At 71.4% G+C, this 57,671-nt stretch carries 46 protein-coding genes and 3 tRNA genes (1 of these 49 running past the window's edge); 17 read left to right on the top strand and 32 right to left on the bottom strand.

Annotation, left to right across the window (positions count from 1 at the left end; all coding sequences use genetic code 11):
• Nucleotides 1–706: the 5' portion of a thiamine-phosphate kinase gene (locus ACRWK8_RS15865; protein ID WP_378740927.1), read on the bottom strand. Its footprint begins 281 nt before the window's first position; only the first 706 of its 987 coding nucleotides appear in the window; its start codon is at nt 704–706; its stop codon lies beyond the left edge, outside the window.
• Between the two features lie 150 nt (nt 707–856).
• Here ACRWK8_RS15865 and ACRWK8_RS15860 point away from each other — a divergent pair, with 150 nt between their 5' ends.
• Both ACRWK8_RS15860 and ACRWK8_RS15855 read left to right on the top strand, forming a co-directional pair.
• The gene (locus tag ACRWK8_RS15860) at nt 857–1,090 is read left to right on the top strand and encodes an Lrp/AsnC family transcriptional regulator (protein WP_378740929.1); all 234 of its coding nucleotides are present in this window, start codon (nt 857–859) and stop codon (nt 1,088–1,090) included.
• A gap of 31 nt (nt 1,091–1,121) precedes the next feature.
• Nucleotides 1,122–1,583, top strand: coding sequence for a DUF3515 domain-containing protein (locus tag ACRWK8_RS15855; RefSeq protein ID WP_431871210.1), 462 nt, complete (start codon nt 1,122–1,124; stop codon nt 1,581–1,583).
• Nucleotides 1,584–1,690: 107 nt separating this feature from the next.
• Here the strand turns inward: ACRWK8_RS15855 and ACRWK8_RS15850 are convergent, their stop codons facing one another.
• The gene (locus ACRWK8_RS15850) at nt 1,691–2,464 is read right to left on the bottom strand and encodes a thioredoxin-like domain-containing protein (RefSeq protein WP_378740931.1); all 774 of its coding nucleotides are present in this window, start codon (nt 2,462–2,464) and stop codon (nt 1,691–1,693) included.
• 89 nt (nt 2,465–2,553) lie between these two features.
• Here ACRWK8_RS15850 and ACRWK8_RS15845 point away from each other — a divergent pair, with 89 nt between their 5' ends.
• The 6 genes from ACRWK8_RS15845 to ACRWK8_RS15820 all read left to right on the top strand — a co-directional run bounded on the left by ACRWK8_RS15845 (nt 2,554) and on the right by ACRWK8_RS15820 (nt 10,830).
• Nucleotides 2,554–3,276, top strand: coding sequence for a DUF305 domain-containing protein (locus ACRWK8_RS15845; protein WP_378740933.1), 723 nt, complete (start codon nt 2,554–2,556; stop codon nt 3,274–3,276).
• A gap of 301 nt (nt 3,277–3,577) precedes the next feature.
• Nucleotides 3,578–5,023, top strand: coding sequence for a cytochrome ubiquinol oxidase subunit I (locus tag ACRWK8_RS15840; RefSeq protein WP_378740935.1), 1,446 nt, complete (start codon nt 3,578–3,580; stop codon nt 5,021–5,023).
• A 12-nt stretch (nt 5,024–5,035) separates the two neighbouring features.
• Nucleotides 5,036–6,106: a cytochrome d ubiquinol oxidase subunit II gene (gene cydB / locus ACRWK8_RS15835; RefSeq protein ID WP_431871168.1), complete on the top strand. Its 1,071-nt coding sequence runs from the start codon at nt 5,036–5,038 to the stop codon at nt 6,104–6,106.
• Between the two features lie 190 nt (nt 6,107–6,296).
• Nucleotides 6,297–8,042, top strand: a complete 1,746-nt coding sequence (cydD, locus tag ACRWK8_RS15830; RefSeq protein WP_378740939.1) for a thiol reductant ABC exporter subunit CydD — start codon at nt 6,297–6,299, stop codon at nt 8,040–8,042.
• Nucleotides 8,039–9,802 carry a thiol reductant ABC exporter subunit CydC gene (cydC, locus tag ACRWK8_RS15825; RefSeq protein ID WP_431871166.1) on the top strand — a complete coding sequence of 588 codons (1,764 nt, stop codon included), beginning with the start codon at nt 8,039–8,041 and terminating at the stop codon, nt 9,800–9,802. Before cydD ends, cydC begins: the two co-directional genes overlap by 4 nt.
• A gap of 209 nt (nt 9,803–10,011) precedes the next feature.
• The gene (locus ACRWK8_RS15820) at nt 10,012–10,830 is read left to right on the top strand and encodes an EI24 domain-containing protein (RefSeq protein ID WP_431871164.1); all 819 of its coding nucleotides are present in this window, start codon (nt 10,012–10,014) and stop codon (nt 10,828–10,830) included.
• An 84-nt stretch (nt 10,831–10,914) separates the two neighbouring features.
• Here the strand turns inward: ACRWK8_RS15820 and ACRWK8_RS15815 are convergent, their stop codons facing one another.
• Genes ACRWK8_RS15815 through ACRWK8_RS15800 form a run of 4 tightly spaced genes read right to left on the bottom strand, consistent with a single transcriptional unit; the run spans nt 10,915 to nt 15,219 of the window.
• Nucleotides 10,915–12,039 carry a D-alanine--D-alanine ligase family protein gene (locus tag ACRWK8_RS15815; protein WP_378740946.1) on the bottom strand — a complete coding sequence of 375 codons (1,125 nt, stop codon included), beginning with the start codon at nt 12,037–12,039 and terminating at the stop codon, nt 10,915–10,917.
• 59 nt (nt 12,040–12,098) lie between these two features.
• Nucleotides 12,099–13,316, bottom strand: coding sequence for a trans-sulfuration enzyme family protein (locus ACRWK8_RS15810; protein WP_378740948.1), 1,218 nt, complete (start codon nt 13,314–13,316; stop codon nt 12,099–12,101).
• Between the two features lie 11 nt (nt 13,317–13,327).
• Complete coding sequence (locus ACRWK8_RS15805; protein ID WP_378740950.1) at nt 13,328–14,392, bottom strand: NAD(P)H-dependent glycerol-3-phosphate dehydrogenase; 1,065 nt, start codon at nt 14,390–14,392, stop codon at nt 13,328–13,330.
• The gene (locus ACRWK8_RS15800; protein ID WP_431871161.1) at nt 14,389–15,219 is read right to left on the bottom strand and encodes a lysophospholipid acyltransferase family protein; all 831 of its coding nucleotides are present in this window, start codon (nt 15,217–15,219) and stop codon (nt 14,389–14,391) included. The genes ACRWK8_RS15805 and ACRWK8_RS15800 overlap by 4 nt, the downstream gene beginning before the upstream one ends.
• Nucleotides 15,220–15,415: 196 nt before the next feature.
• Between ACRWK8_RS15800 and cofC the strand changes: the two genes are divergently transcribed.
• Nucleotides 15,416–16,120: a 2-phospho-L-lactate guanylyltransferase gene (gene cofC, locus ACRWK8_RS15795; protein ID WP_378740954.1), complete on the top strand. Its 705-nt coding sequence runs from the start codon at nt 15,416–15,418 to the stop codon at nt 16,118–16,120.
• A 132-nt stretch (nt 16,121–16,252) separates the two neighbouring features.
• Here cofC and ACRWK8_RS15790 read toward each other — a convergent pair whose 3' ends face one another.
• The 3 genes from ACRWK8_RS15790 to leuC all read right to left on the bottom strand — a co-directional run bounded on the left by ACRWK8_RS15790 (nt 16,253) and on the right by leuC (nt 18,915).
• Entirely contained in the window at nt 16,253–16,534 is a 282-nt protein-coding gene (locus ACRWK8_RS15790; RefSeq protein ID WP_014910144.1) for an HU family DNA-binding protein, read from the bottom strand.
• Nucleotides 16,535–16,883: 349 nt separating this feature from the next.
• Nucleotides 16,884–17,480: a 3-isopropylmalate dehydratase small subunit gene (leuD, locus tag ACRWK8_RS15785; RefSeq protein ID WP_378740956.1), complete on the bottom strand. Its 597-nt coding sequence runs from the start codon at nt 17,478–17,480 to the stop codon at nt 16,884–16,886.
• 28 nt (nt 17,481–17,508) lie between these two features.
• On the bottom strand, nt 17,509–18,915 hold the full coding sequence (gene leuC / locus ACRWK8_RS15780) for a 3-isopropylmalate dehydratase large subunit (RefSeq protein WP_378740958.1): 1,407 nt from the start codon (nt 18,913–18,915) through the stop codon (nt 17,509–17,511).
• A gap of 179 nt (nt 18,916–19,094) precedes the next feature.
• Between leuC and ACRWK8_RS15775 the strand changes: the two genes are divergently transcribed.
• The 6 genes from ACRWK8_RS15775 (at nt 19,095) to ACRWK8_RS15750 (ending at nt 25,499) form a co-directional block, all read left to right on the top strand.
• Complete coding sequence (locus tag ACRWK8_RS15775; protein WP_281387326.1) at nt 19,095–19,781, top strand: IclR family transcriptional regulator; 687 nt, start codon at nt 19,095–19,097, stop codon at nt 19,779–19,781.
• Between the two features lie 181 nt (nt 19,782–19,962).
• Nucleotides 19,963–20,838: a M24 family metallopeptidase gene (locus ACRWK8_RS15770; RefSeq protein ID WP_431871158.1), complete on the top strand. Its 876-nt coding sequence runs from the start codon at nt 19,963–19,965 to the stop codon at nt 20,836–20,838.
• Nucleotides 20,835–22,568: an SDR family oxidoreductase gene (locus ACRWK8_RS15765; protein WP_431871156.1), complete on the top strand. Its 1,734-nt coding sequence runs from the start codon at nt 20,835–20,837 to the stop codon at nt 22,566–22,568. Before ACRWK8_RS15770 ends, ACRWK8_RS15765 begins: the two co-directional genes overlap by 4 nt.
• A gap of 58 nt (nt 22,569–22,626) precedes the next feature.
• Nucleotides 22,627–23,586, top strand: coding sequence for a metal-dependent hydrolase (locus ACRWK8_RS15760; protein ID WP_431871154.1), 960 nt, complete (start codon nt 22,627–22,629; stop codon nt 23,584–23,586).
• A 131-nt stretch (nt 23,587–23,717) separates the two neighbouring features.
• Nucleotides 23,718–24,725 (top strand): PDR/VanB family oxidoreductase, encoded by a 1,008-nt coding sequence (locus ACRWK8_RS15755; protein ID WP_431871207.1) that lies wholly within the window; start codon nt 23,718–23,720, stop codon nt 24,723–24,725.
• A 171-nt stretch (nt 24,726–24,896) separates the two neighbouring features.
• On the top strand, nt 24,897–25,499 hold the full coding sequence (locus tag ACRWK8_RS15750) for a TetR/AcrR family transcriptional regulator (RefSeq protein ID WP_378740966.1): 603 nt from the start codon (nt 24,897–24,899) through the stop codon (nt 25,497–25,499).
• A gap of 73 nt (nt 25,500–25,572) precedes the next feature.
• On the opposite strand, the gene ACRWK8_RS15745 is transcribed toward ACRWK8_RS15750, so the two are convergent.
• The 6 genes from ACRWK8_RS15745 to ACRWK8_RS15720 form a co-directional block, all read right to left on the bottom strand.
• A tRNA-Glu gene (locus tag ACRWK8_RS15745) sits at nt 25,573–25,648 on the bottom strand.
• A gap of 123 nt (nt 25,649–25,771) precedes the next feature.
• A tRNA-Glu gene (locus tag ACRWK8_RS15740) sits at nt 25,772–25,847 on the bottom strand.
• Between the two features lie 51 nt (nt 25,848–25,898).
• A tRNA-Gln gene (locus ACRWK8_RS15735) sits at nt 25,899–25,970 on the bottom strand.
• 130 nt (nt 25,971–26,100) lie between these two features.
• Nucleotides 26,101–27,549 carry a glutamate--tRNA ligase gene (gene gltX / locus ACRWK8_RS15730; protein WP_378740968.1) on the bottom strand — a complete coding sequence of 483 codons (1,449 nt, stop codon included), beginning with the start codon at nt 27,547–27,549 and terminating at the stop codon, nt 26,101–26,103.
• 86 nt (nt 27,550–27,635) lie between these two features.
• Complete coding sequence (locus ACRWK8_RS15725) at nt 27,636–28,706, bottom strand: SGNH/GDSL hydrolase family protein (protein WP_431871152.1); 1,071 nt, start codon at nt 28,704–28,706, stop codon at nt 27,636–27,638.
• Nucleotides 28,707–28,788: 82 nt separating this feature from the next.
• Nucleotides 28,789–29,589 (bottom strand): fumarylacetoacetate hydrolase family protein, encoded by an 801-nt coding sequence (locus ACRWK8_RS15720; RefSeq protein WP_378740973.1) that lies wholly within the window; start codon nt 29,587–29,589, stop codon nt 28,789–28,791.
• Nucleotides 29,590–30,088: 499 nt separating this feature from the next.
• Here ACRWK8_RS15720 and ACRWK8_RS15715 point away from each other — a divergent pair, with 499 nt between their 5' ends.
• Both ACRWK8_RS15715 and ACRWK8_RS15710 read left to right on the top strand, forming a co-directional pair.
• Nucleotides 30,089–30,871 (top strand): DUF3152 domain-containing protein, encoded by a 783-nt coding sequence (locus ACRWK8_RS15715; protein ID WP_378740975.1) that lies wholly within the window; start codon nt 30,089–30,091, stop codon nt 30,869–30,871.
• A 224-nt stretch (nt 30,872–31,095) separates the two neighbouring features.
• On the top strand, nt 31,096–31,521 hold the full coding sequence (locus tag ACRWK8_RS15710) for a Rieske (2Fe-2S) protein (RefSeq protein ID WP_378740977.1): 426 nt from the start codon (nt 31,096–31,098) through the stop codon (nt 31,519–31,521).
• 63 nt (nt 31,522–31,584) lie between these two features.
• On the opposite strand, the gene ACRWK8_RS15705 is transcribed toward ACRWK8_RS15710, so the two are convergent.
• The 17 genes from ACRWK8_RS15705 to ACRWK8_RS15625 form a co-directional block, all read right to left on the bottom strand.
• The gene (locus tag ACRWK8_RS15705; protein ID WP_378740979.1) at nt 31,585–32,988 is read right to left on the bottom strand and encodes an ABC transporter substrate-binding protein; all 1,404 of its coding nucleotides are present in this window, start codon (nt 32,986–32,988) and stop codon (nt 31,585–31,587) included.
• A gap of 30 nt (nt 32,989–33,018) precedes the next feature.
• On the bottom strand, nt 33,019–33,915 hold the full coding sequence (locus ACRWK8_RS15700; RefSeq protein WP_431871148.1) for a carbohydrate ABC transporter permease: 897 nt from the start codon (nt 33,913–33,915) through the stop codon (nt 33,019–33,021).
• On the bottom strand, nt 33,912–34,859 hold the full coding sequence (locus ACRWK8_RS15695) for a carbohydrate ABC transporter permease (RefSeq protein WP_378741050.1): 948 nt from the start codon (nt 34,857–34,859) through the stop codon (nt 33,912–33,914). Before ACRWK8_RS15695 ends, ACRWK8_RS15700 begins: the two co-directional genes overlap by 4 nt.
• 359 nt (nt 34,860–35,218) lie before the next feature.
• Complete coding sequence (gene cimA, locus ACRWK8_RS15690; protein ID WP_431871147.1) at nt 35,219–36,829, bottom strand: citramalate synthase; 1,611 nt, start codon at nt 36,827–36,829, stop codon at nt 35,219–35,221.
• A gap of 356 nt (nt 36,830–37,185) precedes the next feature.
• Nucleotides 37,186–38,301 carry a branched-chain amino acid aminotransferase gene (locus tag ACRWK8_RS15685; RefSeq protein ID WP_378740985.1) on the bottom strand — a complete coding sequence of 372 codons (1,116 nt, stop codon included), beginning with the start codon at nt 38,299–38,301 and terminating at the stop codon, nt 37,186–37,188.
• A gap of 201 nt (nt 38,302–38,502) precedes the next feature.
• Nucleotides 38,503–39,567 carry a 3-isopropylmalate dehydrogenase gene (locus tag ACRWK8_RS15680; protein ID WP_378740987.1) on the bottom strand — a complete coding sequence of 355 codons (1,065 nt, stop codon included), beginning with the start codon at nt 39,565–39,567 and terminating at the stop codon, nt 38,503–38,505.
• 642 nt (nt 39,568–40,209) lie between these two features.
• A complete protein-coding gene (locus ACRWK8_RS15675; protein ID WP_431871145.1) occupies nt 40,210–41,829 on the bottom strand; it encodes a glycosyltransferase in 1,620 nt (539 codons plus the stop codon).
• A gap of 16 nt (nt 41,830–41,845) precedes the next feature.
• Complete coding sequence (locus ACRWK8_RS15670) at nt 41,846–43,462, bottom strand: glycosyltransferase family A protein (protein WP_357768543.1); 1,617 nt, start codon at nt 43,460–43,462, stop codon at nt 41,846–41,848.
• Nucleotides 43,459–45,300 (bottom strand): glycosyltransferase family 2 protein, encoded by a 1,842-nt coding sequence (locus ACRWK8_RS15665; RefSeq protein WP_431871142.1) that lies wholly within the window; start codon nt 45,298–45,300, stop codon nt 43,459–43,461. Before ACRWK8_RS15665 ends, ACRWK8_RS15670 begins: the two co-directional genes overlap by 4 nt.
• The gene (locus ACRWK8_RS15660; protein WP_431871140.1) at nt 45,297–47,150 is read right to left on the bottom strand and encodes a glycosyltransferase; all 1,854 of its coding nucleotides are present in this window, start codon (nt 47,148–47,150) and stop codon (nt 45,297–45,299) included. The genes ACRWK8_RS15665 and ACRWK8_RS15660 overlap by 4 nt, the downstream gene beginning before the upstream one ends.
• Entirely contained in the window at nt 47,147–47,524 is a 378-nt protein-coding gene (locus ACRWK8_RS15655; RefSeq protein ID WP_378740998.1) for a hypothetical protein, read from the bottom strand. Before ACRWK8_RS15655 ends, ACRWK8_RS15660 begins: the two co-directional genes overlap by 4 nt.
• A 331-nt stretch (nt 47,525–47,855) precedes the next feature.
• Entirely contained in the window at nt 47,856–49,445 is a 1,590-nt protein-coding gene (gene serA, locus ACRWK8_RS15650; protein ID WP_378741000.1) for a phosphoglycerate dehydrogenase, read from the bottom strand.
• 400 nt (nt 49,446–49,845) lie between these two features.
• Nucleotides 49,846–50,841: a ketol-acid reductoisomerase gene (gene ilvC / locus ACRWK8_RS15645; protein WP_378741002.1), complete on the bottom strand. Its 996-nt coding sequence runs from the start codon at nt 50,839–50,841 to the stop codon at nt 49,846–49,848.
• Nucleotides 50,842–50,950: 109 nt separating this feature from the next.
• The gene (ilvN, locus tag ACRWK8_RS15640) at nt 50,951–51,475 is read right to left on the bottom strand and encodes an acetolactate synthase small subunit (protein WP_017547239.1); all 525 of its coding nucleotides are present in this window, start codon (nt 51,473–51,475) and stop codon (nt 50,951–50,953) included.
• An 18-nt stretch (nt 51,476–51,493) separates the two neighbouring features.
• Nucleotides 51,494–53,254 carry an acetolactate synthase large subunit gene (locus tag ACRWK8_RS15635; protein WP_378741005.1) on the bottom strand — a complete coding sequence of 587 codons (1,761 nt, stop codon included), beginning with the start codon at nt 53,252–53,254 and terminating at the stop codon, nt 51,494–51,496.
• Between the two features lie 385 nt (nt 53,255–53,639).
• A complete protein-coding gene (locus ACRWK8_RS15630; RefSeq protein WP_431871136.1) occupies nt 53,640–54,533 on the bottom strand; it encodes a hypothetical protein in 894 nt (297 codons plus the stop codon).
• A gap of 82 nt (nt 54,534–54,615) precedes the next feature.
• The gene (locus ACRWK8_RS15625; protein ID WP_378741009.1) at nt 54,616–57,321 is read right to left on the bottom strand and encodes a putative bifunctional diguanylate cyclase/phosphodiesterase; all 2,706 of its coding nucleotides are present in this window, start codon (nt 57,319–57,321) and stop codon (nt 54,616–54,618) included.
• Between the last annotated feature and the right edge of the window lie 350 nt (nt 57,322–57,671).

The raw sequence follows: 57,671 nt of genomic DNA, 5'->3' as shown, positions 1-57,671 counted from the left end.
GGCGGACGCTGACGCCACTGGCCCGGCAGACGTGTCCGAGGTCCTGGACGAGACCGTCGCTCACGTCGAGCATGGCGGTCGCGCCGAGCCGGGACGCCTCGGGACCCGCGAGATAGGGCGGGCTCGGCCTGCGGTGCTCGGACAGGCACGCCGCCGGTCCGTCGACGCCCCGCTCCAGGAGGGCCAGCCCGGCGGCGGACAGGCCGAGGTGACCGGTGTAGGCGACCACGTCCCCGGGGCGGGCGCCGTCACGGCGGACCGGGGCGCGCCCCTCCAGGTCGCCCAGGGCGGTGACGGCGATGGTCAGGGTGTCCGATCCCACCGTGTCGCCGCCCACCACCGCTCCCCCGGCCCTGGCGCACTCGTCGCGCACGCCGAGGGTGAACTCCTCGGCCCAGGCCAGGGGGAGTTCCGGGGGCGCGGCGAAGCCGATGAGCAGCCCCGTGGGGCGCGCTCCCATGGCCGCGACGTCGGCGTAGTTCTGCGCCACGGCGCGGTGCCCGACGTCGCGGGCGGTGGACCAGTCCCGCCGGAAGTGGCGGCCCTCGACGAGGAGGTCCGTGGTCGCGACCGTGCGCCCGTCGGGCGCGGCCACGACCGCGGCGTCGTCGCCGGGTCCGAGGATTACGTCGTCCGTCCTGGGGAATTGGCTCGTCACGCGCTTGATCAGAGCGAACTCACCAAGACCCCCAATGGTGCTCAACACACAGATCAGGGTACGGTGACGCTCCGGCGCAGAGGTCTAGACCCCGTGGTCAGGCCCCACGTTCGTGATCCGTTCGTCATCGGCTGTGCCCTCCGGCCGGGGCCACGTCCGCTCGCCACCCCACAGGCCCGGCACGAAGGAGAAGTCAACATGGTGCAGGCATACATCCTGATCCAGACCGAGGTGGGCCAGTCCGCCGAGGTCGCGGAGCGCGTGCGCGGGATCGCGGGGGTCGACCAGGCGAACGATGTCACCGGTCCCTACGATGTGATCGTGCAGGCGCGGGCGGAGGACATGGACGCCCTGGGCTCCCTCGTCGTCGCCCGGATTCAGCGTCTGGACGGCATCGCCCGTACCCTTACCTGTCCCATCGTCAACATCTGAGGTCGACCGAGTCGACGGAGCGAGGTTGCCCGTGCACAAGCGCTACTTCGGAGCGGCCCTCGCCGTCGTCCTGGTGACGGCCGGTTGCGGCGGCCAGACCGTGCAGATGCAGCCCCCCGAGACGGACGGTCAGACCGCGGAGGCATGTGGCGCGCTGGTCGCGGACCTCCCGGAGACGCTGCTCGGCGCCGACCGCGCGACCGTTCAGCCCGAGTCGGAGATCATGGCCGCCTGGGGCGACCCGCCCATCGGACTGCGCTGCGGTGTGCCCCGGCCCGCCTCCCTGGAGATGGACTCGATCCTGGAGGAGGTCAACGGTGTGGCGTGGCTGCCCCAGCCCGAGGACGCCCCCACCGTGTACACGGCGGTCGAGCGCGAGGCCTACGTCGAGCTGACGGTTCCGCCCTCCTACGGCGCACCCGCCCCCGCGCTCAGCGAACTGAGCGACCTGATCTCCGAGCACCTGGAAGAGCGCGCCGACAGCGGTCAGTGACCGCTTCGGGGCGGCGCCCACCCCCCGACACACGTGTGGGGCCGCAGGCGGGAGGATCGCCTGCGGCCCCACGTTCGCGTTCCGGGGGTGTCTCCGGGCTCTCGGCCCTACTCCGTGTCCTCTTCGGGAGCGGCGCTGGGCTCGTCGGTGGTCTCGGAGTCGGTGTCCTCGTTGTCGGCGTCGGAGCCGGACTCGTCGCTGTCCGCGCCTTCCAGGGACTCGGCGTCCGGGCCGTCCTCCGCGATCTCGGCCTCGATCTCGGCGGCGGTGAACGAGATGGAGCCGGAGCAGGCGGCGCCGGGCTCGGGGACGTCCTGGCCGCGCTCGTAGTACTGGACGTAGCGGGCGAGGTCCTCGTCGTCCGCGCTGTCGGCGGTGATCTGGCGGCCCCAGCTGGAGGCGACGATCGGCGCGTCCATCTCACCCTCGTAGGGGCTGATGACCAGGTAGTCGCCGGGGTTGTAGAAACCCTGGAGCGCCTCGATCTGGTCCTCCGCGATGTCCGGTTCGTAGGTGATCCAGACCGCGCCGTGCTCCAGGGAGTGGACGGCGAACTCCGGCATCAGCGGCTCGGTGTACACGCCGCAGTTCTGCCACCTGTTCCAGTGCTGGCCGCCGACCGGCGGGGACTGCGCGTAGTCCACGCGCTGGCCGTCCGGAACGTGGTTGTACTCGTCGATGGCGTACTCCTGCACGCCGGAGATGTTGCGGGAGCGGAACTCCATGAAGACCGCGGTTCCCAGGAGGCCCAGGACCGCCGCGGAGGCTACGCTGATCCCTGCGATCTTGAGGATCTTGGCGCGGCGTTCCTTCTTGCGCTGCTCTTCCCGCAGGGCGGCGGCGCGAGCGCGACGCTCCTCCGCCTTCGTCTTCTTGGCCACTGGTTCTCCTGGGCTGGATGTGGTCGAAAGGGACTTTCCTATCCTCTACTTTGGCATCAGAGTGGTGCGATTTGACCAGGGTGGTTCAGATGGGGCATGTGACCGGGGCGGCGTCCGACGACACCGACCGTGCCGACGAGGAGTCGTACGAGGACGGAACGGCCGAGTCCGACGCGAACCCGGAGGACGAGGGCGACACCTCCGCTCCCTCCTCGCCCGGACGTTCGGTTCCGCTCTGGATGACCGTGACGTTGGTCGCCCTCGCCCTGGTCGGGGGGCTGCTCCTGGGCCGCCCGTCGTACCCGCTGGACACCAGCGCCGACGCCGGTTTCCTGCGTGACATGAGCACCCACCACGCCCAGGCCGTGGACATGGCGCTGCTCGTCATGGACAGGACCGACGACGTCGAGGTGCACACGATCGCCACGGACATGGCGCGGACCCAGCAGGCGCAGATCGGGATGATGCAGGGGTGGCTGAGCTCGTGGGGTCTGACCGCCCGCGCCTCCGAGCCCCCGATGACCTGGATGGCCGCCCACGACCACGGCGGCGGTGAGGGCGTGGTGCCCGAGACCATGCCGGGCTGGGCCACCGAGGAGGAGATGGTGCGGCTCACCGACGCCGAGGGCGAGGAGGCCGAGGTCCTCTTCCTGGAGCTGATGATCGCCCACCACCTCGGCGGGATCGACATGGCCGAGGCCGAGGTGGAGCTCGGCAACGAGGACCTGGTCACGACCTTCGCCCAGGGCATGGTCGACGCGCAGCAGTCCGAGGTGGACAACATGGAGCGGCTGCTGGAGCTGCGCCGGTAACGTCCCGCCGCCGCGCGGGAGCCCTGCCTCGGGAGGACGACGGGCGGGCGAGGAGACACGGTGTCACGGCGCGTCCCCGGAGACGGGGGCGCGCCGTCGTGCTGTCCCGGGGCGTTCCCGTCGTCCGAGGCGTTGGCTGTGCCACCGGGGTCCTCACCGGTCGCGCGGGGACGTTCCCGGCTCCCGCCCGACCGCCCCCTCCCCGACGTGTCCGGTCTCTCAGGGGGGTGCCCCCACATACGACAAGCCGTAGCACTACAGTTCGTAGTACTACCGGCAGTCGGTAATTGAGAGGGCGGGCATGGAAGCACTAGACCTGGCGAGGTGGCAGTTCGGCGTCACCACGATCTACCACTTCCTCTTCGTCCCCCTGACGATCGGGCTGTCGTTCATCGTGGCCGTGCTCCAGACCTTCTGGTACCGCACCGGACGACACGAGTACCTCCAGGCCACCCAGTTCTTCGGCAAGCTGTTCCTGATCAACTTCGCCATGGGCGTGGTCACCGGGATCGTGCAGGAGTTCCAGTTCGGCATGAACTGGAGCGAGTACTCGCGCTTCGTCGGGGACGTCTTCGGGGCGCCCCTCGCGATGGAGGCCCTTCTCGCCTTCTTCCTGGAGTCCACGTTCATCGGGCTGTGGATCTTCGGGTGGCACCGCCTGCCGCGCGGCGTCCACCTGGCCTGCATCTGGGTGGTCGCGGTCGGCACCAACCTGTCGGCGTACTTCATCCTGGCCGCCAACGCCTGGATGCGCCGCCCGGTCGGCTACGAGGTCAACCCGGAGAACGGCCGCGCCGAACTCAACGACATCTGGGCCGTGCTCAGCAACGACCAGGCCTGGTCCACGTACCTGCACACCGTCTCGGCCGCCTTCGTCACCGCCGGACTCTTCGTGGTCGCGGTCAGCGCCTTCAAGCTGTGGCGCAACACCCGGCACGACGACACCGGCGAGGTCGGCGTCACCCCGCCCAAGCGGGACCTCGCGCTCTTCCGCTCCACCCTGAAGGTCGGCCTGGTCTTCACTCTGCTGGCCGGGGCGCTCACGTTCGTCTCGGGCGACCACCAGGCCAAGCTCGCCGCCGAGTACGAACCCATGAAGCTCGCCGCCGCCGAAGCCCTGTGGGAGACGGAGGAGGGCGCGCCCTTCTCCACCTTCGCGGTCGGCGACACCGAAGCCCGGTACAACCCGATCGACGTCGGCGTCCCCAACATCCTGAGCTTCCTGGCCACCGGGCACTTCGACGGCGAGGTGCACGGGATGAACAACCTCCAGGAGGCCTACGAGGAGTACTACGGGCCGGGGGACTACATCCCCAACGTGTTCGTCGTGTACTGGGCCTTCCGCCTGATGATGGGCTTCGGGATCTTCGGGGTGGCCGTGGCCGCCCTGGGGCTGTGGCTCACCCGGGGACGGACGCGCCTGCCGAGGAGCCGGTGGTTCTACTACGCCGCGATCGCCGCGCTGCCCTCCGCCCTGCTCGCCAACATCTTCGGGTGGGTGCTCACCGAGATGGGACGCCAGCCCTGGACCGTCCACGGCGAACTGCTCACCGCGAACAGCGTCTCCCCCGGGGTCAGCCTCGGGACGGTCGCCATGAGCCTGGGCATCTTCACCGCCGTGTACGGGCTGCTGTTCGTCATCGAGGTCGGCCTGCTGTGGAAGTACGTCAAGAAGGGCCCCTCGCACCTCGTCCCGGATCTGGAGAACGACGAGGACGAGTCCCAGATCCCCCACTTCAGCTACTAGGAGCCAACGACCATGGAACTGGCCGTCATCTGGTTCGTCGCCATCGCGGTCCTGTGGATCGGGTACTTCGTCCTGGAGGGATTCGACTTCGGGGTGGGCACCCTGCTGCCCTTCATGGGCAGGCGCAACTCCGTGGACCGACGGGTCACCATCAACTCCATCGGCCCGGTCTGGGACGCCAACGAGGTGTGGCTGCTCACGGCGGGCGGCGCCATGTTCGCCGCCTTCCCCGCCTGGTACGCGTCCCTGTTCAGCGGGTTCTACGTGCCGCTGTTCCTCATCCTCATCGCGCTCATCCTGCGCGGCGTGGCCTTCGAGTACCGGGGCAAGCGCGACGACCCCCGCTGGCAGGACTGGTGGGACCGGGCGATCTTCTTCGGCAGCTCCGTCCCCGCCTTCCTGTGGGGCGTCGCCTTCGCCAACATCGTCCGGGGCGTGGCGATGGACTCCGACCACATCGTGACCGCGTCCCTGCTGGACCTGCTCAACCCGTACGCCCTGCTCGGCGGGGTGACGACGCTGTCGCTGTTCACCCTGCACGGCGCCGTCTTCCTGACCCTCAAGACCGACGGGCCGGTCCGGGTCCGCGCCCGCCGGGCCACGCTGGTGGCCGCCTGCGTCGCGGTCCCCGCGGGCGCCGGGTTCCTGCTCTGGACCCAGTTCGCCCACGGCAAGCCGTGGACACTGCCGCTCGTGCTGATCGCAGCCCTGGCGCTGGTGGCCGGTGTGGTCGCCTCCTGGTACCGGCGCGAGGGATGGTCGTTCGTGGCCACGGCGGTGACCATCCTGGCCGCCGTGACCGCGCTGTTCGGGGCGCTGTTCCCCGACGTGCTCCCGTCCACCACCGACGCGGCCTTCAGCCTCACCGTCGAGAACGCCTCCTCCGCCGACTACACGCTCACCGTGATGTCGTGGGTGGCGCTGGTGTTCCTGCCGCTGGTGATCGGCTACCAGTCCTGGAGCTACTGGGTCTTCCGCAAGCGGGTCACCCGCGAACAGGTCAGCCTGTCCGCCCACGCCCCCGCCGCCCACGCCGCCACATCCGGTACCACCGGTGGAGGCGGACCGGACCAGGCCTCCTGACCGGGGCCGGTCCCGTGTCGCCGTGCCCTCCGCCTCCCGCGTCGCCCCGGGTCGCGGAGGGTACGGCCCGACCGGGGGCCGACCCGGATACTGGAACCGGGCCCCGCACCCTGCCCCCGCGTACACGACGTATCCGCCCCACCAGCCCCACCGGTCCGGCCGGGCTCCGACGCCACGAGGTTCCTCGCAGATGAAACCGCTCGATCCACGACTGGTGCGCACCGCGGACGCGGTCAGGACCCACCTGGCCGTCACCGTCGTCAGCGGGGTGCTGATCACGGGCCTCATCCTCGCCCAGGCCTGGCTGCTCGCCCGGGTCATCACCGGGGTCTGGGCCGGAGAGGGGCTGGACGCCCTGGGCTGGATGATCGCCTCGGTGGCCGCCGTCGCGGTCGTCCGCGCCCTGCTGTCCTACCTCGCGGAGGCCTCCGCCCTGCACAGCGCCGCCCGCACGAAGTCACAGCTGCGGCGGCGGCTGGTCGCCCACGTGACCGGTTCGGGCAAGGTGTGGCTGGCGGAGGGCGGCGACCGGGAGGACGGGTCGCCCCGGGCCGGGGAACTCGTCACCCTGGCCACCCGGGGCCTGGACGCCCTCGACGAGTACTTCTCCCGCTACCTGCCCCAGCTCGTCCTGGCCTGCATCGTGCCGTTCGCGGTGCTGGCCGTCGTGTTCTGGGCGGACTGGATCTCCGGGATCGTCATCCTGGTGACGCTGCCGCTCATCCCGATCTTCATGGCGCTGATCGGCATGCACACCCAGCAGCGCACCGAACGCCAGTGGCGGCTGCTGAGCCGGTTGGGCGGGCACTTCCTCGACGTGGTGGAGGGGCTGCCGACCCTGGCGGTGTTCCGCCGCGCCAAGGCGCAGGCCGCGATCATCCGGAAGGTCGGGGAGGACCACCGGTCCGCGACCATGGGCACGCTGCGGATCGCGTTCCTCTCGGCCTTCGCCCTGGAGCTCCTGGCGACCCTCGCGGTGGCGCTGGTCGCCGTCGAGGTGGGGCTGCGCCTGCTGGGCGGGCACATGGACTACCAGACCGCCCTGCTGGTCCTGATCCTCGCCCCCGAGGCCTACCTGCCGCTGCGCGAGGTGGGGGCCCGCTTCCACGCGAGCATGGAGGGCGTGGCCGCCGCCGACCAGGTCTTCACCGAGCTGGATCGCAAGCGCGGGTCGCGGTCTCCGGACGGGGGCGGCGAGGAGCGGCCGACCCCAGCTCCAACCGGCGTCCCCTCCCCCGCCGCCTCGGGCGACATCCGGTTCGAGGGGGTGGGGCTGCTGTACCCGGGGCGCGAGGTGCCCGCCCTGTCCGGGCTGGACCTGACCGTCCGGTCCGGGGAGCACCTGCTGCTCACCGGCCCCAGCGGGTCCGGCAAGACCACCCTGCTGTCCCTCCTGCTGCGGCTCGGGGAACCCACCGAGGGGCGGATCAGCGTACGGGCGCCCGGGGGCGAGTGGACCCCGATGGACGACGTACCCCCCGACGACTGGCGGCTCGGCGTCGCCTGGGTCCCCCAGCACCCCTACCTGTTCGACGTGTCCGTCGCGGACAACATCCGGCTGGGCGCGCCCGACGCCGACATGGAGCGGGTGCGGGAGGCGGCCCGGCTGGCCGAGGCCGACACGTTCGTCTCCGCGCTCCCCGAGGGCTACGGGACCCGACTGGGCGAGCGGGGCGCACGTCTGTCCGCCGGGCAGCGGCAGCGGATCGCCCTGGCCCGAGCGCTGTGCCGGGACGCGCCGCTGGTCCTGCTGGACGAGCCCACCGCGCACCTCGACCCCGAGAACGCCAGGGCGGTACGGACCGCCGTGGCCCGCCTGCTGGAGGGACGCACCGCCGTGATCGTCGCGCATGACACCGCATGGGCCGAGTCCGCACTCGGGGCCCGCCTCCGGACCGCCGCGCTTCCCCTGCTCACCCGGGAGGCCCGCCGATGAGCGCCGGGACGGCCCCGCCGGAGGTCGGTGGGCGGGAACGGCGCCGGGACCCGCTGCGCCGGATGATCGGTCTGGCCCGGCCCCGGAGCGCACGGTTCGCGCTGGGCGTGCTGCTCGGCGCCGCCGCCACCGGGTCGGGTGTGGCCCTGCTGGGCGTGGCCGCGTGGATGCTGGCGACCGCCGCCGACCACCCGTCGATCACCGCGCTGAGCGTGGCCGTGGTCGCCACCCGGGCGCTGGGGGTGAGCAAGGGCGTCACCCGCTACCTGGAACGGCTGGTCACCCACGACGCGGCGTTCCGGACCCTGGCCGAGGTGCGGGTCCGGGTGTACGAGCGGTTGGCCCGCACCGAACCGTTCGGCCGGTTCCGCTCCGGCGACCTGGTGTCGCGCCTGGTCAACGACACCGAGGCCACCCTCGACCTGCTGGTGCGCGGCCTCACCCCGCCGTTGGTGTCGGTGGTCACCGGTGGGGCCACGGTGCTGTTCCTGACCGTGGTGTACGTCCCCGGGGGCCTGCTGCTCGCCGCGGGCCTGCTGCTCGCCGGACTCGCGGTGCCGCTGGCCGCCGCTGCGCTGGGGCGCGGCCCCGGACGGCGGGAGGCCCGCGCACGGGGCCGACTCTCCACGACCCTGGTCGACACCCTCCAGGGTGCTCCGGACCTGGTCGCCTACGGGGCCATGGAGCGTCAGGTGGCCCGGGTGAACGAGGCGGACGCCGAGCTCACGCGCGTGGCCCGACGGGACGCGGCCACCCTGGGGCTGAGTGCCGGGGCCACCGCCCTCATCACCGGGCTGACCGTGTGGGGCGCGCTCTTCCTGGGTGTGCTCGCCGTGGAGGAGGGGACGATCGGCCCGACCGCGCTGGCGGTGCTGGTGCTGACGACACTGGCCGCCTTCGAGATCGTCGCCCCGCTGCCCGCCGTCGCGGCCCGGCTGGGTGCGATCCGGGCCAGTGGCGAGCGGCTGTTCGGCGTCCTGGACACGCCTCCCGCGGTCGCGCCGCCCGCGAGGGAGGGCCTGGAGATCGACCCTGACGCCGACGCCACGGTGCGGATCCGCGACCTGCGCGTGCGGTACGGCCCCGAGGAGCCGTGGGCGCTGGACGGGGTGGACCTGGAGATCCCCGCCGGGGAGACGGTTGCGGTGGTCGGTCCGAGCGGCGCGGGCAAGAGCACGCTCGCCTCGGTGCTGCTGCGCTTCCGGGACCCGGACGGCGGTCGTGTGGAGATCGGCGGGGTGGACGTGACCGACTACCCGGCCGACGAGGTCCGCCGGGTGGTGAGCGGGGTCCCCCAGGACCCGCACGTGTTCGCCTCCACGCTCCGGGAGAACCTGCGCCTGGCGAGCCCGGGAGCCGGGGACGAGGAGTTGTGGGCGGCGCTGCGCAGGGTGCGGCTGGCAGGTGAGGTCGAGGCGATGCCCAAGGGCCTGGACACCCAGGTGGGGTCGCACGGCATGGGCCTGAGCGGCGGGATGCGGCAGCGGCTGGCGCTGGCCCGCGCGGTGCTGGCCGCGCCGCGCGTGCTGGTGTTGGACGAGCCGACCGCGCACCTGGACCCGGACACCCGCGACGCGGTGGTGGACGACCTGCTCGACGCCGCCGAGGGGTTCTCGACCCTGCTCATCACCCACGACCTCACCGGGCTGGACCGGGTGGACCGCGTCCACGTGGTCCGCGACGGCCGGGTGATCCAGTCCGGAACGCACGCGGAACTGATGGAGCAACCGGGATGGTACCGCGCCGTAGGCGTCCGTTGAGGGTGGCGGCGGGCGACGGGCGGGCTGGTACCGCGCCGTAGGCGTCCGTTGAGGGTGGTGGCGGGCGACGGGAGGGCGGTACCGCGCCGTAGGCGTCCGTTGAGGGCGGTGGCGGGCGACGGGAGGGCGGTACCGCGCCGTAGGCGTCCGTTGAGAGCGGTGGCGGGCGACGAGTGGAACCGGCCCTTCCGGGGCGCTAGTGTTCGCCCGTGAATCCCGTACGTGAGGTCTTCGGTGGTTTCGGCGTTCTGCTGCGCGGTCTGGCGATCGTGCTCCGTAAACCACGCCTGTTCCTGTTGGGCGCGCTGCCCGCTCTCGTGACGTCCCTGCTGTTCCTGGCGGCGCTGATCACGCTCGCGGTGAACCTGACGGACCTGGTCGCGTGGGCGACGCCGTTCGCCCGTGAGTGGGACACCCTCTGGCAGGGGCTGCTGCGCGGCGCCCTGTCCGTGGGTCTGCTCGCCGGGGCGGTCCTAATCATGGTGGTGGCGTTCACGACCGTCACCCTGACCCTGGGCGCGCCCGTCTACGACCGGATCGCGGAGCTGGTCGAACAGGAGCTGGGCGGGGCGCCCGAGGCACAGGACGAGTCCCTGGCCGCCGGGGTGGCCCGGGCGATCCGGCAGTCCCTGGGAATCGTGCTGGTCTCCCTCGTGGTGACCGTCTGCGCGTTCCTGCTGGGGCTGATCCCGCTGCTCGGCTGGCTGATCGGACCGGTCCTGACCGCCGTGATGGGCGGCTGGCTCCTGTGCATCGAACTGACGGCCAGCGCCTTCGACCGCCGTGGCCTGCTGCTCGTAAGCGACCGGCGCCGCTTCATGGGGACCCGGCGCTGGCGCGCCCTGGGCTTCGCGGTCCCCACCTACTTCCTGCTCGCGATCCCGTTCGTCGCCGTGGCGGTGTTCCCGGCGGCGACCGCCGGCGGGACCATCCTCGCGCGCGAGCTGCTGCCCGAGACGCCCCAGGAGCCGAGCACGTCGCCGGACTCCGACCCGAACCCGCCCGAGACACCGCAGAAGCCCCAGTAGCCACCTCAGGCCTCTGTGGGACCTCGACACACGAGGGGGCGGACGACTCCGGGTCGTCCGCCCCCTCCTCTCGTTCCCGTGCGGTCAGCGCAGGCCGGGGTCACGGCGCAGCGCCGTGGTGATCATGCGCTCGACGAGGGCGGCGTAGTCCAGGCCGGTGGCGCCCCACATCTGCGGGAAGGCCGACGACGGCGTGAAACCGGGCATCGTGTTGAGCTCGTTCACGAGGATCCGACCGTCCTCGGTGTAGAAGAAGTCCACCCGGGCCAGCCCCTCGCAGCCCATGGCCTCGAAGACGTCGGCGGCCATCGCGCGCAGGCGGGCGGTGGCCTCCTCCGGGATCTCGGCGGGGATGGTGAGGCCGCTCGTGGACAGGTACTTGGCCTCGAAGTCGTAGAAGTCGAAACCCTCGGCCACGTGCACCTCGGCGGGGAACGAGACGTCGGGGGTGCCGCCGTCCTCGGACTCCAGCACCCCGCACTCGATCTCGCGGCCGATGACCTGCGCCTCGACCAGCACCTTGGGGTCGTGCTCGCGGGCGGCCTCGACGGCGGCGACCACGGCGTCGGTGTCCGAGGAGTCCCGCACCTTGCTGATGCCGACGCTGCTCCCGGCGCGGGCGGGCTTGACGAACACCGTCCGGCCCAGCTCCGCGACGTCGTCCAGGACCTTCTTGCGCTCGGTCCGCCAGGTGCGCTCGGTGATCGCCACGTAGTCGCTGGTGGGGATGGAGTTGCCGACCAGCAGGGCCTTCATGAAGACCTTGTCCATGGCGGCGGCGCTGGAGAACACCCCGGCGCCCGCGTAGCGCACGCCCATCATCTCGAAGAGGCCCTGGATGGTGCCGTCCTCACCGAAGGGGCCGTGCAGCAGCGGCAGGACCACGTCGACCTCGGCCAGCCGCCGCGTGCCCTGGTCGGGGCTGACGGTCATGAGCTGGCCCGCCGTGTCGAAGGGCAGGGCGATGTCCGTGCCCTCCTCCGAGACGGTCGGCAGGGCCTTGGTCGCCGCGTCGATGCGCAGGCTCTCGGGATCGCCCGAGGTCAGGACCCAGTTGCCGGTGGGCGTGATCCCCACCGGGACGACCTCGTATCGGTCCTGGTCGATCACGGACAGGACGCTGCCCGCCGTGACGCAGGAGATCTCGTGCTCGGAACTACGACCGCCGAAGACGACGGCGACCCGAATCTTGCGCTGCTCGGACGACATGCTGCCTGACCCTATCTCGCCTGCTGATGAATCCGGTACGGGTGAAAAGCGCCCGTGTGTCACTTTCCCCCGTCGAGAGCCGCGAGGGCGTCCTCGATGAGGTCCCGGGGGTCCTCCAGGCCGATGGAGAACCGGACCGCGCCCGGGGAGACACCGGCGGCGGTCAGCTCGGCCTCGCTCATGTTCCGGTGCGAGGTCGACGCCACGTGCCCCGCCAGCGTGTGCGTGCCGCCGAGCGAGGCCGCGATGGTGGCCAGCTCCAGGCGGTCCGCGAAGGCCATGCCCTCGTCCCGGCCGCCGCGCGGGTGCACGGTGACCACGGCCCCGTGGCGGCCCTCGTCGAAGAGCTTGCCCGCGAGCTCGTGCCCGGGGTGCGAGGGCAGCGACGGGTGGTCGACCCGCTCCACCAGGGGGTGCCCCTCCAGGGCCCGGGCGAAGGCCGCGGCGGTCGCGCACTGGCGCTCGACCCGCAGCGGCAGGGTCTCCAGCCCCCGGTGCAGCAGGTAGGCCTCGTCCGGGGCCAGGCACGGCCCGAGGTCGATCCGGGCGGCGCGGACGCGGTCGATCAGGGCGGGGGCGGCCACGGCCACGCCGCCGGTGGTGTCGCTGTGCCCGCCCAGGTACTTGGTGGCCGAGTGCACGACGACGTCCGCGCCGAACTCCAGCGGGCGGCAGACCGCCGGGGAGGCGAACGTGGAGTCCACCACCAGGGCGGCGCCCGCCGCACGCGCGATCCGCGCCAGGCCGGGCAGGTCGGAGACGGTCATGGCCGGGTTGGACAGGGTCTCGGTGAACACCACCCGGGTCTCGGGGGTGACCGCCGCGGCCACGGCGTCGAGGTCGGTGACGTCCACGAAGTCCGTGCGCACGCCGAACCGGCGCATCAGCCGGTCCAGCAGCGAGTAGGTGTTGCCGTAGATCGAGCGGGAGGCCACCACGTGAGCCCCTGCCTCGGTGAGGGCGAGCAGCACGGTGCTGAGGGCCGCCATGCCGGAGGCGAAGGCCTGGCCGCGCACCCGGTCCGGGAGCCCCGCGCCCTCCAGCGCCGCGACCGCGTCCGCGAAGGCGTCCACGGTGGGGCTGTCGATGCGGGCGTAGGAGTAGCCGTCACGCGTACCGGCCAGCACGTCCGCGAACCCCTGCGAGGTGTCGAACGCGTAGGTGGTGGCGCGGTGGACGGGCATCCGCATGGGGCGTTCGGTGGGGACGGGGGCCTCCGGGGCCCGTACCGCCCGCGTGTGCTCCCCCGCGCTCCCGGAACCGGGTGTGTGTGTCATCGTGCTCGCTCTCAGACCCCGTAGCGCTCCGGCTTGGTGCTGCGTGACATGAACGCCAGCAGCGCCTGGGCCGGACTCATGTCGTGGTGCATCATCTTGACGACGGCCTCGGTGATGGGCATGTCGACCCCGTGGGTCCACCCGAGTTCGAGGATGGACTCGGAGGACTTGACCCCCTCCGCCGTCTGCTTCGTCTCCGCGACGACCTGTTCGAGGGTCTTGCCCGCGCCCAGTTTCTCACCGAAGGTCCGGTTCCGCGACAGCGGGGACGAGCATGTCGCCACCAGGTCGCCCATCCCGGCCAGACCGGACAGGGTGTGCTCGTCCGCGCCGAGCGTGACCGCGAGCCGGGTGGTCTCGGCCAGGCCCCGCGTGATCAGCGAGGCCTTGGTGTTGTCACCGAACCCCATGCCCTCCGCGACGCCGACCGCCAGGCCGATCACGTTCTTCATCGCGCCGCCGATCTCCACGCCCACCAGGTCGGTGCTGGTGTAGGGGCGGAAGTACGCGGACTTGAAAAGCCCCTGGAGGTGGACGGCGGTCTCCTCGTGCGGGCAGGCCACCACGGCGGTGGCGGGCTGGCGCTCGATGATCTCCCGGGCCAGGTTGGGGCCGGACACGACCGCGATCCGCTCCCGGGGCAGACCCAGGACCTCACCGACGACCTGGCTCATCCGCATGAGGGTGCCGAGCTCGACGCCCTTCATGAGGCTGACGACCACCGCGTCCTCCGCGATGTGCCCGCGCCAGGAGGCGAGGTTCTCCCGCAGGGTCTGCGAGGGGACGGCCAGCACCACGACCCGGGCGCCGGTGAGCGCCTCGGCCGGGTCCGTGGTGGCGCGCAGCCCCCCGTTGAGCGTGACCCCCGGGAAGTAGTCCGGGTTCTCCGAGGACTCGTTGACCGCGTCGACCACCTCGGCCCGGCGGCCCCACAGGACCACCTCGGCCACGGGGCCCTCGCCGTTCTTGCGCGCCAGGTCGGCCGCGTCCGCGACGATGTTGGCGAACGTGGTCCCCCAGGACCCGCTGCCCAGAACCGCGACCTTCACGTTCTCAGCGCTCATCTGGTCGCTCATGCCCCCGTGCTGTTCTTCCCGTTGTCGGTGTCGGCGCCCGCGTCCTCGGCGCCCACGGTGTCGTTCCCGGCCTCCTCGCGCTCCGCGCGCCGGGCCTCGGCCTCCTGCTGGCGGGCCTTCCGGTAGTCGAAGGGCTCGGCGGGCGGCTGCTCACCGCGGATGCCCGCCTGGAGGGCGGTGATGTCGGCCATGATCGCCCGGGTGGCGCCGTCGAGGACGGTCGCGGTGAGCGGCTGGTCCCGGAACTCGGACAGGTCCACCGGCGGACCGGCGCTGAACTGGATGCGCTTGCGCGGGGGCAGCAGACGGGGCTTCTTCTCGCCGTAGGGCAGGATCTCCTGCTCACCCCAGTGCGCGACCGGGACGACCGGGACACCCGTGGTCAGGGCCAGCCGGGCCACGCCGTTCTTGGCGGTCATCGGCCACAGCTCGGGGTCGCGGGTGCAGGTGCCCTCCGGGTAGAAGATCACCGACGAACCGTCCTGGACCAGCGCCTTCTCCGCCTCACCCAGTGCCTTGACCGCGTCGGCGCTGCCGCGCTTGATCGGGATCTGGCCGGTGCTCCTGGCCACCGAGCGGACCACGGGGATCTTCATGACCCCGTCCTTCATGGTGAAGGTCGGCCAGCGGCGGGCACCGATGTAGAGGAAGTGCGCGACGGTCAGGGGGTCGGTCACCGACAGGTGGTTGGCGGCGATGATCACCCCGCCCTGGGCGGGCACGTTCTCGGTGCCCTTCCACTCGGGCTTGGTCACGAACCACAGGACGAACCGGACGATGCGGGACACGACCCACTTGACCCATCGCGATTCTCGTTGCTTGGCCACGGGGGACTCCTCACTTCTCGCTCCCGGCCCGGTCCGGACCACGGAAGCTCAACCGACTCAGTCTAGGACGTGTACCGAAGTTCCGGGTGACGCCGTCTCCGGCCCGGACGGACACACCCAGGGCGCCCGCGCCGCGCCGTACCCCGAAGGCCTACCCTCGTCACTGTCGTGGCCGTATCGACGTCCCGGGGGAAGCGTGACCGGCTTTGGAGAGCGTGACGGGGCCTCGCACCTCGGGGCGCGCTGGTCCCTGATCGTTCCAGTGAAGCACCTCGGTCGCGCCAAGACACGACTGGCCCGGGCCGCCGGGGACCTGCGGGAGGAACTCGCGCTCGCGATCGCCTGCGACACGGTGGCCGCCGCACTGGCGTGCGCGGCGACGGCGGCGGTGTTCGCCGTCACCGAGGACCCGCGTGCGCGCGCCGAACTGACGGAGCTGGGCGCGGCGGTGGTCGGCGGCGAGCCGGGCGGAGGTCTCAACCCCGCCCTGGAGCACGGGGCGCGGGTCGCCGCGGCCGGGTTCCCGGGGTTCGGCGTGTGCGCGCTCTCGGCCGACCTGCCCGCGCTGCGCCCGGAGGAGCTGGAGCGGGTCCTGACAGCCGCCTCGACCCACGGACGGTCGTTCCTGGCGGACACGCCCGGAGCGGGGACCACCCTGCTGGCCGCGGCGCCCGGCGGTCGACTGGCCCCGGCCTTCGAGGGGGCCTCACGCGCGCGTCACCTGGCCGGTGGAGCTCGGGAGCTGCTGATCCCCGACGTGGCGTCGGTCCGGCGGGACGTGGACACCCCTGAGGACCTGGCGGCCGTCGCGGAGATGGGCGTGGGCCCCCGGACGAGCGCGCTGCTGGAGCGTCTCCCGACCGGTCACGCGGACCGGACGCACGGGCGGGCCCGGTCCTGAGGCCGACGCCGGGACGCAGGGACCGCCCACGGGCGGCGACGACGTGCCCGGACCGGCCCCGGACAGCACTCCGCCCGGGCCCCTCGTGGGAACCCGGGCGGGTGCGTCCTGACCGCCTGGCGGCGGTGAGGGCTACTTCTTGTCGCCGTTGACGAGCGCCTTGAAGTCAGCGCCAGCGCGGAACTTCGGAACGAAGCTCGCGGGGACGTTGATCGTGGCGCCAGTGGCGGGGTTGCGCGCGGTACGAGCCGCACGCTCGGACTTCTCGAAAACGCCGAAGCCCGTGATGGCGACCTTGTCGCCCGACGCCACGGTGGCCTGAATGGTCTCAAGCACAGCGTTGACCGCTTCGGTCGCGGTCTTCTTGTCTCCGAGACGGTCGGAGATCGCGTCGATCAGGTCACGCTTGTTCATAAGGTTCCTCCGGTTCCCCCTTGCTCGCACGAAATTAGGGGAAGCAGAGGCCCTTACACAAATACAAACGCCCACGGGCAAGGCGTGTCGGGCCCCTTCCGACCTGCGAGGTCACCCTGCGCGACGGTGGGGAAGCATGGGGCGGGGGTGGTGAACCAGCCCCTTTTGCCCCCTTCTGTGGTCCTCAAAAGCCTACGTATAACCGGATTCCGGGCTCCGGCCACGCCGCGCTTAAGGACACAAAGACCGTAAGCGAGCGCTCACGTCAAGTAAAGGTAAAATTATTCGGGACCGGGGGTGCGCTGAGTCACAGCGACCCCCGATCCCGTGTCGGAGCGGCGTTCCGGAGCTAGAGCGTGACCGGCTTCCAGGGCTCCCTCGTGGTCTCGAACGCGCCGATCTCGTCCGTGTGACGGAGCGTCAGCGCGATGTCGTCCAGACCCTCCAGCAGACGCCAGCGGGTGTAGTCGTCGAGCTCGAACGGCTCCCGCACGTCCGCCCCCGGAGCGCGCACCTCGCGGGCGACGAGGTCCACGGTCACCTCGGTGGCGGGGTCGGCCTCGACGGCCGCCCACAGCCGGTCGATGACCTCCTGCGGCAGCAGGACGGTCAGCAGGCCGCCCTTGAGCGAGTTGCCCCGGAAGATGTCCGCGAAGCGCGAGGACAGCACGGCCCTGAAGCCGTAGTCCTGGAGCGCCCACACGGCGTGCTCACGGGAGGAACCGGTACCGAAGTCCGGCCCGGCCACCAGGACGGACGCGCCCTCGTACTCGGGACGGTTGAGCACGAAGTCCGGGTCGGACTTGCGCCACTCGGCGAACAGGCCGTCCTCGAACCCCGTGCGGCTGACCCGCTTGAGGTAGACGGCGGGGATGATCTGGTCGGTGTCGACGTTGCTGGAGCGCAGCGGGACGGCCCGACCGGTGTGGACGTCGAACTTCTCCATGGGAGGACTCTCCTGACGGGGTCGGGGACTACTGCGGGTCCAGGTCGGCGGGCGAGGACAGGGTGCCGCGCACGGCGGTGGCGGCGGCGACCTGCGGCGACACGAGGTGGGTGCGACCGCCCCGGCCCTGGCGCCCCTCGAAGTTGCGGTTGGAGGTGGAGGCGCTGCGCTCGCCCGGCTTGAGCTGGTCCGGGTTCATGCCGAGGCACATCGAGCAGCCCGCCTCGCGCCACTCGGCGCCCGCGTCGAGGAAGACCTGCCCCAGGCCCTCCTCGTTGGCCTGCTCCTTGACCCGCATGGAACCGGGCACCACGAGCATCCGGACGCCGTCCGCGACCCTGCGTCCGCGCACGATCTCGGCGGCCGCCCGCAGGTCCTCGATCCGGCCGTTGGTGCACGAGCCGAGGAAGACGGTGTCCACCCGCACCTCGCGCATCGGCGTCCCCGGCGCGAGGTCCATGTACCTGAGGGCCTTCTCGGCGGAGGCGCGCGCGGAGGGGTCCTCGTAGGACGCGGGGTCGGGCACCTCGGCGTCCAGCGGCACGCCCTGACCCGGGTTGGTGCCCCAGGTGACGAACGGGCTGAGCTCGTCGGCGTCCAGGACCACCTCGGCGTCGAACTCGGCACCCTCGTCGGTGCGCAGGCTCTTCCAGTGCTCGACGGCGGCGTCGAAGTCCGCGCCCTGAGGAGCGTGCGGGCGGCCCTGGACGTAGTCGAAGGTGGTCTGGTCCGGGGCGATCATCCCGGCGCGGGCGCCCGCCTCGATGGACATGTTGCACACCGTCATGCGGGCCTCCATGGACAGGGCCTCGATGGCCTCGCCCCGGTACTCGATGACGTAGCCCTGGCCGCCCCCGGTGCCGATCTTCGCGATCACGGCGAGGATGATGTCCTTGGCGGACACCCCGGGCCGGAGCGTGCCGTTGACGGTGACGGCCATGGTCCGGAACGGCTGCATGGGCAGGGTCTGGGTGGCCAGGACGTGCTCGACCTGGCTGGTGCCGATACCGAAGGCCAGGGCGCCGAACGCGCCGTGGGTGCTGGTGTGGCTGTCTCCGCAGACCACGGTCATGCCGGGCTGGGTGAGGCCGAGCTGGGGGCCGACCACGTGCACCACGCCCTGGTCGATGTCGCCCATGGGGTGCAGGCGCACACCGAAGTCGGAGCAGTTCTTGCGCAGGGTCTCGACCTGCTTGCGGGAGACCGGGTCCGCGATGGGGGCCAGGAGGTCCATCGTCGGGACGTTGTGGTCCTCGGTGGCGATGGTCAGGTCCGGGCGGCGCACGCCGCGACCCGCCAGGCGCAGGCCCTCGAAGGCCTGCGGACTGGTCACCTCGTGGACGAGGTGGAGGTCGATGTAGAGCAGGTCCGGCTCGCCGTCGGCACGCCGGACGACGTGCTCCTCCCAGACCTTCTCGGCCATCGTGCGTGCCATGGGCGATCGCCCCTCTCGTGTGTCGCGTCTCGTGCTCGCCTCGTCACGGGGTGCTTCGCCAGGGCCGCGGGCCTCGCGCACGGATGTGCGGCCGACTTGCATTCCATATTTCGAGACGGCAATATCAAGCCATGGACAACTCTAGCTCATCCAGCGGTGTCGGTGTCCTGGACAAGACGATGTCCGTCCTCGACGCCCTGGAGTCGGGGCCCGCGTCGCTGGCCCAGCTGGTCCAGATCACCGGTCTGGCCCGCCCCACCGCCCACCGTCTCGCCGTCGCCCTGGAACGGCACCGCATGGTCACCAGGGACAGCCAGGGCAGGTTCGTGCTCGGGCCGCGCCTGGGAGAGCTGTCGATCGCCACCGGCGAGGACCGCCTGCTCGCCGTGGCCGCGCCCGTCCTGGTCCAGCTGCGCGACCTGACCGGCGAGAGCGCCCAGCTCTACCGCCGCCAGGGCGACCTGCGCGTGTGCGTGGCAGCCTCCGAACGCAGCAGCGGCCTGCGCGACACCGTCCCGGTCGGCAGCGAACTGCCCATGAACGCCGGTTCGGCCGCCCAGGTACTGCTGGCCTGGGAGGACTCCGACCGCATCCGCCGCTCGCTCGTGGGCGCCCGCTTCACCGCCGCCAGCCTCGCCCAGGTACGGCGCCGCCGCTGGGCCCAGAGCGTCGCGGAACGCGAGCAGGGCGTGGCCTCGGTCTCCGCTCCGGTGTCCGGCCCGGGCGGCCGCGTGATCGGGGCGGTGTCCGTCTCCGGTCCCATAGAGCGTCTGACCCGCTCCCCCGGCCGCATCCACTCGCAGGCCGTGGTGTCCGCCGCCGAGAAGATCAGCGAGTCACTGCACACCTACGAGGGCTCGCACTAGGCGCCCGACCACCACACCACCCCGGACCCGCACACCCCCTCCCCCACAGGAACGCGCACTGGCCGCGTCCGCCGAACCCGGCGGGCGCGGCCTCCGTCGTCCCCGGGGCGCCTCCGCGAGGGGCTCCGAAAGAGCGGCCCCGCCTCTGGACTCTTATTGACACTCTGTCTAACATGACGGAATGTCTCACAAGAACGTGACCGGGAACACAGACACCCGGGCCGAGCTCGACGCCTTCCGTGAGCTGCAACAGCTCGCCTACCAGGCCGCCAGCGACGTGGCGGCCACCCTCGAACCCGGTGTGACCGAACGCGAGGCCGCCCGGCGCGTCCGTGAACACCTGGAGGCGCGCGGCGTCCAGGACTGGTTCCACACCCCCTTCGCCTGGTTCGGGGACCGCACCGCCTTCCGGAACTTCCGCGTGCCGCTCCAGTTCTTCCCCACCGGACGTCGGTTGGAGGAGGGCATGCCCTTCATCCTCGACTGCGCCCCCGTCCGGGACGGCTACGTCGCGGACATCGGCTACTCCGGTTACCTGGGTGAGAACGCCCTGCACGACCTCCTCATGGACGACCTGCGCGCGCACCGGGACCTGATCGTGGAGCGGGTCGGGGCGGGCGACACCCTCCAGGACGTGTACCGCGCCGTGGACGCCCTCATCCGCGAACAGGGCCACGACAACCGGCACCGGGTCTACCCCGGCCGCGTCATCGCGCACCGGGTGGGCAGGGTCAGGTCCCGGCTGCCCCGGGCGATCGTCGCGGGGTTCGGCGTCCGCTCCCTCCAGACCCTGGTCGGGGACCTCGTCGTCGAACGCCTGCACCACCGCTCACCCCTGTGGGCGGACGGCGACGTCTCCGCGCACCCCGCCACCCCCGGCCTGTGGGCGGTCGAGCCCCACATCGGCTTCCGCGACATCGGGGTGAAGTTCGAGGAGATCCTCGTCGTCGCCGAGGACGGCGCCCACTGGCTCGACGACGACCTGCCGCACGTCCGCCGCTGGGCCCGGACGGCCCCCGCCACCGCCGCGACCAGCCAGGAGACCGCGACCGTATGAGCACCCGCCCGCAGCACCGCGTCACCGCCACCGACGGCCAGCGCCTGGCCGTCTACTCCGCCGGGGACCCCGCCCGCCCCACCCTCGTCCTGGTCCACGGCTACCCGGACAACGCCACCGTCTGGGACGCCCTCGTCCACGACCTGGCCGCCGACCACCACGTCGTCACCTACGACGTCCGGGGCGCCGGGCGCTCCACCGCCCCCGACGACCGCTCCGGCTACCTGCTGGACCAGCTCGCGGACGACCTGCGCGCCGTGGTCGACTCCGTCAGCCCGGACCACCCCGTGCACGTGGTCGCGCACGACTGGGGCTCCATCCAGGCCTGGCACGCGGTCACCGAGCCCGAGCACTCCCCCCGCTTCGCGTCCTTCACCTCGATCTCCGGCCCCGACCTCGACCACGCGGGCCACTGGCTCCGAAAGGCCCCGGACGGGGTCCGCACCGTGCTGCGCCAGGCCGTGCGCTCCAGTTACATCGGGTTCTTCGGCACCCTCGGGCTGCCCGAGGCCGCCTGGCTCAGCGGGATCGGCGGCCTGGCCCTGGCCGGTCTGGAACGCGTCGGCGGCGGCCCCCGCGTGCCCGCCCGACGCGCCACCCGCGACTACCTCAACGGGCTGGCCCTGTACCGCGCCAACATGCTCCGCCGCTTCACCCGCCCCACCGAACGCCGCACCAGCGTGCCGGTGCAGGCCCTGGCCCCCACCCACGACGCGTTCATGGTCGACCAGCTCCAGTCCAACGCCGGGCGCTGGGTGGACGACTTCCGGTTCCACCGCTTCCAGGGCGGGCACTGGTCGGTCCGCTCCCGGCCCGCCCCCGTCGCCCGCCGCGTCCGCGCGTTCGTGGCCGAGATCGAGTCCGGGGCGCCCCGCCCGGTCCGCAACCTCACCGCCCAGCAGGCCCGCCGTCACGGGGGCGCGTTCGCCGGTCAGGTCGCCGTGATCACCGGGGCGGGCAGCGGTATCGGACGCTGTCTCGCCTTCGAGCTGGCCGAGCGCGGGGCGCGGATCGTCGCGGTCGACGTCAACGGGCCCGCCGCCGAACGGACCGCCGCGCTCTGTTCCCTGGTCACACCCGGCTCCGCGGCCCAGCGCGTGGACGTCACCGACGCCGCCGCCATGCACGCGCTCGCCGCGTGGGTGCGTGACGAGTACGGGGTGCCCGACATGGTGGTGAACAACGCCGGGATCGGTGTGGCCGGCCCCTTCCTGGAGGCCAGCACGGAGGACCTCGAACGGGTCGTGGACACCAACCTGTGGGGCGTGATCCACGGCGTCCGCGCCTTCGCGCCGATGATGGTGGAGGGCGGAGGCGGGGGCCGGATCGTCAACACGGCCTCGGCCGCCTCCTACCTGCCCTCACGCCTGTACGGCGCCTACTCGGCCACCAAGGCGGCGGTCCTCGGCCTGAGCCGTTCCCTGCGCGGTGAGCTCGCGGGCCGGGGGGTGTCCGTCACGGCGGTCTGCCCGGGCCTGATCGACACCGGGATCATCTCCAGCGCCCGCCTCTCCGGCATGGGCGAGGTGTCCCGGGCCAAGGAGCGGCTCAACCGGCTGTACCGGCTGCGCGGCTACACCCCGGAGAGGGCGGCGCGACGGATCGCGGACGCCGTCGAGTCCGACCCGGAGATCGTCCCGGTCACCAGTGAGGCCCACATCGGCCTGGCCCTGTCCCGGCTCTCCCCGGCCGCCCTGCGCGCGTACGCCCGGCTGGCGCCGCCGTCCTGAGTCGCTCCCGCCCCTCACTCCGACCCCTCGCCCCCTCGACTCGCCACGGAGGCCGACCATGAGCGGTGACGACGCGCTCGCGTCCACCACACCCGCACGGACCGGCGTGGACGAGCCCGACCGGCTCGTCCTGCACGCCCGCGACGTCCAGTTCGACTGGAGCGCACTGGACCTGCACTGGATCCCCGGCGAACCCTTCGCCACCCACGTCATCAACGTCCTCCACCTGCTGCTGCCGGAGGGGGAACGCTGGTTCGTCGAGGTCTTCAAGCAGGCCGTCCCGCACATCACCGACGACGAGCTCCGCGAGCAGGTCCTCGGCTTCATCGGCCAGGAGGCCGTGCACGCCGAGGCCCACGCGGGCGTCCTCGACCACATGGACGCGCACGGGCTGGACCCGCGCCCCTACGTGGAACAGATCGCCTGGATGTTCCGGGTCGTGCTCGGGGACCGCGACCTGACCGGCGACCGCGAGTTCGCCTGGCTGCGGACCCGGCTCGCGGTGATCGCCGGGATCGAGCACTACACCGCCGTCCTGGGCCAGTGGGTGCTGGACGCCCGCGCGCTGGACGAGGTGGGCACCGACCCCACCATGCTGGACCTGCTGCGCTGGCACGGCGCGGAGGAGGTGGAGCACCGCGCCGTCGCCCACGACCTCTACGCGCACCTGGACGGCGGCTATCCGCGCCGCGCCCTGGCCATGGGGGTGGCCGCCTTCGCCCTGGCCGCGCTGTGGGTGCGCGGGGTCCGGTTCCTGGTCGCCAACGACCCCTATCTCCGGGGCCGGATCGGGGGACGCGCGCCGAAGGCCTCCTGGGCCCTGCGGGACGGTCGGCGCGGCCTGATCCCGCACCTGGGCCGGCTGGCCCGCGCCATCCCCGAGTACCTCCGCCGCAGGTACCACCCCTCGCACTACGGCTCCACCAGCCAGGCCGTCGCCTACCTGGCGGTCTCCCCCGCCGCCCGGGCCGCGGACGCCGCGGAGCGGGAGGCGGCACGCGGGGAGGGGTCCCGGTGACGGGCGCAACCCCTCGGGACGCGGACGGCCCGGACCGGGGCGACCGGCGGATCGCGCACAGCGCCGAGTCCTACGCGGACCCGCGCACCCCGGTGTCGCTGTTCGGGCGGTCCGAGCGCCCGGACCGGTTCATGCTGACCCTGGAGCGCCTGGCCTCGCGGATCGAACCGGTCACCTCGCGCTGGCGGCCCGGCCGTCCTCCGCCGCCGCCCGCCGGGGACCTTCCGGTGCGGGTCGCCCGGGTGGAGCGCCCCGCCCCGGACGTCGTGGCCCTCACGCTGGTCCCCGTCCGCCCCGGCACGACGCTGCCGCGCTGGCAGCCGGGCCACCACGTGGACGTGGTGCTCGGGGACGGCGTCGTGCGGCAGTACTCCCTGTGCGGCGACCCGGAGGACCGCTCCTCCTACCGGATCGCGGTGCGACGGATCGAGGACGGCAGGGGTTCGGGCCTGGCGCACGCGCTCACCGAGGGGGACGCGCTCGCGCTGAGCGGGCCGCGCAACGCCTTCCCGTTCACCCGGGCCCAGCGGTACCTCTTCGTGGCGGGCGGGATCGGGATCACCCCGATCCTGCCGATGGTCCGGGCGGCGCACGCCGCCGACCGACCGTTCCGGTTCGTCTACACCGGCCGGAGCAGGGAGAGCATGCCCTTCCTGGACCAGATCCCCGCACCGTCCGGGAACGCGGACGTGGCGGTGCGCCCCGACGACGAACACGGTGGCCCCGACGCCGACGCGCTCCTGGCCGGGATCACCCCGGGCACCGCCGTGTACGTGTGCGGACCGGCCCCGCTGATCGACGCGCTGCGGTGCCGGGTGCCCCCGGGCACCCCGTTCTTCTCCGAACGCTTCTCGCCCCCGCCCGTCGTGGACGGCCGCCGCTTCGAGGTGCGCCTGGGCCGCTCCGGGCCGGTGCTCACCGTGTCGGAGGACGAGTCCGCGCTGGACACGGTGCTCAGGGCCCGCCCGGAGACCGCCTACTCGTGCCGCCAGGGCTTCTGCGGCACCTGCCGGGTGGGGCTGCTGTCCGGGACGCCCGACGACCGGGACCGGCCCACCGGCGGCTCCCCTCGCGGCGCGGGGTTCGCCCTGTGCGTCTCCCGCGCGGAGGAGGGCGAGCGGCTGGTGCTGGACCTGTGAGGGGGTCCCGGGGGCGGTAGTTTCGAGGAGGACCCCGACGGCGGGGGCGCGGCGAGGGTTCGGGAGGTAGCGGCAGCGGTGGTGTCCCACAGGACCGACCGTCACCAGGCGCGGGTGACGGGTTCGGCGGGCCCGGTCCACGGACCGGGGACCCGGCGGCGGCCACGTCGCATGGCGCCGCACGAACGCCGGGCGGACCTGATCCGGACGGCGCTGCGCGTGTTCGCGCGGCGCCCGCCCGGTGACGTCACCCCGGAGGAGATCGCCGAGGAGGCCGACGTCTCCCGGGCCCTGGTGTACCGGTACTTCCCCAACATGGCCGAGCTGCGCAGGGCCGCGCTGGAACAGGCCATGTCCGAGCTCATGTCGCGGCTGGCGCCGCCCGAGGACCTGCCGCCGGCGGAGCAGCTGCGGGCGGCGCTGCGCACCTTCGTCGACTTCGCGGACTCCTACGCCCCGTCCTACGCCGCCCTGCTCAACGGGGGATCGGTGATCTCCACGGAGGAGACCGAGGCCCAGATCGACCGTGTCCGCGACGGCGTGCGCGCGCTGATCCTGGAGCGGGTCGGCGTCACGGACCCCTCACCCCTGCTGCTGTTGGCACTGCGCTGCTGGGTGTCGGCGGTGGAGACCGCGGTGATGTCCTGGCTGCGGGAACGCCAGATGTCCCGTGACGAGCTCGCGGACTGGCTCCTCGACCAGCTCACCGCCATGCTGCTCGCCGCCGGGGGCCCCGGGGAGGAACGGGAGCTCCTGGCCGCCCACACGGGCTGAGCGCCGACGGCGGCCCGGCCGTCACCGCCGGAAACGACGGAAGGCCCCATCCAGTGGATGGAGCCTTCTCCGTTGGTACCCCCGAGCGGATTCGAACCGCCGTTACCGCCTTGAGAGGGCGGCGTCCTAGGCCACTAGACGACGGGGGCCTACGCGGTCGCGCGGACCGCTGGTCCGCGTGAACCGTAACTCTACGATACCCGCGCGAACCGGACACCGGTGACAAGCACCGGCCAACAGGAAGGATCCACGGGGTGGAGACTTCCTGCCGTTGGTACCCCCGAGCGGATTCGAACCGCCGTTACCGCCTTGAGAGGGCGGCGTCCTAGGCCACTAGACGACGGGGGCGCACCTTGGGTCACTGACCCTGTGCCGACCACGGCGAACCGTGATCATGCGCTGGCCTACCAGGACTCGAACCTAGACTAACTGAACCAGAATCAGTCGTGCTGCCGATTACACCATAGGCCAATGCTTTCGGAGGACCCGGTCGCTCTCGCTTCCCTGTCCCCCTTGGCGACGTGTTAACTCTAGCGGACATTCGGAGTGCTCGCGAACCGGAAACGGGGTGGCCGGTCTGTGGCCCCGACCACCCCGGCGGTCAGCTCCCGGCGGCGGCCTTCTCCTCGGCGCGCAGGCGTTCCAGGGCTGCCTCCAGGCGTGCCTGGACCCGCTCACGGCCCAGCAGTTCCAGGGACTCGAACAGCGGCAGACCCACCGTGCGACCCGTGACGGCCACACGCACCGGGGCCTGGGCCTTGCCCAGCTTCAGGCCGAGCGACGTCCCGGTCTCCTCCGTGGCGTCCTTGAGGGCCTCGGCCGTCCACTCCAGCCCGGGGTCGGCGTAGCGCGCCAGGGCGGCCTCCACCATCTCCTTGCCGATGCCCGGCTTCATCGCCTTCTTCCAGCTCTTCTCGTCCTCGGCGGGCTCCCTGAGGAACAGGAAGTCCACGTTGGGGACGATCTCGCTGAGCACCGCCACGCGGCTCTGGGCCAGCGGGGCGACGGCGGCGAAGACCTCGGGGTCGTAGTCGGCGGCGTCCCAGGGGGTGCCCTCGCCGGTGAGCCAGGGCTGGCAGCGCTCGACGAACGCGTCGACGTCCAGCGCGCGGATGTACTCGCCGTTGAACGCGCGCAGCTTCTTCTCGTCGAAGAACGCGCTGGAGCTGTTGACGTCCTGGACGCGGAAGAGCGGCATCATCTCCGACCACGGCATGATCTCGCGGTCCTCACCCGGTGCCCAACCCAGCAGCATCAGGTAGTTGACCATCGCCTCGGCCAGGTAGCCCTCCTCCTGGTAGGACTCCAGGGCGACCTTGTCGCGGCGCTTGGACAGCTTCTTGCGCTGTTCGTTGACGATGACGGGAAGGTGCGCCCACACCGGCGGGGTCAGGTCCAGCGCCTCCCAGAGCAGCTGCTGCTTGGGGGTGTTGGACAGGTGCTCCTCGCCTCGGATGACGTGCGTGATTCGCATCTCGACATCGTCGAGGACGTTGGCCAGCACGAACAGCGGGGAGCCGTCGGCGCGGGCGATCACGAAGTCCTCGATGGCGGCGTGGTCGAACTCCACGTCGCCACGGATCTGGTCGCGGACGACCGTGGGGCCGCCCTCGGGCACGCGGAAGCGCAGCGCCCGGCCGGGGCCCGGCTCCAGACCCCGGTCGCGGCAGAAGCCGTCGTAGCCCAGGTTCGGGTTGTCGCGGCGCTCCTGCACCTGCTCGCGGGTGCAGTCGCAGTAGTAGGCGCGGCCGGAGCGGTACAGCTCCTGCGCGGTCTCGCGGTGTTTCTCGACGTAGGCCGACTGGAAGTAGGGCCCCTCGAAGTGCGGGTCGCTCTCGTCGATGCCGATCCAGGACATCGCGCGGATGATGCCGTCGGTCCACTCGGGACGGTTGCGGGCGGCGTCGGTGTCCTCGATGCGCAGGACCATGCGGCCCTCGGGCTGCTGCTGGGCCAGGGCCCAGTTGAACAGGGCGGAGCGCGCACCGCCGACGTGGAACATGCCCGTGGGGGACGGGGCGAAGCGGGTACGAATCGGAGTCTCAGTCACGGTTCCGAGGATATCGGTGGCCCGGGATGACCTGTGGGAAGTCCCGGAGAGGGCGACGGGACGGGACGGAGTCGCCGAGACGCCGGTCAGGGCCGGATCGGCAGCGGCCGGGCGTGTGCGGGGCCCAGACCGAACTCGCGGGAGAGGGCGTCGGCGAACCCGGCGGCGATCTTGATCTCACCGTCGTCGTTGGGGTGGGTGCCGTCGTAGGTGTCCGTGTAGGGGTCCCAGGACTCCGCCGCCGCCAGGTCGAAGCTGGCCACCGGCGACTCCTCCGTGGACAGGTCGGCGGCCACCGAGCGGACGAGTTCGTTGTACACGTACACGCGCAGCGCGAAGCCCTGGTCCTGGTCCGCGAGGGTGATGGGCAGCGCCTCGGCGAAGAGGACGCGGATCTCCGGGTTGGCCTCGCGGGCCGCGTTGACGTAGGAGCTCAGCCGCTGCTCCATGTCCTCGGCGGTGATGGGGTGCAGCAGGTCGTTGATGCCGATCATCACGCACAGCACGTCCGGCCGGTGGGCGGCGACGTCGGCCTCGATGGTGGTGAGGGCGTCGGCCAGGGTGCGCCCCCAGCGGGCGTTGTGGTCCTGGTCGAAGTCCGGGTCGCGGTAGGTGACGCCGTCCTCGGCGTCGGAGGGGTCGGGGAGGCCCGGAAACTCGGAGGGCTCTGGCCGTGCCGTGGGGGCGCGGTCCTCCACCGGCCGGTCCTCGGGGCTCCCGAGGAGGCCGCCCTGTCCGCCACCGGACTCGACCTCTCCCTCGCCCCCCGGCTCGACCTCTCCTCCCGATTCGGCCTGCCCGTCGCCGCCGAAGAGCTCGGGCGGGATGATCTGCTCGGGTGTGGCGGGCTGGGAGTAGGGACCGACGAAGTCCAGGTTCCCCACGTGCGGCTCGAGGTGGTTCCACAGGTGGAAGCGCCAGGTCCGGTCGCCGCCCGCGCCGTGGGTCATGGAGTCCCCGGCGAGCATCACGCGCACCCGTGACCGGTCCTCCAGCCAGGCACCCCTGTCGGCCTCCTCCACGGAGTCGGGGGCGCCCAGGCCGGGCCGGGTGACCAGCCACAGGGCGGAGCCCACCAGCGCCAGGACCAGGGTGAGGACCCCGGCGAGGATCGCGGGGCGGCCGAGGCCGGGCCGTCGTGCCAGTCGAGGTGCCAAGGGGTTCGGACCTTCCGCTCGGTGGGTCGGTGGGCGCCTCCGCGCGCGGGCCAGTGGCGCGCCCGCGCGCGGAGGGACGGGATCAGTCCCGGGTGACCACCCTGTTGGTGATGGTGCCCAGGCGCTCCACGGTGACGGCGACTTCCTGGCCGACCTCGACCGGGCCCACTCCGGCGGGGGTGCCGGTCAGGACCACGTCGCCCGGAAGGAGCGTCATGAAGGAGGTGACGTAGGAGATGATGCCCGGAATGTCGTGGATGAACTGTGACGTACGTCCATCCTGGCGGACCTCACCGTCCACGGTCGTGGTGACCGCGAGGTCCTGGGCCTCCTCGATGCTCAGGCCCGTGGTGATCCACGGCCCGATCGGGCAGAAGGAGTCGAATCCCTTGGCCCGCGTCCACTGCTTGTCGGTCTTCTGGAGGTCGCGGGCGGTGACGTCGTTGGCCACCGTGTACCCGAAGATGACGTCCTTGGCGCGCTCGCGCGGCACCTCGCGACAGGGGCGGGAGATGACGATGGCCAGTTCTCCCTCGTAGCTGACCCACTCCGAGACCGAGGGGTAGAACACGGGGTCGTACGGTCCGGTGACGGCGGTGGACGGCTTCAGGAAGACCACCGGTTCGTCGGTGGACTCCCCCGTGACCTCCTGCATCTCCGCCACGTGGTCGGCGTAGTTCTTGCCGATACACACCACCTTGGTGGGCAGGACCGGCGACAGCAGGCGCACGTCGGAGAGCCTGGCCCGCTCACCCGTCAGTTTGATGTCCCCCAGCAGAGGGTGTCCCGTCAGCCGGGCCACGAACTCCTCTCCGCTGTCCGTGTCCGTCTCGACCAGGCCGAACCCGACCTCGTCACCGGCCGCGAACCGTGCGATACGCACCTGATGCCTCCCAGCAGCCCTCTTGCTCGTTCTTGCCGTTTGCAGCGTAGCGGCGCCCGACGCGACGGCGCCCGGTACGTCCGGGTGTGCGGAGCCCGAGGCGAACACCGAGAGTGACGAGTTGTTCACGATAAGGCGGAGGCAATCGCCCGAAGGCGTGACACACCCACCCTTCGCGGAACGCGACCTGGCCCTCCTCGGGGGCGAACTCTGGCATGCTGGGATCGTGGTCCGAAGCCCTCGGGAACCGTCGTTCCGGAGGTCGGCGACACCACCGGTGTGCGTGGCGACTCCGTTCGGGCCACCGCGGCACTCGTCCGTCCGTGTGGGGGCGTCTCCACCGACCGTGCTGGTCGGAGCGGTCCCACGACCGCCGGGCGGTGGGAGGCCACGCACCCCCGCCGAGGTTCCGGCGGCACCACAGTCCACTGTCGAGAGGTTGAGCCTCGTGCCCGCTTCCGCTCCTCGAGCCAAGCACCGCCGACGCCGCCGTTACCCCATGGGACTGGCCCTCGGGCTGTGCCTGGTCTCGGGGGCGTCCGCCGTGCTGATGGTCAGCGTGCCCGAGCCCGGATCCGAGCTCGACTCCCCCGAGGAGACCTCCGCCACGGGCCCCGTGGGCGACGGCGTACCCGAGGACGGCGCCCGCCGGCACCCCGGTTCCGAGGACGCCGGATCCGACGCGACGGACCCCTCCCCCAGCGCGTCACCGACCGACGAGGACGACCTCCCCCTCCTGCTGCGCTCGGTGGTGGAGGAGGTCGACACCGCCGACGGCGATCTCAAGGTGATGAAGGGCGAGGGCGACGTCATGGGTGAGGGCCCCCTCACCACCTTCGCCGTGGAGGTGGAGAAGGGCCTGCCCGGCCGCAACGGGGACTTCGTGGACGCCGTCGAGGAGATCCTCGGAGATCCCCGCAGTTGGGGCAACGACGGGGACCGCTCCCTCCAGCGGGTGGACGGCGACGACGCGGACATCCGGGTGCTGCTGGCCGCGCCGGACACGGTGGACCGCCTGTGCGCGCCGCTGAACACCAACGGGTACGTGTCCTGCGCCAACGGCAACCGCGCCATCATCAACCAGAACCGCTGGGTGTCGGGTGTCGAGGACTTCGGTGACGACCTGGAGACCTACCGGATCTACCTGATCAACCACGAGGTGGGCCACACCCTCGGCCACGGGCACGTCGACTGCCCCGGCGAGGGGGAGCTCGCCCCCGTCATGCAGCAGCAGACGCTGGGTCTCCAGGGCTGCGAGGCCAACGGCTGGGTGCACCCCTAGATCGTGTTCCGCGGATCGTTCCGCTCCCGGGGGACCTGGCTGGTTCTCCGGACACGGAGGCGCCGCACCGTGTTCCATGGGGGTGGCCCCACCGACCGGGGCCGTACGTCGCCCGCCACGGGGCCCGCGCCCCGTGCGGGGGTCCGCCCGCGCCGCGTCGGGCGAGAGAGTGAGGCCGTATGTGTGACTGCCGCGCAGCCCGAGGCGGGACCGTCGATCCCGGGGTGACCAGACGCTCCGTGTTCGGTGTCGCCGGGGGCGGGGCCCTGGCCGGGGTGTTGACCGCCTGCGGCGGATCCGAGGACGGCGGGGACGGTGACGGCCCCGACGAGCAGGGACCGGACACCGGCCAGGAGGGCGCGGACGCCCCGATCGCCACCACCGAGGAGATCCCCGTGGGCGAGGGGGCCGTCCTCAGCGAGCACGAGGTGGTCGTCACCCAGCCCGAGGAGGGTGTCTTCCGCGCCTTCTCCACCGCCTGCACACACGAGGGCTGCCCGGTCGACCAGGTCGTCGACGGACAGATCCTGTGCCCCTGCCACGGCAGCCGCTTCTCGGTCGAGGACGGCTCCCCGACCGAGGGACCGGCGCGGAGCCCCCTGGAGGAGGTCGCGATCAGGGTCGACGGCGACTCGATCGTCCTCGCCTGAGCAACCACGGGAGGGGCCGTGGTGGTGTCACCACCACGGCCCCTCCCCCGTCACCGGGCCGGGTCAGTCCTCGACCGAGGCGTTGTACTCACCGATGGTGCGGGACACGCCCTCGGCCGCGTCGGCCATGGCCTGTTCGGCCGAGGTGTCGCTCGTGAGGGCGGTCTCCCAGCCCTCCTCGGCGGCGACGCGGGCCTCGGACATCACGCCCATCATGCAGCCCGCCGTGTTCTCGTTGATCTCCGAGTCCGCCAGCTGGGCGGCGGCCACGGAGAACTGCGGGAACTCCTCGGCGCGCTCGGAGGCCTCCGGCCCGTCGTAGCCCTCGGTGTTCACGGCCAGGTATCCGGTCCCGGCGTGCCAGACCGACTGCGACTCCGGGGTCAGCAGGAACTGGACGAACTCCCAGGACCCGCGGATCTCCTCGGGGGTGTGGCCCTCGCCGTTGATCCACAGGGACGCGCCACCGATGATCGACCCGCCCGGGTCGTCCGCGCTGACCAGCGGGAAGTACCCGGCGCCGACCTCGAAGTCGGACTGCTCGATGAAGCCGCCCAGGGAGCCGGTGGACTCCAGGGTCATCGCGGCGCGGCCGGAGGTGAACGCGGCCTGTCCGTCGTCGGTGTTGCGACCGATCTGGACCGCCAGCTCGTCCTCGATCATCTGGTCCCACCACTCGACGAGCTCGACGATCTTCGGGTCGTCGAAGAGCACCTCGGAGGCGCGGCCGTCACGGCCGTTGGAGGCGTCGCAGTACGGGACGGCGGAACGCGCCATGAACTGCTCGATGAACCACCCGTACACGGAGGCGCCGAAGCCGTACTGGACCACGGTGCCGTCGTCGTCCCTGACGGTGAGCTCCTCGGCGGCCTCCCGGATCCCGGCGAGGTCGGTGGGCGGCGCGTCCGGGTCGAGTCCGGCCTCCTCGAACGCGTCCCGGTTGACGTACATCAGCGGGGTCGAGTTGTTGAAGGGGAACGACCGCAGCTCCCCGCCGACGGTGAAGTAGTTGAGGAGCGCGTCCTCGATCGAGGACGTGTCGTAGTCGTCCACGTCGAGGAAGGACTGCGCGGGGACGGTCTGCGCCGAGTCGATCATGAACTGCGTGCCGAGGTCGAAGATCATGATCATCTCGGCGGTGTCGCCCTGCTGGATCGCCGCGCGGTGGCTGGCCAGGGCCTCGTCGTACTGGCCCTGGAACGAGCCGGTGACCTGCACACGGCCCTCGTTCTGGGCGTTGAAGTCGTCGATGAGCCCGTCCAGCACCTGGCCGTTGGTGGCGTCCATGCTGTGCCAGAACTCGACCTGGACCGCCTCGTCGAGGTCGTCCAGGACCTCCGGACCGGGCGCGGTGAGGTCGCCGCCGCCACCGCCGCCACCGTCTCCGGAACACGCGCTGAGGGCCAGGCCGAGGCCGGCGAGCAGGGCCGCGGCCCGCACACCGCGACGTCGGGGGATACGTGTCATGGGTTCTTCGTCTCCACTGGGTTTCGGGTCCTACTTGACCGCGCCCGCGGTGAGGCCCCGGACGATGAAGCGCTGTCCGAAGATCACGAGGGCGAGGGTGGGGATGACGGACAGGGCCGCGCCCGCCAGGACGAGGCCGGGGTTGGCGGCCTCACCCGCCTTGAGGCTGTTCAGACCGATCTGGAGGGTCTGCATCTCGGTGCTGCGGGTGATGATCAGCGGCCAGAAGTACATGTTCCAGCTGGTGATGAACACGTACATGCCGACGGCGGTCAGGGCCGGCTTGCTGAGCGGCATGAGGATGGTCCACAGGAACCTGAGGTGTCCCATGCCGTCGATGCGCGCGGCGTCGTACAGCTCCCGGGGGAACTGTTTGAAGCTCTGGCGCAGCAGGAAGGTGCCGAACGCGTAGGCGAGGAATGGCAGCACCAGGCCCGCGTAGGTGTTGCCCAGCCCCCACCCCGTCAGGGTGAGGTAGTTGGGGATGAAGGTCGCCTCGGCGGGGACCATCAGCGTGGACAGGAACAGGGCGAAGACGACCGCGCTCCCCCGGAACCGCAGGAAGACGAACGCGTACGCGGCCAGGGCCGACGTCACCAGCTGGCAGACCGTGATGATCCCGGCCATGACCAGCGAGTTCGTGTACATGCGCAGCAGCGGCACGGCGGCGAGCGCGCCCTGGATGTTCTCGAAGTGCACGCCGGTGGGGAGCAGGCGCGGCGGGAACGTGGACAGCTCCCCCGGCTCCATGAGGGTTCCCACGAACACGTAGTAGACGGGGAACAGCACCGGGATCAGCAGCGCCGCCAGCATGAGGTACAGCAGGGCGCGGCCGACGACGTGCCCGAGCCCGTGCCGGTGGCGGGCGCGGACCGGCTCGTTCCGGGAGAGCTGGTCGGCGGTGGCCGTCGCGGAGGTCCGGCTCATGAGTAGTGCACCTTCCGCTCGATGACACCGAACTGGACGACGGTGCACACCAGGACCACGACGAGGAGCACGAGCGCCTGGGCGCTGGCCCGGCCGAAGTCGCTGGTTCCGTAGGCGAAGGCGTCCTGGTAGATGGAGTAGACGAGGGTGGTCGTGGACCCGACCGGCCCTCCCGCGGTGAGGATGTGGATCTGCCCGAAGCTCTGGAGCGCGTTGATCGTGGAGATGACGATCAGGAAGAAGAGCTGGGGCCCGAGCATCGGGATGGTGACGTCCCAGGCCAGGCGCGGCCCGGTGGCGCCGTCGATGCGGGCGGCCTCGTTGACCTCCTTGGGGATGGAGCCGACCCCGGCGGCGAGCACGAGGACCCCGTACCCGAGGTTCATCCACACCGTGGTGAGGGCGACCGACCACAGGGCCATCTCCTGGGAGGTCAGCCACGGGACCTGGTCGAGGCCCATCCGGTAGAGGACGCCGTTGAGAACGCTGTTCCCGGGGCTGTAGAAGACCGCGAAGATCACGGAGGCGCTGGCCACGGAGAAGGCGAAGGGCAGCGCGAAGGCGCCGCGCAGGAACCGCTGGGCCCGGAGCACGCCCTCCAGGAGGAGGACGACCGCGAGGGCGCCCACGACGCCGGGGACGACGACGCCGAGGGTGAACACCAGGGTGGTGAGCAGGACCCGCCCGAACTCGGGTGAGGCCATCTCCGCGAAGTGGCTCAGCCCGACGAAGCGGTTGGGCTGGCCGATGATGTCGTTGCCGTGCATCGACAGGTAGACGGTGCGGCCCAGCGGATAGACCAGGAAGAGCGCGAAGACCGCCACGGAGGGGCCGAGGAAGCCCCAGGCGAGGATCGCGTCCCGGCCGGGGCGGGCGCGTTTGTTCGAGGACGTGGGGGAGGGTGTCGACGCGGCGCGGCGTTCTGTCACCGAACCGTGGGTCACACCGTTCCCCCCGTCCCGTCGGATGGTGGGTGAGGACACGCCCCGAAGTCTTCACGGGGCGAGTGACCCGCGGTTCGCGGGCAGACGAACGGCGCGCCAACGAAAGCGCGCGCCTTGGTTATGACCGGCATCTATCACCACTCGTACATTTCGGACATCGTCAAAGTCCGCAGTATCGAGTGACCGGGGACACACTGGCTATGACCCCGAGGACAGGTCTGTCTTACCTCTGAGTAAGACTCGACCGCCTGACCTCAACTTTCGAGATCAGGCGGTCGTGTGACGTGGGGGTTACGCCCGTGGCGATCACGTCACCGGGACGACACCGGAGCGGTGGTGGCGGCACACCGGCGCGGGGATCAGCCCCGGGGGTAGCCCTGCCGCAGCAGCCCGTAGGTGATGGCCTGTTCCAGCGCCACCCACGAGGCGTCGACGACGTTGGGGCCCACGCCCACGGTCGTCCACTCCTCGGTGCCGTCACTGAAGCTGACGAGGATGCGGGTGATCGCGTTGGTGCCCGACGTCCCCTCCAGGATGCGGACCTTGTAGTCGGTCAGCTCCAGCCCGGCCAGCGCCGTGTACACGTTCTCCATCGAACTGCGCAGCGCCCGGTCCAGGGCGTTGACCGGACCGTTGCCCTCGGCGGTGGCGATGATTCGCTCACCCTTGACCCGGAGCTTGACGGTGGCCTCACTGAGGCTCTCGTACTCGTTGGACAGCGGGCTGGACCCCACGGCCGGGCGGCGCTCGGTGAGCACCCGCCAGGACTCGGTGTCGAAGTAGCGGACCGGCGAACCCAGTTCCTCGCGCAGCAGCAGTTCCAGAGAGGCGTCGGCCGCCTCGAAGCTGTACCCGGACAGTTCGAGGCTCTTGACGCGCTCCACGACCCGGCCGGACAGCTCCCGGTCGCCGGACAGGTCCAGGCCCAGCTCCCGCGCCTTGAGCTCGATGGACGCGCGCCCGGCCATGTCGGAGACGAGCATGCGCATGCGGTTGCCGACCAGCTCCGGGTCGGTGTGCTGGTAGAGGTCGGGGTCGACCTTGATCGCCGAGGCGTGCAGGCCGGCCTTGTGCGCGAAGGCCGACACCCCCACGTAGGGCTGGTGGGTGTCCGGGGCCAGGTTCACGATCTCCGCGACGGCGGTGGACACCCGGGTCATCTCGGCCAGGCATCCCTCGGGCAGGACCTCCATGCCGCGCTTGAGACCCAGCGCGCCGACCACCGAGAAGAGGTTGGCGTTGCCCACCCGCTCGCCGTAGCCGTTGGCCGTGCACTGGACGTGCGTGGCCCCCGCGTCCACGGCGGCGAGGGTGTTGGCGACCGCGCAGCCGGTGTCGTCCTGGGCGTGGATGCCCAGGCGGGCGCCGGTGGCCTCCAGCACCTCGGTCACCACGCGCGTGACGTCCGAGGGGAGCATGCCGCCGTTGGTGTCGCACAGGACGACGACGTCGGCCCCGGCGTCGGAGGCGGCGCGGACCACGGAGAGGGCGTACTCCGGGTCGTGGTGGTAGCCGTCGAAGAAGTGCTCGCAGTCCACGAACACGCGCTGCCCGTGCTCGCGCAGGTGAGCGACCGTGTCCGCGACCATGGCGAGGTTCTCGTCGAGGGTCGTGCGCAGGGCGCGTTCGACGTGCCGGTCGTCACTCTTGGCGACAAGGGTGACGACCGACGCGCCGCTGTCGCGCAGTGCGGCCACCTGGGGATCGTCGGCGGCCCTCACACCGGGTCGGCGGGTCGCGCCGAACGCGGTGAGTCGCGCGTGCTCCAGCGTCAGCTCTCGTGAAGCCCGCTGGAAGAACTCGGTGTCCTTGGGGTTGGCGCCCGGCCAGCCGCCCTCGATGAACGCGACCCCGAAGTCGTCGAGCAGCTTCGCGATGGCCAGCTTGTCGGAGACCCTCAGGTTGATCCCCTCGCGCTGGGCTCCGTCGCGCAGCGTGGTGTCGAAGACGTGGAAACTGTCGTCCCTCATGGGTGGAACTCCCGGTCGGTGCTGTGTGTGGCGGCCCCGGCCAACAAAAAAGACCCCTCGTGGACACGAGAGGTCAGCGCGCTGGCAGGGTCCGGTTTCTTCCCTGCGTCTACGCGGGAAGTCGTCAGCCAGCGCGCCCCAAAATAATGACTACCTGGGACAGCATGTGGTCAGTGTGCCACACGACCCCGGTGGAGTCGCAGCTCGGAGCCAAGATGTCTCACTGGGCGAGACGAATAATCCTCATACCGGACACTCCGGGCGCTTCGCATGGCTTTGGACGAGCCGTAGCACGCGTCAGGGGCCGCCCCGGGCGTCCGGTGGCGGCCCCTGAGGGGACGGGGGGTCCGGGCTTGCTAGAAGCGGGTGATCCAGCCGTGGCGGTCCTCGCGCAGGCCGGTCTGGAGTCCCACCAGCTCCTCGCGCAGGCGCATGGTGACCGGACCGGGCTGGCCGTCACCGATGGTGAACTCGCCGTCGTCGCTCTTCACGTGGCCGACCGGGGTGACCACGGCGGCGGTGCCGCAGGCGAAGACCTCGGTCATCTCACCGGACTCGGCGGCCGCCCTCCACTCCTCGATGGACAGCGGCTCCTCCTCCGCGGGGATGCCCAGGTCCGGGGCGAGGCTGAGCAGCGACTCACGGGTGATGCCGGGCAGCAGCGTGCCGGTCAGCGGAGGCGTGCGCAGGCGGGCGTTCTCGCCCTCACCGAACACGAACCACAGGTTCATGCCGCCCATCTCCTCGACCCAGCGGTGCTCGCGGGCGTCGAGCCACACGACCTGGTCGCAGCCCTTCTCCACGGCCTGGGCCTGGGCCAGGAAACTCGCGGCGTAGTTGCCCGCGAACTTCGCGGCGCCCGTTCCACCGGGGGCGGCGCGGGTGAAGTCCTTGGACAGCCAGACCGTCACCGGCTTGACGCCGCCGGAGAAGTAGGAGCCCACCGGAGAGGCGATGAGCAGGTAGACATAGCTGCGCGAGGGGTTGTTGACGCCCAGGCCCACGTCCGTGGCGACCATGAACGGGCGCAGGTAGAGGCTGAAGTACTCCTTGGACGGAACCCAGTCGCCGTCGTGTTCGAGCAGCAGCTCGATGGACTTGAGGAAGAGCTCCTCGGGCAGCGCGGGCATCGCCATCCGCGCCGCGCTCCTGTTGAAGCGGGCGGCGTTGGCCTCGGGGCGGAACGACGCGAGCGCACCGTCCGGGTGGCGGTAGGCCTTGAGCCCCTCGAAGATCTCCTGCGCGTAGTGCAGGGCGGCCGTGGCGGGGTCCAGGGTCAGTGGACCGTAGGGCTCCAGCCTGGCGTCGTGCCAGCCCTTGCCCTCCGTGTAGCGGATGCTCACCATGTGGTCGGTGAACACCTGACCGAACCCGGGGTTCTCCAGCAGTGCCTCCCGTTCCCGCGGGGTCTTCCGCTGGTCGGAGAGCTGGATGTCGAACGTCAACCCAGTGGTGGTGGTGTTGTTGTTCATGTCGTCGGTGGTCCTCTCGGATGCAACCGGTCGGCAGCGCCGCCGACCTGGGATCTAGTGTGTCGGAAAGGCGCACCCGGTGCCAGGTCGGGTCACACGGACAGCGGGCGCGCGGAGGGGTCTCCGGCGCGCCCGCTGACGATCACGGTTGTCTCGTTCGTCGGCCGCGCCTCGGAAGTGGCAGGGCCGACGTCGATGGTGTCAGCCCTGCTCGGCTACTCGCGCGGCGAGGTCGTCGCCGATCCGGGAGGTGGTGCGGACGGCACCGTCCTGGGCGCGGGTCTTGAGGTCGGCGGAGACGGCGTCCTCGATCCGGCGGGCCGCCTCGGGCACGCCCAGGTGGTCCAGCATGGTCGCCGCGGAGAGCACGGTGGCGGTCGGGTCGGCCTTGCCCTGACCGGCGATGTCCGGCGCGGAGCCGTGGACCGGCTCGAACATGCTGGGGGCGGTGCGGTCCGGGTTGATGCTGCCGCTCGCGGCCAGGCCGATGCCTCCGGTGATGGCGGCGCCGATGTCCGTGATGATGTCACCGAAGAGGTTGTCGGTGACGACCACGTCGAAGCGGCCGGGCTGGTTGACGAAGTACATCGCGGCGGCGTCCACGTGGCAGTAGTCCACGGTGACCTGCGGGTACTCGGCGCCGACCTCCTTGACTGTGCGCTGCCACAGCTCGCCCGCGAAGGTGAGGACGTTGTCCTTGTGCACCAGGGTCAGCTTGCGGCGGGGGCGGTTCGCGGCCTTCTCGAAGGCGTAGCGGACCAGGCGCTCCACACCGAAGCGGGTGTTGACGCTGTCCTGCGTGGCGATCTCGTGCGGGGTTCCCCTGCGGAGCACGCCTCCGGCGCCCGCGTAGGGGCCCTCGGTGCCCTCGCGCACGACGAGCATGTCGATGTCCTCGGGGGCCACACCCGCCAGGGGGCTGTCCACCCCGGGGTAGAGGCGCACGGGACGCAGGTTGACGTAGTGGTCGAAGTCGAAGCGCAGGCGGAGCAGCAGACCGCGCTCCAGGACGCCGCTGGGGACGGACGGGTCGCCGACGGCCCCCAGGAAGATCGCCTCGTGCTCGCGCAGTTCGGCGGCGACCGAGTCGGGCAGCGTCTCGCCGGTGCGGTGCCAGAGCCTGGCACCGAGCTCGTACTCGGTGGTCTCGACGGCCAGGTCGTACCGGGCGGCCGCGACCTCCAGCACCTTGAGACCCTCAGCGACCACCTCGGAGCCGATCCCGTCACCGGGGATGACGGCCAGTTTCACGGTGCGAGCTGCCATTGGACTGCCTCTAACTCGGACGTGACCCCACCACGGTCGTCTCACCTGGCGAGATCAAAGGAACAGTAGGTGAGACAACTGTACCGGCCCAGGTGACCGGTACAGTCGTCCGACCTCGGCTCGCTCAGTCGCGGCGGTTGATCGCGTCCTGAAGGGCGCGGTGGATCTCGTCGTCGGAGTCGGGCGCGGACGGGTACTCGATCAGGTCGTACATGTGATCCTCCGGAGGCTCTGCGTGACGGCGGGAGCGTACGGCTCGGCCGTCGGCGGTCGACGGTGGTGCGCCCCGAGGGTCCGACGGCGGCGAGGCCGGGTCGATCCGAACGGGCGCGGTGTGGGCGACGTTGTCCACGACAGATGGGACAGGAGCTCGCCCCGGCGGGATCGTCTGCCGGAGGCGCCGACACGACCCGGACGCGGAGCACCGCGTCGGGTGGCGCCCGGACAAGGGTGGCGCCCGGGCGGCGGATGGGCGCTGGACCGTGGTGCACGGCGGTGAGCCGGCACCACTGACTCCTAGGACGTCAGAATATCGGAGGTCCAACTATATGACCAGAGATTCTCACATTGTGAGACGCTTCGGCGTTTCGCCTGTTCACACGAGTGCCATGACGACCTCGAAACGCGACGCCGGAGCAGGTCTCACCTCCGCAGGCCCAGGAACAGGAGCCAGGTGCCGCGCCCCTGGGTGAGCGCACGGACCCGGCGCTCCCATCGCTCGGCCTCCGTCCGCCAGCGAGTCGTCTCCCGCTCGGCCCGGCGCATCTTCCTGTTCCAGTCCTTCGGCGGACCGTCGCCGTCCCGCTCGTCCTCGACCAGGACCCCGGCCCGGTCCAGTACGTGGACGCCCCACAGGGCCGCCACCGCCGCGTCCCGGTCCACCGCGTCCACCCCCAGATGCCGCGCGCGGGCGAAGGCCGCGGTGCGCTCCAGCCTCAGGAAGTGGGTACGTCCCCCGGAGCCGCGCACCCTGACCAGCCCGGCGCCCTCCCGGTCCGCCGCCCCGGTCAGGGCCCGCACCATCCGCCGCGTCGGGCGCAGACCGGGTGACAGCAACAGCCTGAAGGGGACGTCGGGGTCGGTCTCCGGCTCGGACTCCGTCAGCCGCACCCTCGGTTCGCACCGGTAGTGCTCGTGGAGGAGCCGCACGTCCAGCGCCGGGTCGTCGATGGTGGCGTGCCGCCCCGGGGTCACCCTCGACCACTCCCCCACCAACGTGACCCGCACGTCGGCCACGTCACCGGCCAACAGGGCGTCCACCGTCGCGGTCACGTCGTCGAACCCCCGGCCCGCCGTGTCGACCACGACATCGACGAAGGGCACCTGCCAGGTCCGCGCCGGGGCGACGCGGCGGGAGTTCAGCCGTGGCACGCGGTTCTCCATGAACGGGCGCCGGAAGCGCGCCGCCTCACCCCCTCGCAGCTCGGTCGTCGGACGCCCCAGGTGCAGGCCGGTGGCCGCCGGCTCGGGAACGAACACCGCGCCCCGTTGTGAGAGCCGGTAGCCGAGTTCGCTGTCCTCACCCATGACCAGTCCGGACGCCGATCCTCCGGCGGTGGAGTACAGCTCGCGCGGCAGCGAGGCGGTGGCCCCGGTGAACACCTGCCAGGCCCGGTGCCCGGCGGAACGCAGCCCGTCGGTGCGCTCCAGGAGCTCCGTGATCCAGTCCATGGTGTCCGTGTCGCCGCCCGTGAGATCCGCGTACCTCCCACCGCGCACGTGTTCGTACACCTCGGGCGGGGTGAGCCCGCCGTCGGGCCCGTCCCCGAACTCGACCCGGCCCATGACCACGAGGTAGTCGGCCAGGTGGTGCCAGCGCATCTGCGCCTCGACGTGCTCACGGCCGACCACCACGTCGGCGTCCAACCGCATCACGACGGACGCCCCGGTGGCGGCCACCCCGGCGTCGAGCGCGTGCCCGGGGCCCCACCCGTGCTCGGGCGCGACGACCAGACGGGTGTGCTCGGGGCGGATCGGCGGCAGCCGCAACGCGGGATCGCTGCCGTCGTCCACCACGACGACCTCCGTCAGGTCGGCCGGGTACGTCTGGGCGGTCAGGGCGGCCAGGGTCAGGTCGAGCCGCTCCTGCCCCCCGTACGCCGGTATGACCACGCCCACCGTCATCTGCGGCTCCCACTCCCCCAGGGCCGGCGGCTCCAGCACCGAGTAGTCGTTGCGGACCACCCGGGGCCGCCCCTGCGGGTCCCCTCCTCGCACGGTTCCGGAACCGGTCCCCGCGTCGCGCACGCCCTCGTTCACCATGTGCCGTCCCACGTCCTCAACCGATGATCCGGTACAGGAGCCGACCGGTTCGGCTCCTGGTCAACCAGCGGAACCGACCCTCCAGGCGCTCGGCTCGGAGCCGCTCCGACTCCGCCCGTGCCCGGGCCTCCTCCAGCCGCTCCCGCCAATCCCCCGGCGGTTCCGCCACCGCCTTCGCGGGGCGTGCCCCCTCCGGTTCCCGCTGCGTGGACAGCACCGCGTCGCCGTCGATCCAGTGCACTCCGGCCACCCGGTCCAGCAGGTCGTCCAGGTCCTCCCCCGCCACCCGCAGCCTCCGCGCTCGGGCGAGGGCCGCCACGCGTTCCAGCCGGGGTCCGCCCAGGTCGTCGTCGGGTCCCGTGGCGCGCACGAGCCCCGCGTGGGTCTCCTCGGCCAGGCCGATCATGTGTTTCAGTGCGTGCGGGGTCAGGGGCTGCCCGGGCAGGGCCCGCAGCACGAAGGGGACGTCGGGGTCGGTCGTCGGCTCCGACTCGGCCAGTCGCACCCTCGGTTCACACCGGTAGTGCTCGTGGAGCAGGCGCACGTCCAGGTCCGGGTCGTCCAGAACCCGGTGCCGTCCCGGGGTCACCCGCTCCCACTCACCCACCAACGTGACGCGGACGTCGGCCACCTCACCGGCCAGCAGCGCGTCCACCGTCTCCGCGACCTCGTCGAACCCCGCCCCCACGGTGTCGACCACCGCGTCGACCAGCGGCACCTCCCACTGGCGTCCGGTCAGGGCACGACGCTCCTCGGCGAGGGGGAGCCGGTTGCCGACGAAGGGGCGACGGAACCGGCCGCCCTCCTCCCTGCGGGTCTCCATCTGCGGGAGTCCCAGATGCCAGCTCCCGGCCTCCGGTTCGGGGACGAAGACCGCCCCGTTCTGGGCGAACCGGTATCCGAGGTGGGTGTCCTCTCCCAGGACGAGCGCGGACGCGGCCCCGCCCGACTCCTCGAAGAAGGCGCGCCGCACGGACCCGGTCCCACCGATGAAGTAGTGGAAGCCCTGGTGGCCGACCTCGCGCAGGAACTTCGTACGCTTGTAGGCGCGCCGCAGCCAGCGCAGTTCCTCACCCGGGCCGGCCACCAGCGCCTCGGGATCGCCCCGGCGCACCGCGTCGAGGACGGCCGCCGGGAACAGGGCCCCGGGCACGTGGTCGACACAGCGCAGATGCCCGGTGACCGCGACGTAGTCGGCCAGGTGGTGCCAGCGCATCTGCGCCTCGAGGTGCTCGCGGAACGCGATCATGTCCGCGTCGAAGAACAACAGCACGTCCGCGTCGGTGGAGGCCGCGCCCGTGTTCAGCGCGTGCCCCCGCGCCCACCCGCCGGGCTCGTTGGGCACGATCCGGGTGTGCTCGGGGCGGATCGGCGGCAGACGCAACGCGGGATCGCTGCCGTCGTCCACCACCACGACCTCCGTCAGGGCGGGCGGATAGCTCTGCGCGGCCATCGACGCCAGGGTCAGGTCGAGCTTCTCCTGCCCGCCGTACGCCGGGACGACCACGCACACCGACAGAGTGGGCTCCCACTCCCCCAGGGACGGCGGTTCCAGTACCGAGTAGTCGTTGCGGCGGACGAACGGACGGAGTGTCGGCGGCGCCTCCGCCGGACCGCCCTGCACAAGCGTCATCGGTCACTCCCAGCTGTCGGAGAGTCGGGTGTGGTCGTCTCGGTCGTCGGTGCCGGGGCGTCCTCCGGGCTGGACTCCAGCAGTGCGCTGGGGCGCCAACCGCGCCACTGGCGCAGGGGTTCGCGCAGGAAGTAGCCGGAGGTCTCACTCCAGGTGTGGCCGGTTCCCCTGCGCCGGATCACGCATCCCAGACCGTGGATGCGGTAGGTGGAACCGCCCGCGTCCCGCACGTCGTCGAGGAGCCCGGCGTCCTCGTCGACCCGGAGGGGCCGGAAACCGCCCACCTCCTCCAGGGTCGTGCGGTCGGTGAGGATCGAGGCGCCGGTGACGTGCTGGGCGAAGACCTCGGACGGGACCAGACGCCGCACGGTCAGGCCGAGGTGCTCCAGGTGGTGGAACTCCGCCGCGCACCCCACGAGTTCGGCACCGGAGTAGCGGCGGGCCAGCACGAGGTCGGAGAGGTGATCGGGCCCGTACCAGTCGTCGTCGTCCATCTTCGCCACCAGGGTTCCGCTGGCCCGCGCGATCGCGCCGTTCAGCACCGAACCGAAGACCAGGTCGCCCGGCGGCTCCCAGACCAGCAGGGATCGGCCGCCCCTCCGGTACTCCGCGATCGCGGCCGCGACCCCGGGAGCGTCCACCGCGAAGCCGTGCAGGGCCAGCACGACCTCCACGTCCACGCCCCGTTGGCGGGCCACCTGCCGCAACGCGAACCCGACCATCTCGGGACGCCGCGTGCACAGCACCACCGACACCGAGGGCTCCGGCGGAGCCACCGGGCCGCCCGCCTCCGCGAGGAGCCGGGCCCGACCGTGGGCACCATGGAGGCGCAGGGCCGCGCGCCGCAACCGGACGCTGTGCTCCTCGCGGACGAGTTCGTCCGCGAGCCCCTCCTCGGGCGCGTTCGCGAGGAGGTCGTGCAGCTCCTTCCCCAGCGGGCGCGCCCAGAGCGGCGGGCGGGAGCCCAGGAGGGGTACGCCCGCGGCGGCGAGCCCGGCCACCGCCCGCACCGCCGCCAACGGGCCGCTGTGGCGACCCCACTCCACCCGCACCGCACGCAGGTCACGCAGCTCCGCGACGTCCAGGTCCGACACGGCGCCGTCCTCCGGCACCCGCCAACGCACACCGTTCCCCGCGACCAGCACCCAACGCCCACCACGCGAGACCAACCGGCCCACACGAGGCGTCGACGTCCGGCTGAAACCCCTCGGGTTCACCACCCGCTCGTCCACCACCGGAACGTCCCCCACCGACAGGCGGGCGGTCCCGGCCGCCCGGGCCACCGCCCCCCGGCCGCCCAGGTGCAGCCAGGAAGGGTCGGTCACCACCCGGTTCCGAGCGCTGGGCGGCGCGGCCCAGCCGGGCCCCCGCCTGCCCCCCGTCAGTCCCCGGGCGACGGCGTCCAGCACCAGTGCCGCCTCGACCGGGTCGGCGAAGGAGAACTCCCACAGCCAGCCCTCGTCCGGCAGTCGTCGTGTCCGCGAGTACAGCAGACCGGCCCACTGCCCGAGCCCCGGCGGGGAGGGCAGCGGCGGTGACTGGCGCGGTGCCGTGCTCCGGACCGCGATACCGAACCCGGTCGCGTCGGGGAGCCGCTCGGCGCGCGGGACGGCGGCGCGCAGGTCGGCGGCGGTCACGGCGACGAGGACGAGCAGGTCGACCGGGCGCTTCGCCCGTCCGCCCGTTCCGCCCCGGCCCCGCCCCAGGTCGACGAGTCGGCTCCCGGACTCGCCCACCAGCGCCGTGGCGGTCGCGGCGGCACCCGGGCCGGTGTGGGCGACCAGGACTCTCCGCGCCCCGTGCGCCCGCCGCGCGCGGGTCAACAGTGCCTCGATCACCGGGTCGCCCCCGCGAAGCGGATCCGCTCCTCCTCCGCCTCGGCCAGATCCGTCCAGGTCCCGGCCAGCACGGTGGTCGGCAGGTCCTCCGGATCGGGCTCCAGAAGGGCGCTGGGCCGCCACCCAGGAAGCTGCTGTTCACCGCACAGCCGCAGGAAGTAACCAGCGCCGACACCCCAGGTGTGGCCGCCCGCCTTGCGCCGCAGGACGTAGTTGCAGCCGTGCCCCCGGTGGATGCGGGCCCCCATCCGCTCGATCGCCGCCAGCAGGTGCGTGTCCTCGGCGGTCGACACCCGGGCGAACCCGCCCGCCTCCTCCAGCGTCCTGCGGTCCGTCATCAGGGTGCCTCCGGCCGCCCGGTGCCACAGGGTGTCGGTCTTCCCGGCCAGACGCACCGTGCGGTCGAGGGATTCCAGGTAGACGAAGGAGACGATGCTCCCGACGAGGTCGGCCCCCGAGTAGCGGCGGGCCAGCACGAGGTCGGACAGGTGCTCGGGCCCGTACCAGTCGTCGTCGTCCATCTTCGCCACCAGGGTTCCGCTGGCCCGCGCGATCGCACCGTTCAGCACCGAGCCGAAGACCAGGTCCTCCGGCAGCTCCCAGACCACGGCCGAACGGCCGCCCCGCCGGAACTCCGCGATCGCGGCCGCGACCCCGGGAGCCTCCGCCGAGAACCCGTGCAGGGCCAGCACGACCTCCACGTCCACGCCCCGCTGGCGGGCCACCTGCCGCAACGCGAACCGGACCATCTCGGGACGCCGCGTACACAGCACCACCGACACCGAGGGCTCCGCCGGAACCGGAGGACCTCCCGCGTCCGCGAGGAGCCGGGCCCGACCGTGCGCACCATGGAGGCGCAGGGCCGCACGCCGCAACCGGACGCTGTGCTCCTCACGCGACTGCGGGTCCACCATCAGCCGTTCCTCCACGGAGGTGACGAGATCCGACAGTTCCCCACCCAGGCACCGCGCCCATCCGGGCACCGGGCCGCTCACCAGCGGAATCCCCGCGGCGGCGAGCCCTGCCACCGCCCGCACCGCCGCCAACGGGCCACTGTGGCGGCCCCACTCCACCCGCACAGCGCGCAGATCGCGCAGACCCGCCACGTCCACGTCCGACACGGCGCCGTCCTCCGGCACCCGCCAACGCACACCGTTCCCCGCGACCAGCACCCAACGCCCACCACGCGAGACCAACCGGCCCACACGCGGGGTGGAACCACGCCTGAAGCCCATCGGGTTCACCACCCGCTCGTCCACCACCGGAACGTCCTCCACCGACAGTTCGCGGAGCGCAGGACGGGCCGACAGCGCGCCGGGACGGCCCAGAACCGCCCAGGTGGGTACCGTGGCGGGAACGACGTCCGGATCCTGCCTCCTCGGCGGGGCCTGGCCCCGCCGACCACCCACCATCGCCTGCGCGACCGCCCTCAGGACAGCCCCCGAATCGACCGGATCAGTGAAGGCGAACGAGCACGACCAGCCCCGTCCCTGGAGACGGCCCACCTGGAAGTGGAGCAGGCCCTCCCACTGGCCCAGGCCAGGCGGGGTGGGCAGGGGCGGCCCGGTGTGCCGGGCCGAGGCGGCGACCACCACCCGCAGGTCGGCAGCCGAGGGCAGTCCCGCGCTCAGCGGGACCGCCGCGCGCAGGTCCGCCGTGGTGCCCGCGAGGACCACGACGCGTTCGACCGGCCCGTCGAACTCGCGCCCGTCCGCCTTCCGGAGGTCGACCACCTCCACCCCGTCCCCGGGTACGTCGGGTCCGGGATCGGTCCCCTCACCGATGTGGCACAGCACCAGGCGCCCCGGACCACGCCCACGGAGGGCCTCGTTCAGGGCCCCCTCCCTCACGAGACCACCCGGCTGTGCACGGTGGAGCCCTTGATGACCTGGACCTCGGACAGCCGACCGCTCATCTCCGTGCGCAGGTCGGCCACCGACTCGGCCACCGTGTCCAACCGGTCGGTCAGGTCGTCGGCGCGGCCGAACATCTCGGCCCGGTTCTCACCCGCGATCTCCGCGACCTCGCGCACCTGGCGGTCGAGGCCGCGTCGCAGGTGTCTGATCTGCGCGGCCGTGCGCCGCGTCTGCAGAACCAGCAGGGCGACCAGTCCGGAGAGCCCCGCGAGAGCGGTGATCTCCACGGCCGACCACAGATCGACCCACCCCGCGAGGAACAGTGATCCGAAGGTCCCGGAGACCACGACCATCGAGGCCAATGCCACGAGAACACGTCGCTGCCGCAGAATACGCAATTCACACCCCATTCGCACGGAACACCGGATGGCCGGGAACCGACTCCCGAGGATGCCGAACACGGCCGGTTCGGGGACAGAGTTCCACCGCACCGACGGAAGCGAAGAACCAGGCAGGCGCGTGTCTCCGGTTGTTTACCGATCCCTGACGCACATTTTGGAGGGACGCCCGAAAAGGGGAATCGAATATCAAAGATTCATTTGTGACGCATTCTCGTGACACGAAAAAGGGACCACCCCGACCGGATGTCGAATTTTCGATATCCGGGAGGGACGGTCCCTTTCGGACCGACTCGGGCCGTCAGTCCTCCAGATCGATCTGACGTGCGATCTCGGCGTCGATCTCGGCGGAGATCGAGGTCAGGATGTCGTCCGGCACTGCGGAGTCCACGGTGAGGGCGATCAGCGCCTTGCCGCCCTCCTGGTCCCGGATGACCTGCATGCCCGCGATGTTGACCTCCGCGTCACCGAGCAGCGCGCCGACCTTGCCGACGATCCCCGGGCGGTCCTCGTAGGAGAGGAACACCATGTGCTCGTCGAGGCCGATCTCCATCGTGTAGTTGTTGATCTCCACCAGCTTCTCGGACTGGCGCGGGCCGGTCAGCGTGCCCGAGACCGACACCCGGGTGCCGTCTGCCAGCACACCGCGCACGGAGATCAGGTTGCGCCAGTCGGTGCTGTCGTCGCTGGTGACCAGGTTGACCTCGACCCCGCGCTCCTTGGCGAGGAGCGGCGCGTTCACGAAGGTCACGGTGTCCTCGACCACGTCGGTGAACACGCCCTTGAGCGCGGCCAGCTCCAGGACCTTGACGTCGTGCTGGGCGATCTCGCCACGCACCTCGACGTCGATCCGCGCGGCGAGCGCACCGGCCAGCGAGGTGAACACCCGGCCGAGCTTCTCGGTGAGCGGCAGACCCGGCTTGATCTCCTCCGCGACCCCGGTGCCCTGCACGTTCACCGCGTCCGGGACGAACTCGCCGGACAGGGCCAGCTTCACCGAGCGGGCCACCTGCGTGCCCGCCTTCTCCTGCGCCTCGGCGGTGCTGGCGCCCAGGTGCGGGGCGACCACGACGTTCTCGAACTCGAACAGCGGGCTGTCCGTGGTGGGCTCCTTGGCGAACACGTCGATGCCCGCACCGGCCACCCGGCCGTCCTTGAGCGCGCGGTACAGGGCCTCCTCGTCGAGGATGCCTCCGCGCGCGGCGTTGATGATCCGCACGGAGGGCTTGACCCGGCTCAGCGCCTCGTCACCGATCAGGCCCACCGTGTCCTTGTTCTTGGGCAGGTGGATGGTGATGAAGTCCGAGCGCTCCAGCAGCTCGTCCAGGGTGACCATCTCCACGCCGATCTGGGCGGCGCGGGCGGGCTGCACGAAGGGGTCGAAGGCGATGACGCGGGTGCCGAAGGCCAGGAGGCGCTGGGCGACCAGGGCGCCGATCCGGCCGAGGCCGACCACGCCGACGACCTTCTCGTAGAGCTCCACACCCGTGTACTTGGACCGCTTCCACTCGCCGTTGATGAGGGCGTTGTGGGCGGGGGCGGTGTGGCGGGCGCTGGCGAGCAGGAGGTTGATGGCCTGCTCGGCGGCGCTGATGATGTTGGAGGTCGGGGCGTTGACCACCAGGACACCGGCCTTGGTGGCGGCGTCCACGTCCACGTTGTCCAGACCCACGCCCGCGCGGGCGACGACCTGGAGGCGGTTGGCCGCGGCGACGGCCTCGGCGTCCACCTGGGTGGCGCTGCGCACGATCAGGGCGTCGACGCCGGAAAGGGCGGGAAGCAGCTGGGACCGGTCGGCACCGTCCACATGGCGTACTTCGAAGTCTTCCTCGAGAAGCGCGATTCCGGCGGGTGAAAGCTTTTCCGCGACGAGTACGACGGGTTTGGTCACAACGGTTCCTTTTCGGGTGGTGCGACCCGATCGCGCAGGTGGAGGCGCTGCCCGAGTCGGGTGTGACGGCCGGTCAAAAGTCTACTAGCGGGGTAGGGAAGCCCGTCGGGCGGAGGGGGGACCTCCGACGAAAGAAGAGTCACCCTCCCTCGCGAACGCCACCGGGGCGGAGCACCCGCCCCGCCCCGGTGGGGAGTTCGAGAAACGACGTCGCTGCTAGGTCGTGTTTTGTGGATCATTCCGCGCTCGCGTTGCCAGGCTGCCTCTCACCGCGCCGACGAAGCTCGGACAGCCAACCCCGGGCTGCCTCTCGCTCCTCGTCTTGCGAGAGATGGCCTGGCGGCCGCTCGCATCGACGGCGGCTCCGCCGCCACCGGCGAAAGCATCCACAAAGAACTCCCTAGGCCTTGAGCCAGCTCATCAGCGGACGCAGCTCGGCGCCCACCTTCTCGATCTGCTCGTTCTGCTCGGCCTCACGGCGCTTGGAGAACGTCGGCTGACCGGCGTCGAACTCGTCCATGAGCTCCTTGGCGTAGGAGCCGTCCTGGATCTCGCCCAGGATCCTGCGCATCTCCTCGCGCGTCTGCTCGGTGACGAGGCGCGGGCCGCGGGTGTAGCCGCCGTACTCCGCGTTGTCCGACACGGACCAGTTCATCTTGGAGATGCCGCCCTCGTACATGAGGTCGACGATGAGCTTGAGCTCGTGCAGGCACTCGAAGTAGGCGATCTCCGGCTGGTAGCCCGCCTCGACCAGGGTGGAGAAACCGGCCTTGACCAGCTCCTCGGTGCCACCGCACAGGACGGCCTGCTCACCGAAGAGGTCGGTCTCGGTCTCCTCGGTGAAGGTCGTCCTGATGACGCCCGCCTTGGTGCCGCCGATGCCCTTGGCCCACGACAGGGCCAGGTCCCAGGCCTGTCCGCTGGCGTCCTTCTCGACCGCGACCAGGCAGGGCACGCCGCGCCCGGCCTCGTACTGGCGGCGGACCAGGTGGCCCGGGCCCTTGGGAGCGACCATGGCGACGTCGACGCCCTCGGGGGCCTCGATGAGGCCGTAGCGGATGCTGAAGCCGTGCCCGAAGAAGAGGGCGTTGCCCGCCTCCAGGTTGGGCGCGATCTCCTGGGCGTACAGGTCACGGTGGATGTGGTCCGGGACCAGGATCATGATCACGTCGGCCTCGCGGGTGGCCTCGGCGGGAGTGACGACCCGCAGGCCCTCCTCCTCGGCCTTGGCGCGGCTCTTCGAGCCCTCGGCCAGACCGACCCGGACGTCGACACCCGAGTCACGGAGCGACAGCGCGTGGGCGTGGCCCTGGCTGCCGTAACCGATCACGGCGACCTTCCTGCTCTGGATGAGCGCGAGGTCGGCGGCGTCGTCGTAGTACATCTGTGCTGCCACTTGGGGTTACTCCTTGTTTCTCACGTACGTGGGGGCGGGGTGCCGTCCGGCCGTGTCCGGACAGCCTCTCAGTTCGAGCTCCGCCGGGTGCCGTTTCGCCGGTGACGGCTCAGGCGCTGCGGTCGACCGCCCGCAGGGAGCGGTCGGTGATCGAACGGGGGCCCCGCCCCAGGGCGACCAGCCCTGACTTCACCAGTTCCCGGATCCCGAAGGGTTCCAGGTTCCTGACCAGGGCATCGAGCTTCTCGGGGTCGCCGGTGGCCTCGATGACGACGACGTCCGGGCTGACGTCCACGACGTGCGCGCGGAACAGCTCGGCCGTCTGAAGCACATGGGTGCGGCTCGACGCGTCGGCCTTGACCTTGACCAGGAGCAGCTCGCGCTGCACCGACGCGGTGGTGTCCATCTCCACGATCTTGACGACGTTGACCAGCTTGTTGAGCTGTTTGGTCACCTGCTCCAAAGGGTGGAGGTCGCAGTTGACCGCGATCGTCATCCGGGACAGTCCGGTGTACTCAGTGGTGCTGACACTGAGTGAGTCGATGTTGAACCCACGACGGGAGAAGAGGGCGGAGGCCCGGGCCAGGATGCCCGGGGTGTCCTCGACCAGAACGGAAAGCGTGTGACGGCTCATGGTGGTTCGGCCCTACTCCTAGTCCTGGTGTTCCCAGTTGGGCGCCATGTCGCGCGCGTACTGGATGTTGTCGTTGCTGACGCCGGGGCCGACCATGGGCCAGACCATGGCGTCGTGGTTCACGGTGAAGTCGACGACGACGGGGCGGTCGTTGATCGCCATGGCCTTCTCGATGGTCGCGTCGATGTCCGCGGGGGTCTCGCACCGCAGGCCGACGCAGCCGTAGGCCTCCGCCAGGCGGACGAAGTCCGGGATGCGGACCTTCTCGTCCAGCGGGGAGGTCTGGAGGTTGGTGTTGGAGTAGCGGCCCTCGTAGAAGAGGGTCTGCCACTGGCGCACCATGCCCAGGTTGCCGTTGTTGACCACGGCGACCTTGATCGGGATGCCCTCGATCGCGCAGGTGGCCAGCTCCTGGTTGGTCATCTGGAAGCAGCCGTCGCCGTCCACCGACCAGACCACGCGGTCGGGGTCCCCGACCTTCGCGCCCAGGGCGGCCGGGACGGAGAAGCCCATGGTGCCGAGGCCGCCGGAGTTGACGAAGGAGCCGGGGCGCTCGTAGTCGACGAACTGCGCGGCCCACATCTGGTGCTGGCCGACGCCCGCCACGTAGGTGGCCTCGGGGCCGACGACCTGGCCGAGGCGCTGGATGACCGCCTGCGGTGACAGGGTGCCGTCGTCGGGGGCGTCGAAGCCCTTGGGGTAGGTGGTGCGGAGCTTGTTGAGCCGGTCCCACCAGGCCTCGTACTCGCCCTGACGGCCCTTCTCCTGGTCGGCGCGGACCGCCACGACCAGGTCCGCGAGGACCTCCCGGCAGTCGCCGACGATGGGCACGTCCGCGTGGCGGTTCTTGGAGATCTCGGCCGGGTCGATGTCGGCGTGGACGATCTTCGCGTCGGGGGCGAAGCTGTCCAGACGGCCGGTGACGCGGTCGTCGAAACGCGCGCCGAGGGCGACGATGAGGTCGGCCTTCTGGAGGGCGCCGACGGCGGCGACGTCGCCGTGCATGCCGGGCATGCCGACGTTCAGCGGGTGGCTGTCGGGGAAGACGCCCCGCGCCATCAGCGTGGTGACGACGGGGACACCGGTGAGTTCCGCGAGGACGCGCAGCTCGGCGGAGGCGCCGGCGCGCAGGACCCCGCCGCCGACGTAGAGGACCGGGCGCCTGGCGTCCGCGATCAGGCGGGCCGCCTCGCGGACCTGCTTGCCGTGCGGCTTGGTGACCGGGCGGTAGCCGGGCAGGTCCAGGCGCTCGGGCCAGACGAAGTCGGTGCTGTTCTGGAGGGCGTCCTTGGAGATGTCGACGAGCACCGGGCCGGGGCGGCCGCTGGAGGCGATGTGGAAGGCCTCCGCGATGGTACGGGGGATGTCGCGGACGTCCTTGACCAGGAAGTTGTGCTTGGTGATCGGCATGGTGATGCCGCAGATGTCGGCTTCCTGGAACGCGTCGGTGCCGATCATCGGTGACGCGACCTGGCCGGTGATGGCGACCATCGGGACCGAGTCCATGTGGGCGTCGGCCAGCGGGGTGACGAGGTTGGTGGCCCCGGGTCCACTGGTGGCCATGCACACCCCGGGTCGGCCGGTGGCGTAGGCGTAGCCCTCGGCCGCGTGCCCGGCTCCCTGCTCGTGGCGCATCAGGATGTGGCGCACCTTCACCGAGTCGTAGAGGGGGTCGTACGCGGGGAGGATGGCGCCGCCGGGAATCCCGAAGACAGTGTCAACGCCGACGTGCTCCAGCGACCTGATCAGCGATTGGGCGCCGGTCATCTGCTCGGTCATCTCAAGATCCTTCAGCGAGGGTCCAGAGCGGTACTGCGGCTCTGGCGGTGGTGGTTCTGGTTCTCGGCCTGGTGCGGCAATAAAAAAACCCCCACCGCCGGGTGGCGGTCGAGGGTGGCGCGCAGCAGAAGTAGCTCAGTGGGCTGCGCGCCGACCAAGTACGAGAATCAGGGAGTTGTTCTGCACGTTGACAACATTGGCCGACGGAGAGGTCGCGCGTCAACCAGAACTGAAGTTTGTCTCACTATGTGATACAGAAATGTCAGAATGCGGCCGAGTGCGCACTGCCGCCACCGCCCTGACCTGCGCGAACGACGACGAAGCCCCTGTCGCGTGTAACGCAGAACACGCGACAGGGGCTCGAAACTTCTGTCGTAAGCCGGACTTAACGTCCCAACTCGGGCTCGCCCTCGAAGAGATCCTCGGTCCGCTCGGCGCGCGCGGCCCGGCGTACCAGGGCGTCCAGAGTGTCAAGGTCGGTCGTGGCGGCGACCCGCTCCCGCTCCGCCTCGGACAACGTGATCCCCCTGGCCTCAAGAATCGTGAACAGGGCCTCGATACGCCCCTTGGCCTGACCCTCACGGTAGGGGCGGCCGATCATCTCGGTCCTGAACTCGTAGTCCTTCAGCTTCATGAGCTTCTCCAATGATCCCAGAGCCGTGGCGGACAGGGCCGCGATCACATAGTCAGAGTACAAGGACGAGGACGATCCATCGAGGCTCGCCAGGGCTGCGAGCAGTGCCTTCAGCGCCGCCTCGTCCTCGGTCGGGTTGTTGGCGATGGCCAGGACCGTCAGCACCGGCCGGTCAGCCGCGATCTCCTCGTCGGTGACGGGTGTGAGGGTGTCCAACGCCAGCACCAAGGGCCGGATCTCCCCGCACCCCAGGTCGATGGGGGTGGAGTAGCGGTCGGCCAGTGCCGACGTCGGCGTGAGCACCAGGAGTACCACCGGGCACTTCAGGCGCAGACGGGTGTAGGCCACGTAGGCGGGCCAGCTGAAGAGCTTGCGGTCGTCCCTACCGTTCTGGGGCTCGATGATGATCGCGAGGACGGGGACCGGGTCCGCCCCCTTCTCGTGAGGGTAGGGCGACCGTTCGCAGACCACCACGGAGTCCGCGGTCAGGTGAGTCAGAGCCGTGCTCGTCGCCTCGGAGGCGTCGCATCGGACCCTGGTGAACTCCGGCAGCGGCTTGCCGGTGATCTCCTGGAGCAGCTCCACCGCTGACCCGGGATCATGACGGATCAGGTCGAGGGGGAACTCGTGCTGATGAGAGGGCATGTCGGCAAAGTAGCGGGCCTGCCCAGGTCTTGGCAGGCGAACTCCGCTACGTCCGGGTTGGTCCCACGGTGCCCGGTCCGGACTACAGGTGCACCCCGGCCTCTCCGCCCACCAGGGCCTCCACCCCGCTCGCGGCCATGGGGCGGGCGACCAGGAACCCCTGGCCGTGATCGCAGCCCATCACCCGCAGCTGTTCCAGCTGCTCGGGACGCTCGATACCCTCCGCGACCACCTGGACGCCCAGGTCGCGGCCGAGCTGGATGATCGTGTGCGTGAGCAGGGTGACCGTGTCGTCGCGGCCCAGGTCCGCGATGAAGGACGGGTCGATCTTGATCGCGTCCACGCTCAGCTCACGCAGGTGCGCCAGGGAGGCGTACCCCATGCCGTAGTCGTCGATGGCCAGGCGCACGCCGAGCTCGCGGAGTTCGCCCAGGCGCGCGACGGCGTCGTCCTCGTCGTCGAGGAGGACCTCCTCGTCCACCTCCAGGGTGAGCACCTCGGCGGGCAGACCGGTCTCGGCCAGCACCCCCTCGATCGTCTCCACGAACCTCGGGGACAGCACCTGCTTCACGGACAGGTTCACGGACAGGCCGATGTCCCAGTCGGAGACCCGCCACACGGCGACCTTCTCGCAGGCCTCCCGCAGTATCCACTCCCCGAGGGGAACGATCAGGCCCGACTCCTCGGCGGCGCCCAGGAACTCGGCCGGGCCCAGCGCCTCACCGTCGCGGTCCCAGCGCACCAGCGCCTCCACCGCGTTCACCTGCGACGTGCCCAGGTCCACGACCGGCTGGTACTCCAGGAAGAACTCGCTGTTGGCCAGGGCCTGCCGCAGCCGGATCTGGAGCTCCAGCCGGGACACGACCATGTCGTGCATGTGGGCGGCGTAGACCTCCACGTTCCCGGCCCCGCGCTCCTTGGCCCGGGTCATCGCGACGTCGGCGTTGCGCAGCAGCTCACCGCTGTCCGTGGCCGCGTCCACGAAGGCCACGCCGATGCTGGCGGTGAGCAGGATGTCCCGGTCCGCCACCTGGAAGGGCTCGGAGGCGATCACCCGGCCCAGCCGCTCGGCGAGGTCGACCACCCGCTGCGCCTCCGGCACGTCCTCCACCAGGACCGCGAACTCGTCGCCGCCCCAGCGGGCCAGCGTGGCGTCGGTGCCCAGCTCGCCCCGGAGACGGCGGGCGGCCTGTCCCAGCATGTGGTCGCCGCGCACGTGTCCGGCCGAGTCGTTGACCGCCGTGAACCCGTCCAGGTCCAGGAAGATGACCGCGACGTCCCCCGTGGCGTCCTCGCTCATCGCCCGGTGCGCCAGCACGTCGCTGGCTCGCTCCTCCAGGTAGGCGCGGTTGGGCAGACCCGTGACGCCGTCGTGGAAGGTCAGGTGCTGGACCTCGTCCTGAAGGGCGACCTGGGCGCTGATGTCGCTGGTCGTGACCAGCAGACGGTCGGGCTCGCCCGGCTGCTCGTACAGGGAGATGGTCGAGGAGGTGTGCCGCCAGGTGCCGTCCGCCGCGCGCACCCGCAGACGCAGGTGCACGCCCTGGCTGGCCCGCTCGGTGAACAGCTTCGTGACGGCCTTGGTCCGCGCCAGGTCCTCGGGGTGGATGAGGGTGGTCACCGGAGCGGCGAGGACGTCGTCCAGCCGGTAGCCGAACGCCTCGGCCGTGCCGGGACTCATGTAGTGGACGCCGCCGTCGCGGTCCAGGACCAGGATGACGTCACCGCTGTTGCGGGCCAGTTCGTTGAAGTGCCCCTCGCGGTTGCGGACCATGCGGGCGAGCGTGGAGTTCTCCTCCAGCATCCCGACGACCCGCAGCAGCAGGACCAGCACCGCGGTGCCCGCCGCCAACGGCAGCACGGGCGCCACGTCCGGCAGGCGCAGCGCGGCGACGGTCAGCACCACCGTGGCCAGGAACACCGAGCCCACGGCGGCGATCTCCGGCGCGAACCGGTACAGCCCCCGGCCGGTGATCCTCCGGGGAGCGGCGCCCGGCCGGTGCTCCACCAGCCACGGCAGCGCGCCCAGGAGGGCGAAGCCGAGGAAGCGCACGGGCTGCTCGACGCCGCCCGCCACCGGGGGGCCGGTCAGACGCGTGACCGCGCCGACCATGTCCGAGGCGGCGATGACGACGAGCGCGCCGATCGCCACCAGCACCGCGCGCCGGGTGCTGTGCGGCGACATGAACACCAGCGGTATGAGCAGGCACAGCACCACGATGTCCGCGACCGGGTAGACCAGCGCGAAGCCGAGGAACCCGGCCCCCTCGCCCAGCTCCTCGTAGAGCGGGGAGAACAGCAGGATCCACACCACGGAGAAGACGGCGGCGGCGCACACGTAGCTGTCGGTGATGTGCCGCACGGCCGTACGCAGGCCGCCCGGCCAGGGAGCGAACCGGGTGAACCCGATCACGAAGAGTGGCAGCGCCGCGAGCGCGAAGAGGTCACCCAGCGTGAGCGAGAGGACCGACGCACCGCTGAAGGAGCGCGTGATGGCGTGAGTGAGACCACCCGCGCACCAGGACAGCGCGGCCAGTCCGAGGAAGCGCAGGGCCGCGGGCCCGTCGGCCCCGTCCACGTGGGCGTCCCGGTCCGCGCCGGTCCGCGCCCAGCGCCGCGAGGCGTAGAGCAGGGAGCCACCCGCGACACCGGCCACCACGGCGGTGGGCCACTGCCCCAGGGAGGCGGCCAGCGTGGCGTCTCCCGCCGGTACGAAGGTCGCGGCGAGGTAGAGCAGGAAAAGCGCGCCCAACCCGTACAGTCCCAGGCGGCGTGCCCTGGTTCCCATCACCGGCCCCCCAGCGGGTGCGCGGCGACCCGGGCGGCCCACGGCCGCCGTCGCGCTCTCTCCTCGAACATGGAGCACCCACCTCGTGATCACTCGCGTCAGGACGCGGCACCGTGCCGCACCACTGGTTGCCGCCCGGAGTTCTCTCGGGCCCGGGACGAACGGCGGCGGGGTGGAACCGGCGGGCCGGACTCACCCCCGTGCGTGGACACCCTACGCAACCAAGGTCACACAGCGATTGAGGAGCGGACGAGAGATGACGACAGAACCGTCACCGTGAGTGAGCGCCACCCCGGGTGCTCCCCTCCCCCAAAGTGACGTCGGGGGGGGGGGGGGGGGGGGGGGGGGGG

The sequence above is a fragment of the Nocardiopsis eucommiae genome (assembly GCF_965344335.1).
Taxonomy (GTDB): Bacteria; Actinomycetota; Actinomycetes; order Streptosporangiales; family Streptosporangiaceae; genus Nocardiopsis; species Nocardiopsis eucommiae.
This window is presented reverse-complemented; position numbering and strand designations above follow the sequence as displayed.

Excerpts from the sequence above, each read along its gene's own strand:
- ACRWK8_RS15860 (WP_378740929.1), top strand. The coding sequence starts at position 857 with ATGGTGCAGGCATACATCCTGATCCAGACCGAGGTGGGCCAGTCCGCC.
- ACRWK8_RS15845 (WP_378740933.1), top strand. The coding sequence starts at position 2,554 with ATGGGGCATGTGACCGGGGCGGCGTCCGACGACACCGACCGTGCCGAC.
- ACRWK8_RS15840 (WP_378740935.1), top strand. The coding sequence starts at position 3,578 with ATGGAAGCACTAGACCTGGCGAGGTGGCAGTTCGGCGTCACCACGATC.
- cydB (WP_431871168.1), top strand. The coding sequence starts at position 5,036 with ATGGAACTGGCCGTCATCTGGTTCGTCGCCATCGCGGTCCTGTGGATC.
- cydD (WP_378740939.1), top strand. The coding sequence starts at position 6,297 with ATGAAACCGCTCGATCCACGACTGGTGCGCACCGCGGACGCGGTCAGG.
- cydC (WP_431871166.1), top strand. The coding sequence starts at position 8,039 with ATGAGCGCCGGGACGGCCCCGCCGGAGGTCGGTGGGCGGGAACGGCGC.
- ACRWK8_RS15815 (WP_378740946.1), bottom strand. The coding sequence starts at position 12,039 with ATGTCGTCCGAGCAGCGCAAGATTCGGGTCGCCGTCGTCTTCGGCGGT.
- ACRWK8_RS15810 (WP_378740948.1), bottom strand. The coding sequence starts at position 13,316 with ATGACACACACACCCGGTTCCGGGAGCGCGGGGGAGCACACGCGGGCG.
- ACRWK8_RS15805 (WP_378740950.1), bottom strand. The coding sequence starts at position 14,392 with ATGAGCGACCAGATGAGCGCTGAGAACGTGAAGGTCGCGGTTCTGGGC.
- ACRWK8_RS15790 (WP_014910144.1), bottom strand. The coding sequence starts at position 16,534 with ATGAACAAGCGTGACCTGATCGACGCGATCTCCGACCGTCTCGGAGAC.
- leuD (WP_378740956.1), bottom strand. The coding sequence starts at position 17,480 with ATGGAGAAGTTCGACGTCCACACCGGTCGGGCCGTCCCGCTGCGCTCC.
- leuC (WP_378740958.1), bottom strand. The coding sequence starts at position 18,915 with ATGGCACGCACGATGGCCGAGAAGGTCTGGGAGGAGCACGTCGTCCGG.
- ACRWK8_RS15775 (WP_281387326.1), top strand. The coding sequence starts at position 19,095 with ATGTCCGTCCTCGACGCCCTGGAGTCGGGGCCCGCGTCGCTGGCCCAG.
- ACRWK8_RS15770 (WP_431871158.1), top strand. The coding sequence starts at position 19,963 with ATGTCTCACAAGAACGTGACCGGGAACACAGACACCCGGGCCGAGCTC.
- ACRWK8_RS15765 (WP_431871156.1), top strand. The coding sequence starts at position 20,835 with ATGAGCACCCGCCCGCAGCACCGCGTCACCGCCACCGACGGCCAGCGC.
- ACRWK8_RS15760 (WP_431871154.1), top strand. The coding sequence starts at position 22,627 with ATGAGCGGTGACGACGCGCTCGCGTCCACCACACCCGCACGGACCGGC.
- ACRWK8_RS15755 (WP_431871207.1), top strand. The coding sequence starts at position 23,718 with ATGCTGACCCTGGAGCGCCTGGCCTCGCGGATCGAACCGGTCACCTCG.
- ACRWK8_RS15750 (WP_378740966.1), top strand. The coding sequence starts at position 24,897 with ATGGCGCCGCACGAACGCCGGGCGGACCTGATCCGGACGGCGCTGCGC.
- ACRWK8_RS15715 (WP_378740975.1), top strand. The coding sequence starts at position 30,089 with ATGGGACTGGCCCTCGGGCTGTGCCTGGTCTCGGGGGCGTCCGCCGTG.
- ACRWK8_RS15705 (WP_378740979.1), bottom strand. The coding sequence starts at position 32,988 with ATGACACGTATCCCCCGACGTCGCGGTGTGCGGGCCGCGGCCCTGCTC.
- ACRWK8_RS15700 (WP_431871148.1), bottom strand. The coding sequence starts at position 33,915 with ATGAGCCGGACCTCCGCGACGGCCACCGCCGACCAGCTCTCCCGGAAC.
- cimA (WP_431871147.1), bottom strand. The coding sequence starts at position 36,829 with ATGAGGGACGACAGTTTCCACGTCTTCGACACCACGCTGCGCGACGGA.
- ACRWK8_RS15685 (WP_378740985.1), bottom strand. The coding sequence starts at position 38,301 with ATGAACAACAACACCACCACCACTGGGTTGACGTTCGACATCCAGCTC.
- ACRWK8_RS15680 (WP_378740987.1), bottom strand. The coding sequence starts at position 39,567 with ATGGCAGCTCGCACCGTGAAACTGGCCGTCATCCCCGGTGACGGGATC.
- ACRWK8_RS15675 (WP_431871145.1), bottom strand. The coding sequence starts at position 41,829 with ATGGTGAACGAGGGCGTGCGCGACGCGGGGACCGGTTCCGGAACCGTG.
- ACRWK8_RS15670 (WP_357768543.1), bottom strand. The coding sequence starts at position 43,462 with ATGACGCTTGTGCAGGGCGGTCCGGCGGAGGCGCCGCCGACACTCCGT.
- ilvN (WP_017547239.1), bottom strand. The coding sequence starts at position 51,475 with ATGAGCCGTCACACGCTTTCCGTTCTGGTCGAGGACACCCCGGGCATC.
- ACRWK8_RS15635 (WP_378741005.1), bottom strand. The coding sequence starts at position 53,254 with ATGACCGAGCAGATGACCGGCGCCCAATCGCTGATCAGGTCGCTGGAG.
- ACRWK8_RS15630 (WP_431871136.1), bottom strand. The coding sequence starts at position 54,533 with ATGCCCTCTCATCAGCACGAGTTCCCCCTCGACCTGATCCGTCATGAT.
- ACRWK8_RS15625 (WP_378741009.1), bottom strand. The coding sequence starts at position 57,321 with ATGGGAACCAGGGCACGCCGCCTGGGACTGTACGGGTTGGGCGCGCTT.